General features: G+C 63.9%; 51 protein-coding genes and 1 riboswitch (1 of these 52 running past the window's edge). Of the genes, 23 read left to right on the plus strand and 28 right to left on the minus strand.

Features of this window, described 5'->3' with window-relative positions; genetic code table 11:
- Positions 1–605 precede the first annotated feature (605 nt).
- Complete coding sequence (locus DQ230_RS09400) at positions 606–1,319, minus strand: hypothetical protein (protein ID WP_162497410.1); 714 nt, start codon at positions 1,317–1,319, stop codon at positions 606–608.
- Positions 1,320–1,423: 104 nt separating this feature from the next.
- Between DQ230_RS09400 and DQ230_RS09410 the strand changes: the two genes are divergently transcribed.
- From DQ230_RS09410 to folE2, 3 genes are all read left to right on the plus strand, one after another.
- Entirely contained in the window at positions 1,424–1,813 is a 390-nt protein-coding gene (locus tag DQ230_RS09410; RefSeq protein WP_113912342.1) for a type I restriction enzyme endonuclease domain-containing protein, read from the plus strand.
- Between the two features lie 658 nt (positions 1,814–2,471).
- Positions 2,472–2,813: a DUF2853 family protein gene (locus DQ230_RS09415; RefSeq protein WP_113912343.1), complete on the plus strand. Its 342-nt coding sequence runs from the start codon at positions 2,472–2,474 to the stop codon at positions 2,811–2,813.
- A 186-nt stretch (positions 2,814–2,999) separates the two neighbouring features.
- The gene (folE2, locus tag DQ230_RS09420; RefSeq protein WP_113912344.1) at positions 3,000–4,100 is read left to right on the plus strand and encodes a GTP cyclohydrolase FolE2; all 1,101 of its coding nucleotides are present in this window, start codon (positions 3,000–3,002) and stop codon (positions 4,098–4,100) included.
- A 64-nt stretch (positions 4,101–4,164) separates the two neighbouring features.
- Here folE2 and metZ read toward each other — a convergent pair whose 3' ends face one another.
- The 3 genes from metZ to ahcY form a co-directional block, all read right to left on the minus strand.
- Positions 4,165–5,343, minus strand: a complete 1,179-nt coding sequence (gene metZ, locus DQ230_RS09425; RefSeq protein ID WP_113912345.1) for an O-succinylhomoserine sulfhydrylase — start codon at positions 5,341–5,343, stop codon at positions 4,165–4,167.
- Positions 5,344–5,399: 56 nt separating this feature from the next.
- A riboswitch (SAM riboswitch) is annotated at positions 5,400–5,477 on the minus strand.
- Between the two features lie 416 nt (positions 5,478–5,893).
- Positions 5,894–6,646, minus strand: coding sequence for a PRC-barrel domain-containing protein (locus DQ230_RS09430; protein ID WP_113912346.1), 753 nt, complete (start codon positions 6,644–6,646; stop codon positions 5,894–5,896).
- Positions 6,647–6,789: 143 nt separating this feature from the next.
- Positions 6,790–8,181 carry an adenosylhomocysteinase gene (ahcY, locus tag DQ230_RS09435; RefSeq protein WP_113912347.1) on the minus strand — a complete coding sequence of 464 codons (1,392 nt, stop codon included), beginning with the start codon at positions 8,179–8,181 and terminating at the stop codon, positions 6,790–6,792.
- Positions 8,182–8,313: 132 nt separating this feature from the next.
- Here ahcY and DQ230_RS09440 point away from each other — a divergent pair, with 132 nt between their 5' ends.
- The 3 genes from DQ230_RS09440 (at position 8,314) to msrA (ending at position 10,157) form a co-directional block, all read left to right on the plus strand.
- On the plus strand, positions 8,314–8,907 hold the full coding sequence (locus tag DQ230_RS09440; protein ID WP_203228036.1) for an HD domain-containing protein: 594 nt from the start codon (positions 8,314–8,316) through the stop codon (positions 8,905–8,907).
- On the plus strand, positions 8,904–9,389 hold the full coding sequence (locus DQ230_RS09445) for a GNAT family N-acetyltransferase (RefSeq protein ID WP_113912348.1): 486 nt from the start codon (positions 8,904–8,906) through the stop codon (positions 9,387–9,389). The genes DQ230_RS09440 and DQ230_RS09445 overlap by 4 nt, the downstream gene beginning before the upstream one ends.
- A gap of 114 nt (positions 9,390–9,503) precedes the next feature.
- Complete coding sequence (gene msrA / locus DQ230_RS09450) at positions 9,504–10,157, plus strand: peptide-methionine (S)-S-oxide reductase MsrA (RefSeq protein ID WP_113912349.1); 654 nt, start codon at positions 9,504–9,506, stop codon at positions 10,155–10,157.
- Positions 10,158–10,293: 136 nt separating this feature from the next.
- Here msrA and DQ230_RS09455 read toward each other — a convergent pair whose 3' ends face one another.
- Together DQ230_RS09455 and DQ230_RS09460 are read right to left on the minus strand one after the other, a co-directional pair.
- Positions 10,294–11,013 carry a 2-dehydro-3-deoxygalactonokinase gene (locus DQ230_RS09455; protein ID WP_203228037.1) on the minus strand — a complete coding sequence of 240 codons (720 nt, stop codon included), beginning with the start codon at positions 11,011–11,013 and terminating at the stop codon, positions 10,294–10,296.
- 7 nt (positions 11,014–11,020) lie between these two features.
- Entirely contained in the window at positions 11,021–11,446 is a 426-nt protein-coding gene (locus DQ230_RS09460) for a protein tyrosine phosphatase family protein (RefSeq protein WP_113912351.1), read from the minus strand.
- A 172-nt stretch (positions 11,447–11,618) separates the two neighbouring features.
- Here DQ230_RS09460 and radC point away from each other — a divergent pair, with 172 nt between their 5' ends.
- Positions 11,619–12,377 (plus strand): RadC family protein, encoded by a 759-nt coding sequence (gene radC / locus DQ230_RS09465; RefSeq protein ID WP_113912352.1) that lies wholly within the window; start codon positions 11,619–11,621, stop codon positions 12,375–12,377.
- A 114-nt stretch (positions 12,378–12,491) separates the two neighbouring features.
- Here the strand turns inward: radC and truA are convergent, their stop codons facing one another.
- Positions 12,492–13,271: a tRNA pseudouridine(38-40) synthase TruA gene (truA, locus tag DQ230_RS09470; RefSeq protein WP_113912353.1), complete on the minus strand. Its 780-nt coding sequence runs from the start codon at positions 13,269–13,271 to the stop codon at positions 12,492–12,494.
- 185 nt (positions 13,272–13,456) lie between these two features.
- Between truA and DQ230_RS09475 the strand changes: the two genes are divergently transcribed.
- From DQ230_RS09475 to DQ230_RS09495, 5 genes are all read left to right on the plus strand, one after another.
- Positions 13,457–14,884 (plus strand): YcjX family GTP-binding protein, encoded by a 1,428-nt coding sequence (locus tag DQ230_RS09475; RefSeq protein WP_113912354.1) that lies wholly within the window; start codon positions 13,457–13,459, stop codon positions 14,882–14,884.
- The gene (locus tag DQ230_RS09480; RefSeq protein WP_238987480.1) at positions 14,881–15,339 is read left to right on the plus strand and encodes a GNAT family N-acetyltransferase; all 459 of its coding nucleotides are present in this window, start codon (positions 14,881–14,883) and stop codon (positions 15,337–15,339) included. Before DQ230_RS09475 ends, DQ230_RS09480 begins: the two co-directional genes overlap by 4 nt.
- Positions 15,336–16,337 (plus strand): YcjF family protein, encoded by a 1,002-nt coding sequence (locus DQ230_RS09485; RefSeq protein ID WP_113912356.1) that lies wholly within the window; start codon positions 15,336–15,338, stop codon positions 16,335–16,337. The genes DQ230_RS09480 and DQ230_RS09485 overlap by 4 nt, the downstream gene beginning before the upstream one ends.
- A gap of 181 nt (positions 16,338–16,518) precedes the next feature.
- A complete protein-coding gene (gene ileS / locus DQ230_RS09490; RefSeq protein ID WP_113912357.1) occupies positions 16,519–19,524 on the plus strand; it encodes an isoleucine--tRNA ligase in 3,006 nt (1,001 codons plus the stop codon).
- Positions 19,525–19,738: 214 nt separating this feature from the next.
- Positions 19,739–20,659 (plus strand): calcium/sodium antiporter, encoded by a 921-nt coding sequence (locus DQ230_RS09495; protein ID WP_113912358.1) that lies wholly within the window; start codon positions 19,739–19,741, stop codon positions 20,657–20,659.
- Between the two features lie 75 nt (positions 20,660–20,734).
- Here DQ230_RS09495 and rpsA read toward each other — a convergent pair whose 3' ends face one another.
- Both rpsA and DQ230_RS09505 read right to left on the minus strand, forming a co-directional pair.
- A complete protein-coding gene (gene rpsA, locus DQ230_RS09500) occupies positions 20,735–22,417 on the minus strand; it encodes a 30S ribosomal protein S1 (protein ID WP_113912359.1) in 1,683 nt (560 codons plus the stop codon).
- Positions 22,418–22,627: 210 nt separating this feature from the next.
- The gene (locus tag DQ230_RS09505; protein ID WP_113912360.1) at positions 22,628–23,239 is read right to left on the minus strand and encodes a (d)CMP kinase; all 612 of its coding nucleotides are present in this window, start codon (positions 23,237–23,239) and stop codon (positions 22,628–22,630) included.
- A gap of 247 nt (positions 23,240–23,486) precedes the next feature.
- Here DQ230_RS09505 and dapF point away from each other — a divergent pair, with 247 nt between their 5' ends.
- The 5 genes from dapF (at position 23,487) to DQ230_RS09530 (ending at position 27,402) form a co-directional block, all read left to right on the plus strand.
- Entirely contained in the window at positions 23,487–24,359 is an 873-nt protein-coding gene (gene dapF / locus DQ230_RS09510) for a diaminopimelate epimerase (RefSeq protein WP_113912361.1), read from the plus strand.
- Positions 24,356–25,105, plus strand: coding sequence for an ATP-binding cassette domain-containing protein (locus DQ230_RS09515; protein WP_338050510.1), 750 nt, complete (start codon positions 24,356–24,358; stop codon positions 25,103–25,105). The genes dapF and DQ230_RS09515 overlap by 4 nt, the downstream gene beginning before the upstream one ends.
- 27 nt (positions 25,106–25,132) lie before the next feature.
- Positions 25,133–25,930, plus strand: a complete 798-nt coding sequence (locus DQ230_RS09520; protein ID WP_203228038.1) for a transporter substrate-binding domain-containing protein — start codon at positions 25,133–25,135, stop codon at positions 25,928–25,930.
- Between the two features lie 77 nt (positions 25,931–26,007).
- A complete protein-coding gene (locus DQ230_RS09525; RefSeq protein WP_113912363.1) occupies positions 26,008–26,700 on the plus strand; it encodes an amino acid ABC transporter permease in 693 nt (230 codons plus the stop codon).
- Between the two features lie 12 nt (positions 26,701–26,712).
- Positions 26,713–27,402: an amino acid ABC transporter permease gene (locus DQ230_RS09530; RefSeq protein WP_238987481.1), complete on the plus strand. Its 690-nt coding sequence runs from the start codon at positions 26,713–26,715 to the stop codon at positions 27,400–27,402.
- On the opposite strand, the gene DQ230_RS09535 is transcribed toward DQ230_RS09530, so the two are convergent.
- From DQ230_RS09535 to DQ230_RS09575, 9 genes are all read right to left on the minus strand, one after another.
- Complete coding sequence (locus tag DQ230_RS09535; protein ID WP_113912364.1) at positions 27,399–28,409, minus strand: PAS domain-containing protein; 1,011 nt, start codon at positions 28,407–28,409, stop codon at positions 27,399–27,401. The genes DQ230_RS09530 and DQ230_RS09535 overlap by 4 nt on opposite strands.
- A gap of 104 nt (positions 28,410–28,513) precedes the next feature.
- Positions 28,514–29,671, minus strand: a complete 1,158-nt coding sequence (locus DQ230_RS09540) for a trans-sulfuration enzyme family protein (protein WP_113912365.1) — start codon at positions 29,669–29,671, stop codon at positions 28,514–28,516.
- Complete coding sequence (locus tag DQ230_RS09545) at positions 29,668–30,546, minus strand: dimethyl sulfoxide reductase anchor subunit family protein (protein WP_113912366.1); 879 nt, start codon at positions 30,544–30,546, stop codon at positions 29,668–29,670. Before DQ230_RS09545 ends, DQ230_RS09540 begins: the two co-directional genes overlap by 4 nt.
- A 1-nt stretch (position 30,547) precedes the next feature.
- Positions 30,548–31,294, minus strand: coding sequence for a 4Fe-4S dicluster domain-containing protein (locus DQ230_RS09550; RefSeq protein ID WP_113912367.1), 747 nt, complete (start codon positions 31,292–31,294; stop codon positions 30,548–30,550).
- Positions 31,295–31,385: 91 nt separating this feature from the next.
- The gene (locus DQ230_RS09555; protein ID WP_113912368.1) at positions 31,386–34,229 is read right to left on the minus strand and encodes a molybdopterin oxidoreductase family protein; all 2,844 of its coding nucleotides are present in this window, start codon (positions 34,227–34,229) and stop codon (positions 31,386–31,388) included.
- An 81-nt stretch (positions 34,230–34,310) separates the two neighbouring features.
- A complete protein-coding gene (gene pdxR / locus DQ230_RS09560; protein WP_113912369.1) occupies positions 34,311–35,768 on the minus strand; it encodes a MocR-like pyridoxine biosynthesis transcription factor PdxR in 1,458 nt (485 codons plus the stop codon).
- A 90-nt stretch (positions 35,769–35,858) separates the two neighbouring features.
- Entirely contained in the window at positions 35,859–36,440 is a 582-nt protein-coding gene (locus DQ230_RS09565; RefSeq protein ID WP_113912370.1) for a DUF1523 family protein, read from the minus strand.
- Between the two features lie 10 nt (positions 36,441–36,450).
- A complete protein-coding gene (locus DQ230_RS09570; protein ID WP_113912371.1) occupies positions 36,451–36,717 on the minus strand; it encodes a hypothetical protein in 267 nt (88 codons plus the stop codon).
- 136 nt (positions 36,718–36,853) lie between these two features.
- On the minus strand, positions 36,854–38,062 hold the full coding sequence (locus tag DQ230_RS09575; protein WP_113912372.1) for an aminopeptidase P family protein: 1,209 nt from the start codon (positions 38,060–38,062) through the stop codon (positions 36,854–36,856).
- 162 nt (positions 38,063–38,224) lie between these two features.
- On the opposite strand from DQ230_RS09575, the gene DQ230_RS09580 reads away from it, so the two are divergent.
- From DQ230_RS09580 to DQ230_RS09590, 3 genes are all read left to right on the plus strand, one after another.
- Complete coding sequence (locus DQ230_RS09580; RefSeq protein WP_113912373.1) at positions 38,225–39,226, plus strand: P1 family peptidase; 1,002 nt, start codon at positions 38,225–38,227, stop codon at positions 39,224–39,226.
- A gap of 72 nt (positions 39,227–39,298) precedes the next feature.
- A complete protein-coding gene (locus DQ230_RS09585) occupies positions 39,299–40,411 on the plus strand; it encodes a transporter substrate-binding domain-containing protein (RefSeq protein WP_113912374.1) in 1,113 nt (370 codons plus the stop codon).
- Positions 40,412–40,493: 82 nt separating this feature from the next.
- A complete protein-coding gene (locus tag DQ230_RS09590) occupies positions 40,494–41,963 on the plus strand; it encodes an NAD-dependent succinate-semialdehyde dehydrogenase (protein WP_113912375.1) in 1,470 nt (489 codons plus the stop codon).
- 84 nt (positions 41,964–42,047) lie between these two features.
- On the opposite strand, the gene DQ230_RS09595 is transcribed toward DQ230_RS09590, so the two are convergent.
- From DQ230_RS09595 to DQ230_RS09620, 6 genes are all read right to left on the minus strand, one after another.
- Entirely contained in the window at positions 42,048–42,515 is a 468-nt protein-coding gene (locus DQ230_RS09595; RefSeq protein WP_113912376.1) for an Hsp20 family protein, read from the minus strand.
- Between the two features lie 138 nt (positions 42,516–42,653).
- The gene (locus DQ230_RS09600; protein ID WP_238987482.1) at positions 42,654–43,451 is read right to left on the minus strand and encodes a trypsin-like serine peptidase; all 798 of its coding nucleotides are present in this window, start codon (positions 43,449–43,451) and stop codon (positions 42,654–42,656) included.
- Positions 43,448–44,254, minus strand: a complete 807-nt coding sequence (locus tag DQ230_RS09605; RefSeq protein ID WP_113912378.1) for a trypsin-like serine peptidase — start codon at positions 44,252–44,254, stop codon at positions 43,448–43,450. Before DQ230_RS09605 ends, DQ230_RS09600 begins: the two co-directional genes overlap by 4 nt.
- A gap of 61 nt (positions 44,255–44,315) precedes the next feature.
- Complete coding sequence (gene glcF, locus DQ230_RS09610) at positions 44,316–45,626, minus strand: glycolate oxidase subunit GlcF (protein ID WP_113912379.1); 1,311 nt, start codon at positions 45,624–45,626, stop codon at positions 44,316–44,318.
- The gene (locus DQ230_RS09615; protein ID WP_113912380.1) at positions 45,626–46,747 is read right to left on the minus strand and encodes an FAD-binding protein; all 1,122 of its coding nucleotides are present in this window, start codon (positions 46,745–46,747) and stop codon (positions 45,626–45,628) included. Before DQ230_RS09615 ends, glcF begins: the two co-directional genes overlap by 1 nt.
- A 59-nt stretch (positions 46,748–46,806) precedes the next feature.
- On the minus strand, positions 46,807–48,246 hold the full coding sequence (locus tag DQ230_RS09620; protein WP_113912381.1) for an FAD-linked oxidase C-terminal domain-containing protein: 1,440 nt from the start codon (positions 48,244–48,246) through the stop codon (positions 46,807–46,809).
- A 334-nt stretch (positions 48,247–48,580) separates the two neighbouring features.
- On the opposite strand from DQ230_RS09620, the gene DQ230_RS09625 reads away from it, so the two are divergent.
- Together DQ230_RS09625 and DQ230_RS09630 are read left to right on the plus strand one after the other, a co-directional pair.
- Positions 48,581–49,531: a Hint domain-containing protein gene (locus tag DQ230_RS09625; protein ID WP_113912382.1), complete on the plus strand. Its 951-nt coding sequence runs from the start codon at positions 48,581–48,583 to the stop codon at positions 49,529–49,531.
- Positions 49,528–50,043 carry a toxin-activating lysine-acyltransferase gene (locus DQ230_RS09630; protein ID WP_113912383.1) on the plus strand — a complete coding sequence of 172 codons (516 nt, stop codon included), beginning with the start codon at positions 49,528–49,530 and terminating at the stop codon, positions 50,041–50,043. The genes DQ230_RS09625 and DQ230_RS09630 overlap by 4 nt, the downstream gene beginning before the upstream one ends.
- Before the next feature lie 58 nt (positions 50,044–50,101).
- Here the strand turns inward: DQ230_RS09630 and DQ230_RS09635 are convergent, their stop codons facing one another.
- From DQ230_RS09635 to DQ230_RS09650, 4 genes are read right to left on the minus strand one after another with little or no spacing between them, the layout of a single operon-like run.
- A complete protein-coding gene (locus DQ230_RS09635; protein ID WP_113912384.1) occupies positions 50,102–52,144 on the minus strand; it encodes a hypothetical protein in 2,043 nt (680 codons plus the stop codon).
- On the minus strand, positions 52,141–54,888 hold the full coding sequence (locus DQ230_RS09640) for a DUF4159 domain-containing protein (RefSeq protein WP_203228040.1): 2,748 nt from the start codon (positions 54,886–54,888) through the stop codon (positions 52,141–52,143). The genes DQ230_RS09635 and DQ230_RS09640 overlap by 4 nt, the downstream gene beginning before the upstream one ends.
- The gene (locus tag DQ230_RS09645; protein WP_113912386.1) at positions 54,885–55,775 is read right to left on the minus strand and encodes a DUF58 domain-containing protein; all 891 of its coding nucleotides are present in this window, start codon (positions 55,773–55,775) and stop codon (positions 54,885–54,887) included. Before DQ230_RS09645 ends, DQ230_RS09640 begins: the two co-directional genes overlap by 4 nt.
- A complete protein-coding gene (locus DQ230_RS09650) occupies positions 55,772–56,779 on the minus strand; it encodes an AAA family ATPase (RefSeq protein ID WP_113912387.1) in 1,008 nt (335 codons plus the stop codon). The genes DQ230_RS09645 and DQ230_RS09650 overlap by 4 nt, the downstream gene beginning before the upstream one ends.
- Before the next feature lie 68 nt (positions 56,780–56,847).
- On the opposite strand from DQ230_RS09650, the gene DQ230_RS09655 reads away from it, so the two are divergent.
- Positions 56,848–57,404 carry the 5' portion of a DUF1285 domain-containing protein gene (locus DQ230_RS09655; RefSeq protein ID WP_113912388.1) on the plus strand. Its footprint extends 40 nt past the window's final position, so the window shows 557 of its 597 coding nt (coding positions 1–557); it begins with the start codon at positions 56,848–56,850; its stop codon lies off the right edge, out of view.

Genomic DNA, 57,404 nt, shown 5'->3' on the forward strand with positions numbered 1-57,404 from the left:
TGCCGACGGCGAATGCCATCGGCCGTAGAGAGAACTTCGATTTGAGGGCGGTAAATGAAATCGGACATAAGGCCGGACTTATCATCGGATCGTAGCCGAAGTCAGACGGCCCCCGCCGAAGCCTTACGTTTCAGTCCCATAGTTCGTCTCCTTTGCTGCAATAAATGCTATCAAAGGAGCGGCATCAAACCGCGACACGTCCATGCTGTATGTCTCAGCTGAGGCAGCCGCGTCTTTAGCCAGACCACCGCTCATAACCGCAACCAGAAGCCTGGCAGCATCATCGGAACCCATGGTGGGGGCTGAACGACCCCGACCACCTGTCTTGCGATACCCAGCTTCGGACAAGACACGGTCGTGGGTCCGGACGTTCACTTCTGAGACGCCGAGCAGTCTTGCCGTGCCTTACGTAAGTTCACCAGGGTTTGCCATGCTTTTTCCTTCCGCCATTTGATTTGAACACAAATGGAAGGACAGCGCAGGCCATATGATTTGGAATCAAATGATAAACGTCAGACGCAGTAACTGAAGGAGATCGCGGACGTCCACGATCTCACATCTTGTGTGTCAACGACAAGGAGGGGTAAAGGGCCATTGAGTGATTTTCACTCGTGAAAAACAAGCTCTTCCATATCGAAGCGGTCTTTCGGAACAATCCGATGAAGACCAGACGCATATCGCGCCCTCACCCATGTGCCACTGTCGCGGAATGACCAGAATACGTTATTGTATTCGCGATGCTGGATGCGGATTTTCTCGATATTACTGTCGGAGTTCAGGCGCCCGGTCTCTCCGTCATCCATAATCTCGACCGGCGCGATACAGTCTGGCGTGGATCGCCGGGCAACGCCAACTATGAAATCCGGGAAAAAGAGCTTCCCACGAGGCCGCAGCATGCGCACTGCGCATCGTTCGTTCTCAGGGTTTCTCATCCACCACGATGCGGTTCCTGTATCATCTTCGTCGAGCACAGTCGCAAAGCCACGCTCTTCCTTGTTGAGCTGATCTGGAAAGACGCCATAGGCGGATTCTTTAGCAGTCGGAATACCCTCGGGACCGTGATAGAGAATGGGCACGGGCTCTGCATCCAAAAGCCGCACGTTACGGCTCTGCGCGGTCTTCACTGCATCCTTTAATAGGTTCGGTTCGGACATTGCCGACAGATCCAAAGCGCGGCGTAAGTCGCGTTCGGTCGCCTCGATACCTTTCTCATCGATTATGGCACTCACCTGCCCGACAGCGCCGTGCAAACGGCGGTCAACGCCCTGCGCGATACCGTCTTTTCCGCCGACCCGTTGCAGGAAAATCGCCGCATGCAAGAGGCCCTCGTGGTCGGCATCAAGCTCACATGGGTTGAGAACGGCGAGGAGCGCACGGACCTTGCCCGTTTGGAGGCGCTGGATGGCGGCAAGGCAATGATTGTGTGTATGCCCCGCCGGATCGCTACCACAAACGCAGCATCGACGCCCTTCAGGTGATACAAGAACTGCTTAAACTGACTCGCGACCTGCGCGACGAACCCGAGGACGGTCTGTCCCAAGAAGAGGCCGCCTTCAATGATGCTCTCGCCCGCAGCGAAAGCGCAGTGGCCTTAATGGGTAACGAAGACTTGCGTGTGATTGCAGCCGAACTAGTAAACACCGTTCGTGCCAGCGCCTCTGTAGACTGGTGGCGGGAAGACAATGTCCGCACCAAGATGCGGGTCGCCGTAAAACGGATATTTAAAAAGCATGGGTTTCCGCCCGATCTGCAGGCCGAGGCGATCAAGCATGTGGTTCAGCAGGCGGAGGCAATGGCAAGGGAGATGAGCTAGGGGAGCTTGCGGCCCTGGGAGGAAGCCGCTCCGCGGCATTGGCGCATTTGGCTGATGGTGTGACTCGCCCCATAACGATGTGCATTTTGCGATCTGACTGACCCCGGCCAGCCGGCAGACCGGGACCTCCCGACCGGTCTGCACGCATGCCGCCCCGCAATTTGGCGCTCGTTCATCACTGTCTTCATGACGCCCCCGTGTTTGCGACACAGATCCGGAGCTTCGCATCTGCCGCACACTCCCGCAAAGGTCCGACGTTTTGGTGTTCGGTAAAACGTGATGTGCGCATAGTCTGTTGTTGTGGTTGGCCAAAGCGGTCCGCCATGGGGCCAATGCGTGCGCTCTCGCGCAGGTCGCCGCAGGTTGTGTCGAGTGACAGGAACGGCCAGCCTTACTCGGGCGGACCGGTCAGGGCGACCTGCAACCGCACTTCGATCTTCTCGCAGAGCCGCGAGCCCTAGCTCCTTTGGATATATGTCAGCCGCCACTCCGGACATTGCGACGCAATACCTGTCCAGTGCCACGGAGGGAAGACAGCCGGGTGTGCGGTATTTCTTCTTGGCGACAATCATGTGCCTGCGTAATATCCGCAAAGGCCGATGAGCGGCCCGGAATGTGATTTGACGGGTGAATAGCTGAGCAAAAAGGGAGAGCAGACATGGGCAAACGGGATGAACTGATCGCGCGCTACGCCGAGGATTTGAAGGGCAAATGCGGTATGACGCCGGATATGGATCTGCTGACAAAGGTCACGATCGGCTGCGGCCCGGCGATTTACAACGCGGATGCCTCCGTAGTGGCGGCCAGCCAGCCGAGCGAGCTGGAAACAGTCAAGAACAATTTCCTGATGAAAAAGCTGGGCCTGCCCGATGGTCCGCAACTGATGGATGCAATCGACAGTGTTCTGGAAACCTACGGGCAATCCGAGCGGAACAAGTACCGTGCGGTGGTCTATTACATGCTGACCAAACATTTCGGTAAGGAAGCCGTCTTCGGCTAAGGCGCCGCCGCCGCTGATTCGTCTGCCTTGGCCCTGGGATTCTGGGTATTTTTACCAAGAAAAAGCATCATGCGCGTTCGGCATCCTCCGGATCGCAGATAAATTGCGTGTCTGCGGCGTGGCAATCGCGTGGACATGGCTCTAAGTTATCCGGCAAGACAGCCATGGAAAAAGGATGATCCGGGCATGACACATCAATCGACGGACATGCACGCCGCGCCGGATCGCGGCGAGGCGCAGGATGCGCTGGCGCTGCTGCGGCGGTGGGCAGCGCAGGCAAGCCCGGAGGAGGTCGCGGACCTGGACCCTGCGATATCGCGCCTGCTGCCCCGCGGCGAGGTGGCAAATTACCCGGCGCTGGCGCGCGCCTATCCCGAAGAGTTCGAGGCCGACGATCTGTACCGCGCCACCATGCCGGATTTGCAAAACGGTCCGTCCTCTTTGATCAAGGGATCGCAACAGCAGTTGCAGCATGTCGGCATTTCAAACTTTCGCCTTCCCATCGGATTTCACACGAAGGGTGGCCGCGATGTGACGCTGGAGACCTCGGTGACGGGCACCGTCAGCCTGGAGGCGGGCAAGAAGGGCATCAACATGTCCCGCATCATGCGCAGTTTTTACAAGCATGCCGAACGGTCGTTCAGTTTTGAAGTGATGGCCGACGCCCTGGACGATTACATTGCCGATCTGGGCAGTATAGATGCGCGCATTCAGATGCGGTTTTCCTACCCGGCCAAGGTACGATCGCTGCGCTCGGGCCTTGAAGGTTACCAGTATTACGACATTGCGCTGGAGCTGGTCGAGACGGCGGGCGTGCGCCGCAAGTTCATGCATCTGGATTACGTCTATTCCTCGACCTGCCCCTGTTCGCTGGAGTTGAGCGAGCACGCAAGGCAGGTGCGTGGACAGCTGGCCACGCCTCATTCGCAGCGCTCGGTTGCGCGCATTTCGGTTGAGGTTCTGTGCAAGGACTGCCTGTGGTTCGAGGATCTGATTGCGCTGGCCCGCAACGCGGTGCCGACGGAAACGCAGGTTATGGTCAAACGCGAGGATGAGCAGGCTTTTGCCGAACTCAACGCCGCCAACCCGATCTTTGTCGAGGATGCCGCGCGGCTGTTTTGTGAGGCGTTGCTGGCAGACCGGCATATCGGCGATTTCCGCGTGATCGCCAGCCATCAGGAAAGCCTGCACAGTCACGACGCCGTCAGCATCCTGACCGAAGGCGACACATTCGCGGCGCAAAGTCTGGATCCCAAGCTGTTTTCAACGCTGTTTCACGTCGGATAAGGCGCTTTTGCCGAGCCGCATATCAAAGGGCGCGCAGAATGTCCTGCGCGCCCTTATCAATGCTTCAAATCGCGTCCAAAGCCTGCATGACGTCGGCGATCAGATCATCTGTATCCTCGATCCCCAGCGACAGGCGGACCAGACCCGGCGTGATGCCCAGACTTGCCCGTTGATCGGCGGGCAGGCGCTGGTGGGTGGTCGTCGCCGGGTGGGTGACGATGGATTTCGTGTCACCCAGGTTGTTGGAGATAAGTACGATCTTCAACGCGTTCAGGAACCGGAACGCCTCTTCCTGACCGCCGAGATCCAGCGCGACGACTGTTCCGCCCTTGGTCATCTGATGCATCGTCAAATCATATTGCGGATGGCTGGAATGGCCCGGATAGATGGCGCGCACAACCTTGGGGTGGCCTTGCAGCGCCTCGGTCACGGCCAGCGCGGTCGCCGTCTGGGCGCGCACGCGCAGGTCGATCGTCTCAAGCCCCTTGAGCATGATCCAGGCTGTAAACGGCGACATGGAACCGCCGGTGTGTTTCATATACGGCTCGACCGTGCCGCGGATAAAGTCGCGCGCGCCAAGGATGACACCACCCAACGCACGGCCCTGACCGTCAATATGTTTGGTGGCCGAATAAATCACCACGTCGGCGCCCTGGCTGATCGCGCGCGAGAAAACGGGCGTGGCAAAGACGTTGTCCACCACGACAAGCGCGCCATGATGATGAGCCAGTTTTGCGACCGCTTCGATATCGACAACCTCAAGCGTCGGGTTGGCGACAGTTTCGAAAAACACCGCTGTTGTCTGGGGGCCAATCGCCTCTTGCCACTGGTCCAGATCGGTGCCGTCGACAAACGTGACCGTGACGCCGAAGCGCGTCAAAATATCGCTCAGCACATACAGGCACGAGCCAAACAGCGCGCGCGCGGCGACCACATGATCGCCAGCCTTCAGTATCGACGTCAGCGCGCCAGATACCGCCGCCATTCCGCTTGCGGTGGCAAACGCGTCTTCTGCGCCTTCCAGCAATGCGATGCGCTTTTCGAACATCGACACGGTCGGGTTCCCATAACGCGCGTAAATAAACTCGTCCGGGCCGGCCTCGATAAACCGGGCCTGCGCGGCCTCGGCTGTGTCATAAACAAACCCTTGGGTGAGAAAAATAGCCTCGCTCACCTCGCCCCATTGGCTGCGTGCGGTGCCGCCGTGGACCAGTGCCGTACGCGTGTTCCAGTCATGTGTCATGTATCATTCTCCGGAGGCGATGCCCCATTAAAGCCCGTACCGGTCATGCGAAAAGGGGGACCTTTCCAGTGACCTTTTAGCGGATATGTTTAACGTGGCCCGCAATCCGGCAACAAATCACCACCGGTTTTGCTGTACTCCTCCGGTGATGAAGCGTCAACTTGGGCTTGGAATTCTTGCGATACAGCCGAACATGGTCTTGCCTTCGGGCCGGTGTCGACTTGCGGGCGCCGATTGGGCGGCCGACTTGATCAGATGCGAAGGCTCAGCACCCGAACGTGACGCGATCTGCGGGCGCGTCACGTCACCGGTGGGTGCGATCCTTGCTGCGTCACCGCAAGATTCGTTCGTGTACAGTGTTGCCAACTGGCATCTTCCTCGCAGCAAATGCTGACCGATGGTCCAAAAGAGACCGCAACCAAACGGGGGACAAGGCAATACCCGCCGGACGCATTGCGCTTCCGGCGGGTATTGCCCCATATTCGGGAACGGTCAACAACGCGGGCCGGTCCGAGCCATAAGCTTGGACAGTAACGCGTCAGCAACCGGCTCAGTCCGTGGCAGGCTTCTCATCGTCGACGACAGGAGCATCTGTGGCTGCGTCCCCTTCTGCGGGTGCATCCATCGTGGTTGCGCTATCATCAGCGGCATCATCAGCGGCGCCGTCCACAGCATCCGTGCTGTCGTCTGCCGCACCTTCATTCGTCATGCCGTCATCGGTCATGCCGTCCGCCGGAACAGCGTCCGCCGTGCCCTCGTCCGGCAGCGCGCTGTCTGCCGCGCCAACATCATCACCGGACATGGTCCCGGCAGCGGGCGCATCGGTGCTGGCCATCAGGTCGGCCAGCGGCGTTTCATCGGGCAGGCTTTCGACGTCGGACTCGTCAAACTCTGTCTGCTCCTTCAACGCTTCCTTGCTTCGGTCCAGCGTCACCATCTGCTGGGAGGCATCATATGCAAAATCGTCCAGCGGAATTGCGACCGTGTATTCGCCCAGCCCCAGGAACCCGCCGATGCCCACCACGGCAAGCGCACCGCCGTCGCGTTCGATCACATAGTCGATGTCGCCAATCGTATCACCATTTGGCTGATAGACATTTTCGCCAATCAGATCGCCTACGGTCATCTCGCTGATTGCCGTAAACTCCGGCGCGACGCCGACAGTGTCTACGGTGTTTGCGTCGGCGGTTCCGGCGACTGGGGCGTCAGGCGCGGCGGGGTCCGTGGTTGCGGTTTGCGCGACTGCGCCACCTGCGATCAGGGCGGAAAGCGCGGCGCTCATCATCAGAGTATTGAGTTTCATCGGTGTATCCTCCTTGGCTATGGTTATGGACCAGCAAGCCGCAGAGCCGGGGTTTGGTTCCCGGCCGCCACCACCGAAACGAAAACAGGCAGGCCCCTTGTGCGGAAACCTGCCTGCGTTCGTGTCAAACGGTGGTTTTTCGCTTAATAGCGGTAATGCTCGGGCTTGAAGGGACCTTCTGGCGTCACGCCGATATAGGCCGCCTGCTCGGGCGAAAGCGGTGTCAGCTTCACGCCGATACGCTCCAGATGCAGGCGCGCGACCTTTTCATCCAGATGCTTGGGCAGGATATAGACCTGATTTTCGTACTCGCCGCCATTCTTCCACAATTCGATCTGCGCCAGCACCTGATTGGTAAAGCTGGCCGACATGACAAAGCTGGGATGCCCGGTGGCATTGCCAAGGTTCAAAAGACGCCCCTCGGACAGCAGGATCAAACGATTGCCCGACGGCATCTCGATCATGTCCACCTGTTCCTTGATATTGGTCCATTTGTGGTTCTTCAGGCTGGCCACCTGAATTTCATTGTCGAAATGGCCGATATTGCCGACGATCGCCATATCCTTCATCTCGCGCATATGCTCGATGCGGATCACGTCCTTGTTGCCGGTTGTGGTGATGAAGATGTCGGCGGTTGCCAGCGCATCCTCCAGCAGAACCACCTCGAACCCGTCCATCGCCGCCTGAAGCGCGCAGATGGGGTCAACTTCGGTCACCTTCACACGCGCGCCGGCCCCGGCCAATGACGCAGCCGACCCTTTGCCAACGTCGCCGTAGCCCATGACCACCGCGACCTTGCCCGCCATCATCGTATCGGTCGCACGGCGGATGCCATCGACCAGCGATTCCTTGCAGCCGTATTTGTTATCGAATTTCGACTTGGTAACACTGTCGTTGACGTTGATCGCCGGAAACGGCAGCTGACCTTTCTTGTGCAGATCGTAAAGGCGGTGAACGCCGGTCGTCGTCTCCTCGCTGACGCCCTTGATCGCGTCGCGCGTCTTGGTGAACCAACCGGGTGTTTCGGCCATCCGCTTCTTGATCTGCGCAAAAATCGCCTCTTCCTCTTCCGAGGTGGGCACTTCGATCAGATCCGTCTCGCCCGCCTCAACGCGCGCGCCCAGAAGCACATAGAGCGTCGCATCGCCGCCATCGTCGAGGATCATATTGGCGCCCTCGGGGAACTGGAACGAGCGGTCCAGATAATCCCAATGCTCCACCAGCGTCTGGCCCTTCACGGCAAACACCGGCGTGCCGCCCTCGGCAATCGCCGCCGCCGCGTGGTCCTGCGTGGAGAAGATGTTGCACGAGGCCCAGCGCACATCGGCGCCCAGCGCATTCAGCGTCTCGATCAGCACGGCGGTCTGGATCGTCATGTGCAGGCTGCCGACGATGCGCGCGCCCTTCAGCGGCTTGGCCTCGCCGAATTCCTCGCGCAGCGCCATCAGGCCGGGCATTTCGGTTTCGGCAATGTCCAGCTCCTTGCGCCCATACGCGGCCAGCTTGATATCCTTGACGATATAGTCGTTTGCCATCTGAGTTGGCTCCTTGAGAAAATGCGTTTGAGGCGCAGATAGCACCCGGACGCCCATGCGGCAATGCGCGGCTCTGGAATCCTGCCTGTGGGCCGCATAAGACAAGGCAGTAAATTTCGGCGGAGATGTATCATGGCCAAACCACGCGCCTGGCAGAAAATGCTTTCGGGCCGCAGGCTGGACCTGCTGGACCCGACCCCCATGGATATCGAAATTGGCGATATCGCCCACGGCCTTGCCTTCGTCGCGCGCTGGAACGGTCAGACGCTGGGTGATTACGCCTATTCCGTGGCCGAACATTCGCTGCTGGTCGAACAGATATTTGGCCGCATCGCCCCCAAGGCGCCGCCGAAATGGCGGCTGGCGGCGCTGCTGCACGATGCGCCCGAATATGTCATCGGTGACATGATATCCCCGGTCAAAGACGCCGTCGGACCCGGCTACGACGAGCTGGACAAACGGCTTGCCGCTGCCATTCACATCCGGTTCGGCCTGCCCGCGGCGATCCCGGAAACGGTCAAGAAGCAGATCAAGAAGGCCGACCGCGTCAGCGCCTGGATGGAAGCGACCCGGATCGCCGGGTTTGAGATGGGCGAAGCCGACCGTTTCTTCGGCCGACCAGATCCCGCGCTGATGGAGGGGCTGCCCATCCGCCTGCGCCCGCCGCTTGAGGCGCGCGGCGACTATACCGCGCGCACGGCCGCGTTGCTGGCGCAGATCGCATGATAACCGTCCGCCGGGCAACGCCGCTGGATGCGCCGCCACTCGCCGAATTGCTGAACGAAATCGTTGCGGCAGGCGGCACCACCGCACACACGCGGCCCATATCGACGGGCGATATGGCGCAGATGATGCGCACGGCGCCGGATCGCTCCGCCTGGCATGTGGCGTTAAATCGTGGCGGCGCCCTGCGGGGCTTTCAATATATCGAACCCTCGCCAACGCTCCCGCCCGAGGCGTGCGATATCGCCACCTTTGTACAGATCGGGCAGACCGGGCTGGGTATCGGATCGGCGCTGTTTACGGCGACCGCCATGGCCGCGCGCGCGCTCGGATATGTCTGGATCAGCGCCAACATCCGCGCCGATAACGAGGGCGGGCTGATCTACTACCAAAGCCGCGGCTTTCGCGACTACGCCCGGCAGGCCGATGTCCCGCTTGCCAACGGGCAGCGCGTGGACAAGATCCTGATGCGCTATGATATCTGAGCGGTCACCTGTTCTCACCCTTGCGTGAGCCTGTGTTGCTCAGGGTTGGCGCAGGCGCTCCCTTGCGCCATGGTCATCGAGAAACGTAAAAGGATTATCGCCGTGAAACGTGCCATGACGACATTTAAAACGTCCCTGCTGGGCGCCCTGATCGCTCTGGGCTTTGCGACCCAGGGCAATCACGCCCATGCTGCCGCCACCGAAACCCTTACCGTCGCCGGCGGCTGCTTCTGGTGCGTCGAAGCTGACTTTGAGGCGGTCAAGGGCGTGTCCGAAGTCATCTCGGGCTACACCGGCGGGACCACCGACAACCCGACCTACAAGGACGTCACACGCGGCGGCACCGGCCATTATGAGGCTGTGCAAATCATGTACGATCCGGCGCAGGTCACGCGCCCGCAGCTTCTGTCAATGTTCCTGCGCTCTGTCGATGTCACCGATGCGGGTGGCCAGTTCTGCGATCGCGGCGAAAGCTACCGCACCGCCATATTCGCGGACGGCCCGGCCGCCGAAGACGCGAAACAAGCTGTCGCACAGGCCCAGCAGGAGCTGGGCCAGAAAATCGTGACCCCCGTGCTGCCGCTCCAGACCTTCTACAAGGCCGAAGACTACCATCAGGATTATTACAAGGGCGATGATCTCAAAATCACCCGGTTCGGGATCAAGGATCAGGCCGAAGCCTACAAACGCTACCGCAGCGCCTGCGGTCGCGACGCCCGCGTGCGCGAACTTTGGGGCGCCTCCGCCCCCTTCGCACAATCAAAGTGACCGACGCCCAAGCCAAGGGGCCGCCTACCCCGCCCCTTGGCGCCACGGTCGCCTTGATATTCCACTTTGGTTTTTTCTTGGTTAAAATACCCAAAGAACTACATTCGCAAAGCGCGGCAACGTCCGTTCTGGCGCCCTAGGCCAGCTCCGCAGCGCGTCCCAGCGCCGCCAGCCCCTCCCGCCACGCTTGCGTTTGGTCCCTCTTTTCTGCCACCACGCCCTGCACCGCCAGCGCCTCGGCATAAGGCAGGGCGCCCCCTATGATGATCACCTGCTGGCCCAGCCAGAATGGCCGCATCGCCGCCAGCTCCGCCCCGATCAGGTGCCCCGTGACCGCTGCACGCGCTCCAGTCAGACAGGCCGAATTCAACTGCACTGCCAGCCGCTCGGGCCGGGCCAACGTGTCGCTCAGCGCATCTGAATCCAGATCATTACCGCCGCCAAAAGCCACTGCCAGACGCGGCGTTGCCGCCCCTTGAAAGCTGACGATTTCCCGCGCACTGACATGCGCCCAGATCGTCTGCTCCGATCCCGGCAGGCAGAACACCCCGTCCCAATCCTCGCGCCCGGCCAATGCCCCCGCGATCAAAATACGAACCTCAGCGGATAACAGACCGTAGGGCCGCTCTTGCCGCACTGCCCCCAGAACGTCGGTCATACCGTCCGGCACAATCCGCGTCGGCGCGCGCGATTGGGCAGCGCTGCTCAGCCGCAACAGCCGGTCCGGGGCAATCGCGGATCCCGCCGAAACGGCGTCGAGCGTCGCAAAATCGTGCCTCTCCAGCGTATTACCCTGCATCTGGTGCAAGGTTACGCGATCACCCTCTTGCGTTATGACACCCCACGGCTCATCCATCCCGGAGCTATCGGCTGGCCTGATCAGACATCTGCCCGACAACACCGCGCATATCATACCCCGCAGACGCCGCAGCGCTGACGATCTCTTCGGCCGGCAGATGCCCGACCTGGCTCATACTCCACAGCATCGTGCAGCGCGTTCCGCTACGGCAATAGGCCAGGACCGGGGCTGGCATTTCGGCCAAGGCCGCGTTGAAATCGTCCATATCCTCACTTGAAATACCGTTCGATGTGATCGGCACGTTGTAGAAGGCCAGCCCCGCGTCTTTCGCGGCGGCCTCGATCAGCGCATGATCGCACTGTCCCGCCTCTTCGCCGTCCGGGCGGTTGCACATGATCGCACGAAATCCCGCCGCCTTGATGCCGGGCACATCGCCCGGATCGATTTGAGGAGACACACTGAAGGTATCCGAAATCCTGCGCAGGTCCATAAGATCGCTCCTCAAGCTTTGATGGCGTACATAATAAGTCAATCTGAACGCGTATCAATGCCCGGCCCCCTTTGCCAGCCTTGCGCGCGTCCCCAAGGAAATAATTGACCAGCCTAACTTAATCCGCCGGTGTTAACCGCACGTTAAGCACTTCTGAACAATGCTCGCAGACATGAGCGGATATTCACATCTAAGCGACGCGGCGCTGCCCTTGTTCAGCGGGGATGAGGTTGCGGTATCGACACCGGGCCCAGCACAGCCTTCCTATATCCGCGATCACCGCGCACGGTTGCGCGCGCGTTTCGCCCAGGGCGGCGCCAACGCCATTCCGGATTATGAGCTGTTGGAGCTGGTCCTGTTCCGCGCCATCCCCCGGCGCGATGTCAAACCCCTGGCGCGCGCCTTGCTCGACCAGTTCGGCGACTTCAACGGTGTCGTATCGGCACCGGTTCAGCGCCTTCAATCCGTGCCCGGCGTGGGAGAAGCGGTCGCAGTCGAGTTGAAGATCGTCGAAGCGGCCAGCCAGCGCCTCGCCCGCGCGCGCGTGATGCGGCGGCAGGTGTTATCCTCATGGGACGCGCTGCTGGATTACTGCCACACGACGATGGCGCACCGCGAGACCGAGCAGTTTCGCCTGTTTTTCCTCGACACCAAAAACGTGCTGATCGCGGACGAAGAACAGGCAACCGGAACGGTCGATCATGTCCCCGTCTACCCCCGCGAGGTGGTCAAGCGCGCGCTCGAGCTGAACGCATCCGCGCTTATCCTGGTACATAACCACCCCTCCGGCGATCCGACCCCGTCAGAGGCTGACATCGTGATGACCCAGAAAATAAAAGACGCCGCAGGCGTCATGGGCATCACCTTGCATGATCACCTGATCATCGGCAAATCATGCGAATTGAGCTTTCGAAGCGAAGGCTACCTGTAACACGCCAGCCGCGGTGCAAGTGTTTCGGATCTTGACCCGGCGACTATGCCTGAAAAATACAGCACCAAACCGGGCCTGATCGCCCAGTATCCCATCGTGAAAATGCCGCGGCATTCACGCCTGCGCCGATAAGAACGGATCGTGCGGATACAGAGCTCCCGCCAGATACAACCCGCACGGCGGACACACCGGGCCGCAGCGGGCGCGGTCACAGGCCTCCAGCGCGGACTTGACGTCGCCCGGCGCCCACGCGCCGCGTCCCACACGCTCAAGCGTCCCGACAATGCTGCGCACCTGATTGTGCAGGAATGAGCGCGCCCGCAGATCGAACCGCACTTCCGGCCCGCCCGGTCCGTCCAGTCGTGTGATTGCCAATGCATCCAGCGTCTTGACCGGACTGGCGGACTGGCAGATGGACGACCGGAAGGTCGTGAAATCATGCAACCCCACCAGATATTCGGCCGCCGCCTGCATGGCGCTGATATCCAGCAGATGCGGAACCTGCCAGACCAGCCCCGCATCATGCGTCGCAGGCGCACGGCGCATCAACAAACGGAACTTATACTGCCGCTCCAGCGCTGAAAATCGGGCGTGCCAATCATCGGCAACCATCGCGCAATCCACAATCGCCACCGGCAAGGGCTTCAAATGATAATTCAGCGCCTCCATCAGGCGAAACGGCGACCAGTCCTTCGTCAGATCGCAATGCGCCACCTGCCCCAGCGCATGCACGCCGGCATCGGTGCGCCCGGCGGCTGCAATCGTATGCTCCCGCGGCTCCAGCCGCGCCAGCGCCGCCTCGATGGCGCCTTGCACCGATGGCTGGTCGCGCTGGCGCTGCCAGCCCGCAAACGGCTTCCCGTGATACTCAACCTTCAGTGCAAATCTGGACATGCCCCGCGCTTAGCCCGAATCCGTGCCGTGTTAAAGCGCGCACATCCTTTCTTCTTGCGTCAAATATCCTCGCCGAAGGCTCCGCCGGCGAAGCGCACGCCACGCCGGATCTCGCGCGCGCCACTGGAAACACCGGGCCCCCACCGTTATCTACTGGGCCAACGTATTCACGAAAGGGCAGCACATTGGTGATCTCGACACTGGCCGACGGGCTGGCCCGCGGGGCCGAGCGGGTCTCCGGCACCCTGTCCGAGACGTTTTTCGAGCCTGTCATCCGCATCGGCGTCACCGGCCTTGCGCGGGCGGGCAAGACGGTGTTCATCACCTCGCTGATTGCAAACCTGCTGGAGCGGGGGCGCATGCCCGGACTGGTGGCGGCCAGCGAGGGGCGCATTACCGCCGCATTTCTGCAACCGCAGCCCGATGATACCGTGCCACGGTTCGACTTCGAATCGCACCTTGCCGCGCTGACCGCACCCACGCCGCACTGGCCGCAAAGCACACGCACCATATCCGAGCTGCGCCTGTCCCTGCGCGTGCGTCCTGCCGGGATGCTGGCCGGGATCACCGGCGCGCGCACCGTGCATATCGACATTGTCGATTATCCCGGCGAATGGCTGCTGGACCTGGCGCTGATGGATAAAACCTATGCCGACTGGTCCGCTGCCACCCTCGCCACCATGCAGCGCCGCGACATCGCCGCGCCCTTCCTTGCGCAGGCAGGCACCATTGATGCCGGCGCCGCGTGGGAGGAACCGCAGATCAAGGCATTGGCAGACCCCTTCACCGCCTATCTCGCCGCCGCGCGCAAACTGGGCCTCTCGGGCGTGGCGCCGGGGCGCTTTCTGCTGCCGGGCGACATGGCCGGATCGCCCGCGCTGACCTTCGCGCCCATCGCGCGGCCCGACAGCCCCGGTCGCCGCAGCCTCTGGCGGGAGATGGAGCGGCGCTTTGACGCCTATAAATCCCAGATCGTCGCACCTTTTTTCCGCGATCACTTTTCCCGGATCGACCGCCAGATCGTGCTGGTCGACGCGCTGGAGGCGATCCATGCAGGCCCGCCCGCCGTGGCTGACCTACAGGACACAATGACCGAGATCCTCTCGGCCTTCCGCCCGGGCCGCAACGCGTTCCTGACCCGGCTGCTGATGGGGCGCCGGGTGGAAAAGATCCTGTTTGCCGCGACCAAGGCAGACCATCTGCATCACACCCAGCACGCCCGGCTGACCGCCTTCATGGAGGCGCTGACGGCCGAGGCGCGCAGCCGCGCCGATTTTCAGGGCGCCCAGACCGCCTCCATCGCGCTGGCGTCCCTGCGCGCCACGGTCGAGGAGACGCGCGACCACGGCGGCACGCCGCTGGACTGCGTGCGCGGCACGCTGCTGAATCCCGACGGCAGCCGCGGCAGGCAGGCGGCGTTCCACCCCGGCGACTTGCCTGATAGCCCCGCATCGCTGATCGCAGCCGCGCGGCAAGGGGACGCGACATGGCTGGATCAGGACTACCGCATCATGAAATTCGCGCCTGCAACGCTCAGCCTGAAACCGGGGATGGGCCCGCCCCACATCCGCCTTGACCGCGCGGCGCAGTTCCTGATCGGCGACCGTCTGTGAGACCGGCAAGGCCCACCCGCGCCCGCCTGTGGCATGTGCCGCAGATGGCCGCGATCCTCTGGGGGTTCATCCACCGCACCCCGTGGCTGCCGCGCGTGCGGCCCTACCGCACCGATCTGCGCATCATGGCACAGATCACCCGCGCAGGTTGGGTGCGGATGCTGCGCGACCGGCGCGGACCGGCCGCCTTCATCGCGCGCGACGGCGCTGTGGTGCATGCGCTCTATGTGCATCCCCGCGCGCAGCGGCGCGGCATGGGCCGCACCCTGCTGGAGGAGGCAAAACGCGGCCAACCCCGGCTGGAGTTGTTCGTCGCCGAGGCCAATACCCCGGCCCGCGCCTTCTACCGCGCCCACGGCTTTGCCGAGATCGCGCGCAGTTGCGGCGCGGGAAATGACGAACACCTGCCCGATATCCACATGATCTGGCACAATGACAGGAGCGCCGAAACATGAGCCGCCCCAAAGGCCCCATCCTGTTCGATCTGGAAGAGGACGCCCCCCGCGCCGCCCCGTCCGAGGCGCCACCGGTCCCCGATCCCGACCTGCCCCCACCCCATGAGGGGCGCGCGATGCAGACGGTCGCCGCACTGGCCGCGCGCCGCCCGTCGCGGCTGGCCCGGCTGTTCTGGGGGCTGCTGGGCAGTGTCCTTGGCCTGGCCATATCGCTGGCGGCGTGGAATTTCGCCACCGGCCTGATCGCCAGCGTGCCGGTGCTGGGCTATATCGTCACCGCGCTGATGATTGCGCTGATCGCCGTCCTGCTGGTCATCACCTTCCGCGAAATCGCCGCCTTCGCCCGGCTGGGCCGTATCGACGCGTTGCACCGCGCCGCCGATACCGCGCTGGCCGACAATGACCTGCCCGCCGCGCGCCGCCTGACCGATGATCTGGTCCGGCTCTACGCCGCGCGCGAAGACACCCGCTGGGGCCGCGAAAACCTGGCCGAACGGCGCGGCGATCAATTCGACGCCGCCGCCCTGCTGGCCCTGGCCGAGGCCGAGCTGCTGACCCCGCTGGACGCCGCCGCCGCAAGGCAGGTGGAGGGCGCCGCGCGGCAGGTCGCCGCCGTCACCGCGCTGGTGCCGCTGGCGCTGGCCGATGTCGTCGTCGCGCTCAGCGCCAATATCCGCATGATCCGCCGCATCGCCGAAATCTACGGCGGCCGCTCCGGCACGCTGGGCAGCCTGCGCCTGACCCGCGCCGTGCTGACCCATCTGGTCGCGACCGGCGCCGTCGCGGTGGGCGACGACGTGATATCAAGCGTGGCGGGCGGCAGCCTTCTGTCCAAAATCTCGCGCCGGTTCGGCGAGGGCGTGGTGAACGGCGCGCTGACTGCCCGCGTCGGCGTGGCCGCGATGGAGGTCTGCCGACCGCTGCCCTTTTCCCCCGGCAAACGGCCAAAGGTGCGCCGCCTGCTGACCACCGCGCTCAGCGGGTTGTTCCCCAGCTGAACGCCCCTCTGGACGCGCCGCGATGCGCGCCTTATAAGCGCGCCATGATGCGTCTTATTGCGATCGTCATTCGAATTACGTGCCCGGCGCTCTGACATCTGAGCCGCCGGGAAAAGGCGTTCGAGCTGATCGCGCCGCCCCCTCGAATATCCAAAATCACCCGAGCTAAAGGACGCCCGCAATGTGCGCCGACACACCTGAATACAAAGACACGCTGAACCTGCCCCAAACGGATTTCCCCATGCGCGCCGGCCTGCCCAAGCGCGAGCCGGAATGGCTGGCCCATTGGGAGCGGATCGGCATCTACGACCGCCTGCGCGAAAAGGCCGCCGCAACCCCCGGCACGCGGGTGCCCTTCACCCTGCATGACGGTCCTCCTTACGCCAACGGCCACCTGCATATCGGCCACGCGCTGAACAAGATCCTCAAGGATATGGTGGTGCGCAGCCAGCAGATGATGGGCCGCGACGCGCGCTACATCCCCGGCTGGGACTGTCACGGCCTGCCCATCGAATGGAAGATCGAGGAACAGTACCGCGCCAAGGGCAAGAACAAGGATGAGGTCGACGTCGTCGATTTCCGCCAGGAATGCCGCCGGTTTGCAAGTGGCTGGGTGGACACCCAACGCGCCGAATTCAAGCGCCTTGGCATCACCGGCAAATGGGAAGCCCCCTACCTGACGATGGATTTCCGTGCCGAGCGGATCATCGCGGAGGAGTTCCAGAAGTTCCTGATGAACGGCACGCTTTATCAAGGATCGAAGCCCGTGATGTGGTCGCCCGTGGAGAAAACCGCGCTGGCCGAGGCCGAGATCGAATATCACGATCACAAGAGCCATGCGATCTGGGTGGCGTTTAAGATCAAAAGCCTGCCGGAACGTGTTTTCATCAACGATCCGAACTTGGCGGGCGGAGCCTCCTCGGCAGGCGGCAATCTTTCTATTGGAACAGGTGCTGAAGTTGAAACCCAAAACCTCATGGACGCGTCAGTTGTAATCTGGACAACGACGCCTTGGACAATACCTTCCAATAAGGCGATCTCTTACAACCCCGATATAAAATACAGTGTATTCAGGGTAGAGCAGACAGAGGACGAAAGTTGGACTCAAGTCGGACAACTCTTCATCATAGCCGACAACTTGGCCGAAGAGGTTTTGACAAAGAGCCGCGTGACGAAGTGGAGCGCTGTCGCGCCGGTTTACAACGAAATTCTAGACGTAATGGTTTGCGCCCACCCGTTCGCGGGCCTTGATGGCGCAGATGGCTTCTGGGATTACCCCGTGCCGATGATCGACGGCGACCATGTCACCGACGACGCCGGCACCGGGTTCGTGCACACCGCGCCCAGCCACGGCGCCGATGACTACGAGGCTTTCGTCAAACGCGGCTGGATCGACCGGATGACCCATAACGTCGGCCAGGAATCCGAATTCCTACCGCACGTCCCCTTCTTCGCGGGCCTTCAGGTGTTCGACCGCAAGGGCAAGGAAAGCAAGGCAAACCCCGCCGTCATCGACAAACTGGTCGAGGCGGGCGGCATCATCGCGCGCGGCCGCACCACCCACAGCTATCCGCACAGCTGGCGCTCCAAGGCGCCGATCATCTTCCGCAACACGCCGCAATGGTTCGCCGCCATCGACCGCCCCGTCGGCGACGGGCAGGACACTTACGGCAAGACGATCCGCCAGCGCGCGCTGACCTCTATCGACAGCCTGGTGAAATGGACCCCGCAAAAGGGCCGCAACCGCCTCTATTCCATGATCGAGGCCCGCCCCGACTGGGTGCTGTCGCGCCAGCGTGCATGGGGCGTGCCGCTGACCTGCTTCACCAAGCGCGGTGCGTTGCCCACCGACGACGATTTCCTGCTGCGCAATGAGGACGTCAACGCCCGCATCCTCGCGGCCTTCGAGGCCGAGGGCGCCGACGCCTGGTACAAGGATGGCGCCAAGGACCGCTTCCTGTCCGGCATCGTCAACCCCGATGAGTGGGACAAGGTCGACGACATCCTCGACGTCTGGTTCGACAGCGGCTCGACCCACGCCTTCGTGCTGCGCGACCGCGAAGACGGGTCCGAGGACGGGCTGGCGGACCTCTACCTTGAAGGCACAGACCAGCATCGCGGCTGGTTCCATTCGTCGATGCTTCAGGCCTGCGGCACCATGGGCCGCGCCCCCTATCGCGGGGTGCTGACGCATGGCTTCACGCTGGACGCCAAGGGCAACAAGATGTCCAAATCGGTCGGCAACACCGTGTCCCCCGAGGACGTGACCAAGCAATACGGCGCCGATATCCTGCGCCTCTGGGTCGCGCAATCGGACTATACCGGCGATCTGCGCATCGGGCCGGAAATCCTCAAGGGCGTCGCAGACAGCTACCGCCGGATGCGCAACACCATGCGCTACCTCTTGGGCGCGCTGGCGCATTTCGACGACTCCGACCGCACCGCCGCCGAAGACATGCCCGAGCTGGAACAATGGGTCCTGCACCGCATGGCCGAACTGGATAAGGTCGTGCGCGACGGCTATGACGCCTACAACTTCCAGGGCGTCACGCAGGCACTGCTGAACTTCTGCACGCTGGACCTGTCGGCCTTCTATTTCGACGTGCGCAAGGACGTGCTCTATTGCGACGGCGACAGCATCGAACGGCGCGCGGCGCGCACCGTGCTGGATTTGCTGTTCCACCGCCTGACCACATGGCTGGCCCCCGTCATGGCCTTCACCATGGAGGAGGTCTGGCTGGAGCGGTTCCCCGGACCGGACTCGTCGCTGCACCTTCAGGACATTCCTGAAACGCCGGCCACATGGCTGAACCCGCAGCTGGCCAGCAAATGGACCGGCATCCGTCAGGCGCGCCGTGCCGTCACCGCCGCGCTGGAAATCGAGCGCACGAACAAGGTCATCGGCTCCTCGCTTGAGGCCGCGCCCGAGGTGTTTGTCGAAAACGAGGCCACGCTGGCCGCCCTGAAATCGGTCCCCTTCGCGGATATCTGCATCACCTCAGCGGTGACGCTGACAGCAGGCGCCGCCGCAAACGGCGCGTTCCACCTGCCCGAGGCCGAGGGTTTCGGCGTCACCTTCCACAAGGCGCCCGGCGACAAATGCCAGCGCTGCTGGAAAATCCTGCCAGACGTGGGCACCCACGCCCACCCCGGCACCTGCGCGCGCTGCTCTGCCGCGTTGGGCTGATCTGAACCACCGGGCGCCGCAACACCGGCGCCCGGCTTTCATCTGCCTGTGAATATTCAAGAAGACCCCGGCCTCTGGTCGCACGCATGTCAGCGCAATCAAGCGCCAGAACTATCCTGAGGCCCCGTTTTAAATTCTTCTCAGGCACTTGCGCGGCGCCTGCGCGCACTACACCTGCCAGTGACACAAACCTCATGACAAGGCAGCCACGGCGATGGATTTCATATACGTTCTCGGGGGGCTGATCGGCCTCTTTTTCGGGGGCGAAGCGCTCGTGCGCGGCAGTAGCGGACTGGCCCGCAGGATGGCCCTGTCGCCGCTGCTGATCGGCCTGACGGTGGTCGGCTTTGGCACATCCACACCTGAACTGTTGATATCGGTAAATGCGGCGCCCAGCGGCGCGCCGGACATTGCGCTGGGCAATGTGCTGGGCTCGAACATTGCCAATATATTGCTCATCATCGGCCTGACCGCACTGATCTGGCCGATCAACGCGCCCACCGGCACCGTGCGGCGGGACACAGGCGTGATGATTGCCGCCGCGGTTATTTTGCTACCCCTGTTCGCCATGGTGCAAGTGGGCCATCTGGCCGGCCTGGGTCTGGTGGCCGGATTGGTCTGCTATCTGGCGTGGGCGTATCTGGCCCCCGGCACCGATGCCTGTCCGGACGCTGCTCCGGCGCCGGTCATGCGTGTGCTGCCAGCGGCGCTGTGGATCGTCGGCGGGCTGATCCTATTGCTTACCGGTGCGCATTTTCTGGTGGAAGGGTCGGTTGCCATCGCCCGTAGCCATGGCTTGTCCGAGGCGTTTATCGGCCTCAGCATCGTCGCTGTCGGCACCTCCCTGCCCGAACTGGCCACGTCCATCATTGCCGCCTTCCGCCGACAGTCCGAAATCGCCATCGGCAATGTCATCGGCTCGAACATCTTCAACATTCTGGGCATTCTCGGTGTGACGGCCATCATCACGCCCATCCCCGTTGCCGGCCGGTTTCTGAGCTTTGATCTGCCGGCGGTCATCGCCGCCTCCGCCTTGCTGGCTGTGTTGCTGCTGACGCGCCCGATGATTGGCCGCGCGGTCGGGGCCGGGCTGCTGTTGGCCTATGCGGCGTATATCATTGCCGCGCAGGCCTGACAGCGACCTTCGCAATGCAAAAAGCCCCACAGTCACCTGCGGGGCCTTCTTCACTCTTCAACGCCAGGCGCGCGATCAGTCGTTGTCGGACTTCAGCGCCGCGCCCAGAATGTCGCCCAGCGATGCGCCGGAAGCGGAAGAACCGTACTGTTCCACGGCCTCTTTTTCCTCGGCGATTTCGCGTGCCTTGATCGACAGGCCCAGACGATGCGACTTGGCGTCGATATTGGTGACGCGTGCGTCCACCTTGTCACCGACCGAGAACCGCTCGGGGCGCTGTTCGGCACGGTCACGGCTCAGGTCGGAGCGGCGGATGAAAGACTTCATGCCTTCATATTCCACTTCGATCCCGCCATCCTCGATCGAGGTGACCGTGACCGTGATGATCGCGCCGCGCTTCACGCCGCCAACCGCCTCGGCAAACTTGTCGCCGCCCAGGTTCTTGATCGAGAGCGAGATACGCTCCTTGTCGGTGTCGACCTCGGACACGACCGCCTGAACAACGTCGCCCTTGCGGTAGTTCTGGATCGCATCTTCGCCGCGCTCGTCCCAGCTGATGTCGCTGAGGTGAACCATGCCGTCGATCTCGCCTTCGAGGCCGATGAACAGACCGAATTCGGTGATGTTCTTGACCTCGCCCTCGACCTCGGTGCCCTCGGGATGAGTTTCTGCAAACACTTCCCACGGGTTACGCATGGTCTGCTTGAGGCCCAGCGACACGCGACGCTTGGCGCTGTCGATTTCCAGAACCATGACTTCGACTTCCTGGCTGGTCGAGACGATCTTGCCGGGATGCACGTTTTTCTTGGTCCAGGACATTTCGCTGACGTGAACCAGACCTTCGACGCCCGGCTCCAGCTCGACGAATGCACCGTAGTCGGTGATGTTCGTCACGCGGCCCGTGTGGGTGGATTCCAGCGGGTACTTGCCGGCGACCATATCCCACGGATCTTCCTGAAGCTGCTTCATGCCCAGGGAGATGCGGTGCGTTTCCTTGTTGATCTTGATCACCTGAACCTTGACCGTCTCGCCGATGGCGAGGATCTCGGACGGGTGGTTCACGCGGCGCCATGCCATGTCGGTGACGTGCAGCAGGCCGTCAACACCGCCCAGATCGACGAAGGCGCCGTATTCTGTGATGTTCTTGACGACGCCGTCGACGTTCTGACCCTCAGTGAGGTTACCGATGACTTCGGCGCGCTGCTCGGCGCGGCTCTCTTCCAGGATCGCACGGCGCGATACCACGATATTGCCACGGCGGCGGTCCATTTTCAGGATCTGGAACGGCTGCTTGAGGCCCATCAGGGGGCCGGCATCGCGCACGGGGCGCACATCAACCTGAGAGCCGGGCAGGAACGCAACGGCGCCGCCCAGATCGACGGTGAAGCCACCCTTGACGCGGCCAAAGATCGCGCCTTCGACGCGCTCTTCTGCGGCGTACGCTTTTTCCAGACGGTCCCATGCTTCCTCGCGGCGGGCCATTTCGCGGCTGATGACAGCCTCGCCACGCGCGTTTTCGGCCGAGCGCAGGAACACTTCGACTTCGTCGCCGACATTGATGTTCGGCTGCTCGCCGGGATCTGCGAATTCTTTCAGATCGACGCGGCCTTCCATTTTATAGCCGACGTCGATGATGGCCTGGCCCGCTTCGACAGCGATGACCTTGCCTTTGACAACTGTACCCTCGTCGGGCGTGTCCATTTCGAAGCTTTCGTTCAAAAGCGCTTCGAATTCTTCCATAGATGTATTCTGAGCCATGTGGTCTCGGATTCCTTTATACGGTTTTTTCGGGCCGTGCGGTTGTCTCCGCCGGTCTTGGGGTTTCGTTGGTCAGGCGATGTGCAAACAGCGAAAGAGGGCCCTGTTGATGCAGGCCCTGCTCGATTCTTTCGGATTTGCGGCAGATACCGCCACGGTGACAGCCGCGCGTATAGGCCAACAACGCCCGATTGACAAGGGCCGGGGCGCCTAGCCGCGCTGGACGCGCTCGACCTCGGCGATCGCGGCGGCAACGGCCTGTTCGATCGTCAGGCGCGAGGTATCCAGCAAGATGGCGTCGTCTGCCGGTTTGAGAGGTGCGGCAGCGCGGGCGCTGTCGCGGGCGTCGCGCAGGCGCAGATCGTCCAGCACCTCCTGAAAGGTGATATCATGTCCGGCGCCGGTCAGTTCCGTCATGCGCCGGGCCGCGCGGACATCATCGGTGGCGGTCACGTACAGCTTGACCTCGGCATGGGGGCAAATCACCGTGCCGATGTCGCGCCCATCCAGCACCGCACCGCCGGACCGTGTGGCAAAGGCGCGCTGAAAGTCGATCAGTGCCTGCCGCACTTCGGGGATTGCGGCGACGCGGCTGGCGGCCTGGCCCACCTCGGGCGTGCGCAGATCGGGCGCGTCCAGATCCGCCCGCTGAAGCGAGCGGGCCGCCTCGACCGGGCCGACGCCATCCAGCGTGCGGCGCCCGGTGGCCCGGTACAGCAGCCCCGTATCCAGATGCGCAAAGCCGAAATGCGCCGCCAGACGGCGCCCGACCGTCCCCTTGCCCGCCGCTGCCGGTCCGTCGATTGCGATTGTGAATGTCATCTAAGCCTCAAAGCTGTCTGAACATATCGGTAAAGGAAGCGGCGCGGCGGCTCAAGCGGTGGATGCGATTAACCGGCGTTTCGTGCAAATGGTGAGGGCAGGATCCTGGGTATTTCCACCAAGAAAAGCCATAGGGTGCATTGCAGATCGCAAATGTTGATTTTATGGCGGCGGGGCGCGATTATAACCACGGCGTACGTTGCTTGGGCCAAGGTATGTCAAGCTTAACGGTATCAAGAAGGGCAGCATGACATTGAAACGCCCCTTGAGCGATATCTTTCCGCCCTCTGGGCGACCGTTCGTCAAGATGCATGGTTTGCGCAACCATTTCGTTATCATGGACGGCCGCGATACGCCCTTTGCCCCGACGCCGGCGCAAATCGCGCATATCTGCGATGTGGGGGCCGGCATCGGCGGGGATCAGTTGCTGGTGATCGGGCGATCGGCACGCGCTGACGCATCCCTGCGCATTCTCAACGTGGATGGGCGCGAGGTGAGTGCCTGCGGCAATGCCACCCGCTGCGTCGCGTGGCTGCTGCTGGAGGAGGCCGGCACAGATACCGTGACGCTGGAGACGGGGTCAGGTGTGCTGCGCTGCGCCCGTGCGGGCGCGATGGAGGTCAGCGTGCAAATGGGGCAGATCGTGCATGACTGGCAGGCGATCGGGCTGGCCCGCGCGGTGGACACATTGGATCTGCCATTGGTGCATGGGCCGCTGACGCATGGGGTGGCGTCGTGGATCGGCAACCCGCATGTGACGTTTTTTGTCAGGGATCTGCCGTCGCTGGACGTCGCCGCGCTGGCGCATCCGGTGCAAAACGACCCGCTTTTTCCCGAGCAGGTCAATGTCGGGCTGGCCGAGCTGCTGGGACCGGCACTTATCCGCTTGCAGGTCTATGAGCGGCCCGGCATGGTAACCGCAGCTTGCGGCACTGGCGCCTGCGTGGCCGTTCGCGCCGCGCAACTGCGCGGGCTGGTCGGGCCGGGCGCCGTGCGCGTCGAGATGGGCGCAGGTGCCGTGCAGATAGACACGGGCGAGGACGGCGGCGCGGTGATGACCGGGCCAGTCGCCTATTCCTTCTGGGGCCATTTGCCCCGCGATTTGGAAAGGACCAGATGAGCGAGCCGATGATCGTCATCGAGGGGGTCAGCAAGACCTACCACATGAAAGGCCGTGCGGATGTGCGCGCGCTGGACAATGTCACCGCGACCATCGACCGGGGCGAGGTGGTTGTCATCATCGGCCCGTCCGGGTCGGGTAAATCCACGCTGTTGCGCGCGCTGAACGGGCTTCAGCCGGTGGATGAGGGCCGGATCGTGATCGACGGGGTCGAGGTAACGTCGAAGAAAACCGACATCAACCGCCTGCGCGCCGAGGTCGGCATGGTGTTCCAGCATTTCAACCTGTTCCAGCACAAGACCGCGCTGGAAAATATCGTTCTGCCGCAGATCATCGTCGCCAAGCGCAAGCGCGCCGAGGCCGAGGCGATTGCGCGCGATCTGCTGAAAAAGGTTGGCCTGCCGGATCAGGAGGCCAGCTATCCCGTCATGCTGTCGGGCGGGCAGCAGCAGCGGATCGCGATTGCGCGCAGCCTGGCGATGAAACCCAAGGTGATGCTGTTTGACGAGGCGACATCAGCGCTGGACCCCGAGACCGTGGGCGGCGTGCTGGAGCAGATGCGCGCCCTGGCGGCCGAGGGCATGACGATGGCCGTGGTCACCCATGAGATGGGTTTTGCGCGCGAGGCGGCGGACCGGGTCATTTTCATGGACGGCGGCGCCATCATCGAGGAAAACACCCCGGCGGCGTTTTTCGACAATCCGCAGACAGACAGGGCGCAGGACTTTCTTAGCCAGATCCTGTAGATAAACAACAACAAGGAGGAGACGATAATGAAACTGAAATCCCTGATCACCGGGCTGATCGGCGGGGCTGTCATGGCCGCAACCGCCACAGTATCGCTGGCCGAAACCACGATGGAAAAGATCGTGCGCACCGGCGAGATTACCATCGCCGTGCAGACCCAAGGCCCCCCCGTCAGCTTTATCAACAAGAATGGCGAGCGGACCGGGCTGGCCGTCGATCTGGCGCAGATGATGGCCGACGACATGGGCGTCAAACTGGTCGTGCAGGATTACGACTGGAAGGGCCTGATCCCGGCGCTGACCTCGGGCAAGGCGGATTTCATCGCTGCCGACATGACGCCCACCGCCCAGCGCAGCATGCAGATCATGTTTACCGAGCCGGTGTTCTTCGCCGAAACGGTGGCCTTTGCCAAGGAAGGGCATGGCTATTCCAGCTGGAAGGATCTGAATTCGCCGGATATTTCGCTGGCGGCGACGCAGGCATCCTCCTACGCGGCGGCCGCGCGCAAATTCCTGCCCGACGCCGAGCTGAAGGAATTCTCCGGCGGCACCGCGCAGGCGGTTCAGGCGGTCATGTCGGGCCGCGCATCGGCCGGCGTGACGGACAAGGCAACGCTGTCGGGCTTCATGTCGTCCATCGACGGGCTGGTGCAGATCGAGGGCGAGTTGAACCGCGAGCCGCTGGGCTTTGCCGTGCGCCCGGATTCGGTGCATCTGCTGAACAGCCTTGATAACTATATGCGCCTGATCCGCATTGACGGACGGTTGGATGAAAAAGTGGCCTACTGGTGGAATTCCACCGATTGGGAAGCCGATCACAAGTGATGATCTTGGGCAGGGGCATCGCGCCCCTGCCCTGCCGATATGCAATCTGACCTGACACGCAAGGCCGCCCCCCGCCCATGATGTGGCTTCAAAATTACTTCAATTTCCGGCTGGTGTCGGAATATGCCGAGGTTTTCGCCCAAGGCATCTGGCAAACGCTGTGGATTTCCGCCGTGTGCCTTGTGCTGTCGCTGATCTTCGGCACGATGCTGGCGCTGGCGCGTATGTCGAAAAATCCGCTGCTGTGGCGCCCGGTGGCGGGCTATATCCAGTTCATCCGCTCGACGCCTCTGCTGGTCCAGATCTATCTGGTTTACTACGGCCTGCCGACGATCATGCCCGCAGGAATGCTGTTTGACGAGGTGCAGTCGGGCATTGTCGCGCTGACGCTGCACACCTCGCCTTACATGGGTGAGATCATTCGCGCCGGCATCGGCTCGGTCGCGCGGGGGCAGATCGAGGGCGCCCTGTCGGTCGGCATGACACCGCGCCAGACAATGCGGCACATCACGCTGCCGCAGGCGATTGCCAACGTGATGCCGCCCCTGCTGGGCCAGACTGCCGTGCTGATCAAGGACACCTCCCTGCTCAGCATTATCGCGGTGTTCGAGCTCTTGGGCGCGGGCCTGCTGATGTTTTCCGAAACGGTGGTCGCAACCGAAAGCTATGTCACCGTCGCCATCTGCTATCTGGGGATCTACGCCATGATGCTGGTGCTGTCGGGCATCGTCCAGAACCGTCTGGGCGGCAGCGCCTGGCAGGCGAATTGAAGGGGGCCGCGCGTGGAATGGATCACTGACAAATGGGACATTGTCGTCCAGTTGTACCCCTTTATGCTCAAGGGGCTGTGGCTGACGTTTCAAATCTCGATCATTGCGATCACCATCGGGTCGCTGATCGGGTTCGTGCTAGGCGTGGCAAAAACCACCGGGGTCCGGGTGCTGAACGGGGTGATCAACCTCTACCTGCACCTTCTGCGCGGATCGCCCTATCTGGTGCAGCTCTACATTGTTTATTTCGTGCTGCCCGCGACCGGCATCGCCTGGCTGTCGTTTGACAGCTATACGGCGGCCATCGTGTCGCTGTCGCTCTACACGTCCAGCTATGTAACGGAAATCGTGGCCGCCGCCATCAACGCCGTGCCGAAGGGCCAGGCCGAGGCGGCGCGGTCCACCGGCATGACGCGCGCGCAGACCTATCGCCATATCGTCATCCCGCAGGCGCTGAAACTGACGATCCCGCCCATGGCCAGCATCTATGTGATTGTCATCAAAAGCACGGCGGTCCTGTCCGTCATCGGCATATCCGAGCTGACCCGTCAGGGCGAGGTGGCAATCATGCGGATGCCGGGCGACATCATGTTCATCTACAGCCTGATTGCCGTCTTCTATTTTGTCTATTGCTACCCGATGCTGCGCCTGTCGAAATGGGCCGAGGGTAAATTCGGCAGTACCGGCGGCGTCGATACCTAAGCGTCTTCCATCGGCAGATCCAGCGTGACAATCAGCCCATCGGCCTGCCAGTCAAAATGCAGGGCGCCATCCGAGGCGCGCACCAGGTTTTCGACAATCCCTGCACCGCTTTCACGTTCGGGCGTTTCCACTTCGGGGCCGCCGCGCTCTTCCCAGATCATGTGAAATTCGCCTTGCTCCGACACGCGCCACGACAAATCGACGCGGCCCTGAACCGCGCCAAGGCTGCCGTGTTTGACCGCGTTTGTCGCCAATTCGTGCAGCAGCAGCGTCAGGGACGTGACCATGCCGCCCGACAGCGTCACCTCGGGGCCGCTGAAATGCACCTGCCGTTCGCCCAAGGGCGCATAGGCCAGAAGCAGGGTGCGCGCCAGATGCTCAAACTCCAGTGCTTTCGGGGCCTCGTCGGTCATGGTGTCGAAATGCGTCTGGCCCAGGGCGACCAGCCGCGCGATCACTTTTTCACTGTATTCCTCTGGGTCGGTTTCGGTGCGGCCCGTCATCTTGATCACGACGGACATGACGTTGACGATGTTTTTCAGCCTGTGCAGCAATTCAGAGGTGCGCAGCGCGGCGGCCTTGCGCTCGGCCTCGCGGGCGCTGGAGATGTCCATTTGCGAGCCAAAGCGAAAAATCAACTGCCCCTCATCGTCCAGAACCGGGCCGATTTGCAGTGCGTTGATAAATTTCTGGCCGTCTTTGCGATAATTGACGATCTCGACCATCGTCACCTCGTTACTGTCCAGCGCGGCACGAATCGCCTCGACACTTTCGCGCGTCGTCTCGGGCCCTTGCAGGAAACGGCAGTTGCGCCCGATAAAGTCGTCCTCGTCATAGCCGGTCAGATCGCAAAAAGCCTGATTGGCAAACACGATCGGCTCGTCCGGCAGCGTCGGATCGGAAATGCACAAGGGCAAGCGGCTGTGGCGGATTGCATGCGCAAACACATCATTGCGGCGCAGACTGTCCGGGGACAGGCTGACGACATCCTTGAGGTCGAGTGACATTGCAAATAACTCGCTTGGTTACCAGTCGCACACTTATATTCCATGCTTGCGCGGGGAGGCAAGCACAGCCAAACGCCGATGGCCCCATTTTGTTCCTCGGTCCGCTACACAGCAGCGCGCAGGGCCTGTTCCAGATCGTCGATCAGATCCTGCGCATCCTCAATTCCGACAGACAGGCGCAGAAGGTTCGCATGCACGTCAAAGCCGGGGCCGGACACCGTTTTGCGATGTTCAATCAGGCTTTCGACCCCGCCCAGCGACGTGGCCGGATAGAACAGGCGGCAGGCGCGGGCGGTATCAATCGCCGTTTGCGCGTTACCCTTGGTGATGATCGACAGCATACCGCCGAACATGCCATCGGTCTGGCGCGCCGCGACCGCATGTCCGGGATGCGAGGGCAGACCGGGGTACAGGACCGATTGCAGCAGGTCATGCCCCTCGAAATGGCGCGCGATGGCCAGCGCATTTTCTGTCTGCCGCGCCACCCGCAGCATCAGGGTGCGCATGCCCCGGATCAGCAGCCATGCGTCGAAACTGTGCAAAACCGTCCCCTGCAAGGTGCGCATCTTCGCGATCGCATCCCACAGCGCGCCTGTATCGCGCACCGACAGCGCGCCGGCCGTCACATCCGAATGGCCGTTCAGGTATTTCGTCGCCGAATGAAAGGAAATATCGGCGCCCAGTTCCAGCGCGCGGGTGCAGCAGGGCGGCGTGGCGGTGCAGTCGGTGATAAGCCGCGCGCCAGCCCCCTGCGCGATGCCAGCGGCGGCTGCGATATCGGTCACGGTCCAGTCCGGGTTGTTCGGCGTCTCGACCCAGACCAATGCGGTCTGGCCGGGGCGCATGGCCGCCTGCATCGCGTCCAGATCGCCCGCCGGGTAGTGGCTGATCGACAGCCGACCAGTGGCATGGTGGTGCTGCATCTGCTGCAAAACGCCGTGATACATCACGCCGGGCGCGACCACATGCGCGCCGGGGGGCAGCGCCTCCAGCACCGCACAGGCCGCCGACATGCCCGATGCAAACAGCAAGGTGGCCGCGGCCCCCTCCAGATCGGCGATGATCGCCTCGGCGTGGTCCGTCGTCTCGTTACTGTCGCGGCGGTAAATATAGGGCTGGCGCGGCGCGTAATCGGCGCCGCGCGCATAGGTTGAGGACGGCTGAATCGGCGGCGCAAGGGCGCCTGTCCGCTCCTCGACATGGTGCAACGCCTGGGCCAGCCGGGTGGCCGGGGACAGCGGGCGGTTCGGACGGATTGTCATGGGCGTTTTCCGTAATACAGGCCGACGACATGCTCTGCCTCGGCAAAGAACAGCCAGCGGGAGGCAAGGATACCGGCGATATGGCAAAGCACCGCCAGCGCCGCCGCAATATGCGCAAACGGCAGGCCCAGCAACAGCAGGATCGGTAGGACATAGCCCAGCAGGAAGGCGATGGCGCGCAGTTTTTGCGCGTGGCGGCGCCCGACCACGTGGATGAATTCGCGCGTCAGGTAATTGCTGCCGGTATGCGGCGGCTCGAAGCTGCGCGGCGCGCCGATATGGCCCAGCCCGGTCGCGGTCGAGAGGGTTGTTCCCGCGCGCCCGAATGCGCCGTCACCGCGCAGCCACCATGCGATTTGCACGATTGCGGCGATGGCTAGCAGGATCAGCGCCAGCGTCCCCTGCCCCGCCAGCAGCGCGCCGCCGCCCAGCGACAGCGCAAGGAATAATGCCGGGGTCAGCCAAGTGCGCCAGCGCGGCACCGGTTTCATCTGGGTGTAGATCATCGAGGTGGCCAGCACGGTGCCCGCACACAGCCCCGCGCCCAGCCAGCCCAGCGGCGCCCAGACCGCGCCCCAGAACACCAGCCCCGCGCCATAAATCGCCATGACGATCAGCGCCGCGACAGACAGCCACGCCTCGCGGCTCAGCCAGCTGGTGCGCCACTGGGTAAACGCCTTTGGCGCGCGTTCCGGGTGGCCAAGGTGAAACACCGACGCCAGCAGCCCGCCCACCGCCAGCAGATAGGCAACGACGAAAAAGGCGAACGCGACCCATCCGGTGGGTGCCAGCAGCCCCAGGCCCAGCCAGATCAGCAGGCCAAAGCCAAGGCCCGACAGCGTGGTGAACAGGATGACAGACGGCGCCGGGTGCATGTCAGAGCGCCCCCAGCGCGCGATCCAGCCACGCCACAAACCCCTTGGGCTGGTCCGCCGAAGGCTGAAGGAGCGGGGCCAGCACATCGATCTGACCAAGTGTGTCGCGCGGGCGCGGCGGCAGGTATTTGTTGACCGGCTTTGTGCCCTGCTCGGGCATCAGGTCAAATCCGCCGCGTTCGGTCGTAAGCTTGCTGACATGACTATCCGGATCGGCAAAATCGCCGAAATGACGCGCACCCGCCGGGCAGGTGCGCACACAGGCGGGGATGCGGTCCTCTTCGGGCAGGTTTTCGTTATAGATGCGGTCAACGCAGAGGGTGCATTTCTTCATCACGCCCTCGGCCGCGTCCATCTCGCGCGCGCCATATGGGCAGGCCCAGGCGCAGAGGCCGCAGCCGATGCAGTCGGCCTCGTTCACCAGAACGATGCCGTCCTCGCTGCGCTTGTAGCTGGCGCCGGTGGGGCAGACGGTGACGCAGGGCGCATCCTCGCAATGCAGGCAGGATTTGGGGAAATGGACCAGTTGGGCGGGGGCGCTTTCGGGCTGCACCTCGTAGCTGTGGACGCGGTTCAGGAACGTGCCGGAAGGGTCCGCGCCGTAGGGCTGTTGATCGCTGAGCGGCGCGCCGTAGTTTTCGGTATTCCAGCCCTTGCAGGAAATGACGCAAGCATGACAGCCGACGCAGGTATCGAGGTCAATCACAAGGCCAAGCTTGCGCTGGGTGCTGGTGGGAAGGGCAGTCATGATAGCGTCCGATTGCGTTTGTATTTCGGGCAGGACCGGGGCGCTGCCCCGGACCCCGGGATATTTTTGGCAAAAAGAAAGATGGGATGGGTCATTTTCGGATTTGCCATCTTAGGGCGTCCGGACCGTGGCCGACCGGGGAGGCGAGGCGCGGCAGGGCGGGATGCGACTGATCCGGGGCGGGCACTTTTTCGATCTTTACGCGCAGATCGAACCAGGCGGCCTGGCCCGTGATCGGATCGGAATTGGCCCAGCGCAGCCCGTCGCCGCGGGGCGGCAGCCGTTCGTGGATGAGGTGATTCAGTATGAAGCCGCGGGTCGCCTCGGGGGCGCCGTTTTTGAGCGCCCAGGCGCCCTTGCGCTTGCCAATGGCGTTCCATGTCCAGACGGTGTGCGGATTAAGTGCGGCCATATGGGCCACCGGAACGGTCATTTCGCCATGGGCGGAGGTGACGCGCGCCCAGTCGCCATCGGCAAAGCCGTGTTTTTCAAACAGGTTCGTCGGCAGGTAGAGCGGGTTATGACCGTGAATCTGGCGCAGCCATGCATTCTGTCCGCCCCATGAGTGATACATCGCCATCGGGCGCTGCGTCAGGGCGTGAAGGGGATATTCGGCCTCATCCACATGGCCGTCCTCCAGCGGGGGATACCAGATGGGGAGCGGGTCCATCGTGGCCTTGATCTGTTCGCGCAAGTGATCGGGGGGCTGGCGGGCGCCCTGCCCCTCGGCCGCCAGTTGGAACCGGCGCAGGGGCTCTGTGTAGAGATCAAAGATATAGGGCTGCGGCCTGTCGAAGATGCCGATTTTTACTGCCCAATCCTGATAGGCCATATTCCAGGGTTTGTAATATTGCGCATCCTCGGGGATAGGCTGCGCGCAGAAGCTGCCGTTTTCGATGTAGCGGTCCAGCTGCGCCGGGTTTGGCGCGCCGCGCCCGTGGGTGACGCCGTGCTCGCCCATGCGCCAGCCCGCCAGCGGGCCGATGCCCGGCTTGCGCTGGTGGTGGGTGATGTAATCGGCGTAGTCGGCGTATTTCTGGCCGCCATCCTCGGCCACGAAACCCGGCAGGTTCAGCCGCGCGCCCAGCTCGCACATCACCGACTGGAAGCCGCGCACATCGCGGTCGGGCGTGACCACCGGCCAGCGGATCGCGTCGGCGGCGGCGTCCGGCTCGCTGATCGGGCGGTCGAGCAGGGAGATGCAATCGAACCGCTCCAGATAGGTGGTGTCGGGCAGGATCAGGTCGGCATAAGCGACCATTTCGCTGCTATAGGCATCCGAATAGATGATGCGGGGGATGACATAGTCGCCGTTTTCGTCGGTGTCGGTCAGCATGTTTGTCACGCCGCCGACGTTCATCGACGAATTCCACGCCATGTTCGCCATGTACAGGAACAGCGTGTCGATCCTGTAGGGATCGCCCGCATGGGCGTTCGAGATCACCATATGCATCAGGCCGTGGGCCGACAGCGGGTTTTCCCATGTGAACGCTTTGTCGATGCGCGCTGGGCTGCCATCGTCCTTGAGGCACAGATCATCGGGGCCGGTGACATAGCCCAGATGTGGGCCGTCCAGAGGCGTATCAGGCGCGCTGCGCGAGTGGGGTTTGGGATGGGCGCTGACCGGTTTGGGATCTGGCGGCTTGAAGCGCATGCCGCCGGGCACCTCGACGCTGCCCAAGAGGATTTGCAGCATATGAAGCGCGCGGCAGGTCTGGAAGCCATTGGAATGGGCGGAAATTCCGCGCATGGCGTGAAAGCTGACCGGGCGGCCCGTCATGGTCTGGTGTGTCTCGCCGCGAAAATCGGTCCATGCGCGGTCCAACGTGATCGCCTCGTCAAAGGCGACGCGGGCCAGCTCGGCGGCGATTGCCTTGATCCTCGGCGCTGTCAGGCCACAACGCTCGGCCACGGCTTCGGGGGCGTATTGCGGGTCAAGGTATCGCTCGGCCATGAGGTGCATGACGGGTCGGTGCGTGATCCCGTCCGCGCTGTGAGTGGCGTGCAGGTCAGGGCGGATGCCCTTGGTGTCAAACGCCGCCAGCTTGCCGGTGTTGCGGTCGATGACCAGTGGTTTGCCGCCCTCGTCGCGCAAAAACAGACCATGTTCGGGCGATTTGGGGTCGCCGTTTACCAGCACAGGCGCGTTGGTGTAGCGCGACAGGTAATCCACGTCGATCTTGCCCGCCTTCATCAGCTCATGGACGAGGCTGAGGATGAACAGGCCATCTGTGCCCGGCGTGATGCCGACCCAATCATCGGCGACCGCGTTATAGCCGCTGCGGATGGGGTTGACCCCGATGATCCGCGCGCCGCGCGCCTTCAGCCGCGCGATGCCCATCTTGATCGGGTTGCTGTCATGGTCCTCGGCCACGCCGAACAGCATGAACAGCTTGGTATGGTCCCAGTCGGGCGTGCCGAATTCCCAGAACGCGCCGCCCATCGTGTAGATGCCCGCCGCCGCCATGTTGACCGAGCAGAAACCGCCATGCGCCGCATAATTCGGCGTGCCGAAATTCTGCGCCCAGTAGCTGGTGAAGCTTTGCGACTGGTCGCGCCCGGTGAAGAACGCCAGCTTTTCGGGAGCCGTGGCGCGCAGGGGCGCCAGCCAGCCCGTTGCAAGGTCCAGCGCCTCGTCCCAGCTGATTTCCTCGAATTCGCCCGATCCGCGCGGGCCGGAGCGGCGCAGGGGCGCGCGCAGGCGGGCGGGGGAATTGTGCTGCATGATGCCGGCGCTGCCCTTGGCGCACAGCACGCCCTTGTTCACCGGGTGGTCGCGGTTGCCCTCGATATAGGCGACCTTTTTCCTGCCATCGGGGCCGACCTTCATATGCACGTTGATGCCGCAGCGGCAGGCGCACATGTAGCAGGTCGTGCGGCGCACCTCGTCCGAGACGGGCGGCGACAGGTCAAGATCGGGCTGACGATGTGGCACGGCAGGCGGGCCTTTCCAGCAGTTCGGGCGGAAACAGGTTCTATACCTGCCAAAGTAAACAGAATTTGGTTCCTGTCACCTTTAATCTGGCAGTGCATCCGCGATCAGGGCGAGGCCCGCGCCGATCCGCTCCGACGGGATCGAGGAATAGGCAAGGCGGTAGTAGTTGCGCGGCGGTGCATCGCCGTGGAAAAACGACGCGCCGGGCTCTATCAGCACGCCTTGGCGGCGCAGCGTCAGGGCGACGGCGCCCATATCCACACCCTCGGGCGCGCGCATCCAGATCGACGATCCGCCATGCACGCCGCGCCCGGCCACGGTCAGGCCGTGCTGCGCCAATGCGGCCTCCATCACGCGGCGGCGCTCGGCATAGGCGCGGGACATGCGCCGGATCAGGCTGTCATAATGACCAAGGCTGAGGAAATACGCCGCCGTGCGCTGCATCAGGCCGGGCGGATGGCGCAGAACGCTGGCGCGCAGCGCGCGCGCCTCGCGGATGAACGGGCGCGGGCCAACAAGATAACCAAGGCGCAAGCCAGGAAAGATCGACTTGGAAAAGCTGCCCACGTAAATCACCCGCCCGTCCCGATCCAGCGATTTCAACGATGGGGATGGCGCGTTCAGGAACGCCATTTCAAATTCGTAATCATCCTCGACAATCAGCGCCTCCATGTCCCGCGCCTTTGACAGCAGCGCGCGGCGGCGCGCCATCGGCATGGTGGCATTGGTCGGGCACTGGTGGCTGGGCGTGGTGAAAATCACATCGGCGTGGTCGGGCAGCAGGTCGGGCGGCAGGCCGCGCGCATCCACCGGCACGGCGGCGGTATGACAGCGCGATTGCGTCAGGATATCGCGCAAGCCGTGATAACAGGGATCCTCGACCACCGCCGTGCGCCGCTGGGTCAGCAGCACTTGCGCGGTCAGCCACAGGGCGTTTTGCGCGCCCATCGTCACGAGGATCTCATCCGGCTCGGCCAATATACCGCGCCGGGGCAGCGTATGGCGGGCGATGAACTCAATCAGTTGCGGATCGTCCTGATCGTAATAATCGGTGGCCTGCGCATGGAAATCCCGCGTGCCCAATGCGCGCATCGCGCAGTGCCGCCAGTTGGCGTGATCGAACAGCTTCGGGTCGGTCTGGCCGTATAGAAACGGATAGGGGTAGTCGGCCCAGTTCAACGGCCGCTCGGGTGTAGCGCCGCCGGTATAGCGCCGCCCCAATGCGCGGGACCAGTCGATGCTGCTTGTGGCGGGCGGGCGCGAGGCAAAGCGCGGCGGCTCGGGCGCGGTGGCCGAGATGTAGTAGCCGGACCGCTGGCGCGCCTCCAGATAATCATTGGCCAGAAGGTCGGCATAGGCCAGCGTCACGGTCATGCGGCTGACGCCCAGATGTGCGGCAAGGCTGCGCGAGGATGGCAGGCGTTCACCCTTGGCATAGCGGCCCGACAGGATGCCTTCGGCGATCATCTGCTGGATGCGCGCCTGAAGCGTGCCTGCCCCCTCGGGGCCAAGGAAGAAGGTCTCGACCGGGATTGCCATGCGCTGATGCTAGACTGGACCTATCAGCTGCGCAATCTGGCCGGATGCAGGGCGCCCGAGGTTTTTCGCGAAAAACCTGAGTCCGGCCGCCTAACCCCAGCCGTCGGTGTATTCGTCATATTTGCGCGTCTCCCGGCGGGCCCAGAATTTGCGCCAGCGCGCCCAGATGCCCCAGGCCAACGCGGCCAACAGCGTCAGGATGACGATGTTCAGCCATGGGATGATCCGCACGTCCGGTCCTGCGACGGGCTTGACCGAGATCGCGTTTGGAAAGATCGACAGGAATTCGTTGCGCCAGCCGTAATGCCTGATTGACACCCATTGCGGCGTTTCCGCGCTGCGCTTGGAAATCAGGTCAGACGCCTCGGCCTGAAGGTTCGATGTGTCGAACTTGAAATAGGGCGGCCAGCCCCAGCCGGTATCCTCGTTTCGGTAAATCATCGGCTTGTCATTGGTGCGAAACGCCTGAATGAACAGAACGTCCCGGTTTGCCGGTGCTGCGGCGTTACCGCTGCTGGAATGGGCCCAGAAAATCGAGTTTTCCCCGAAATCAATGCGCTGTTCATAAGTGTCGGTGATGCGCGCGATATCGTGCTGTGGCAAAGTGTAATGCAGGAACGCGACCACGATCCCCCAAAAGATGCTCCAGAAAACCCATTTTATGTAGACCATTCAGGCCCCCTCACTTGAAATTCGTCAGATAAATAATCGTCCCCACAAGAACGGCCGGTACAACGTAAACGCCCCAGATCAGTTTTCGTCGCACCGATCCGTCATATTCTTTCAATCCGGCCTCGACAAAGTCGTGCCTGTCGCCGGGCCGCCCGGTATCCTGCCACTCGCGCCCCAGCTTAGCGCGCCGCATCCGCCGCGACCATAGCGACAGCGCGATATAAATTACCGTCAGGATCGCGCCGCCAATGGCAATAAGTTGAAGCAGGGCCAGCACCTTGTCTCCGCCGTTTGTTCGCTTTTGTCATGTTACTGCGAATTGGCGGGACATGGAAACGTCAAGTGCCGGCGGGCGAACGGAAAAAGGGCGGCCAAATGCAGGCCGCCCTCCTCATAGTCAACCAAATGCGGCCTTAGCCGACGACGTTGAAATCCGGGCCGTAGGGATAGCCGGTGATGTCCTCGTTGCCGTCCTCGGTGATGATCAGAACGTCATGCTCGCGGTAGCCGCCGGCGCCGGGCTGATCGTCGGCGATGGTCAGCATCGGCTCCATCGAGATGACCATGCCGGGCTCCAGCACTGTGTCGATATCCTCGCGCAGCTCCAGACCCGCCTCGCGGCCATAGTAGTGCGACAGGATACCGAAGCTGTGGCCATAGCCGAAGGTGCGGTATTGCAGCATCTGGCGCTCTTCGAGGAAGTCGTTGATCTTGTGCGTGACTTCGGCACAGGAAACGCCGGGCTTGAGCAGGCTCATGCCGTATTCATGCGCGGCAATGTTCGTCTCCCAGACCTTCAGCGACGCATCATCGACCTCGCCGACGAACATCGTCCGCTCCAGCGCGACATAGTAGCTGGAGATCATCGGGAAGGTGTTCAGCGACAGGATATCGCCATGCTCCAGCTTGCGCGCGGTGACGGGGTTATGCGCGCCGTCGGTGTTGATGCCCGACTGGAACCAGACCCACGTGTCGCGATATTCCGCATCGGGGAATTCCTTGGCGATCTCCAGCTCCATCGCGTCGCGGCCTGCGATGGCCACGTCAATTTCGCGCGTGCCGACCTTGATCGCGTCCTTGATGGCGTAGCCGCCCACGTCTGCCACCTTGCAGCAGCGGCGGATCAGATCCAGCTCGGCCTGGCTTTTGTGCATCCGCTGCACCATGGTGGTGGGCGCGATATCGACCGATTTGGACGGCTTGAGGAAACTGTCCATCTTGGATTTTTGCAGCAGCGTCAGGTGGTCGGCCTCGTAGCCCACAACCTTGCCTTCGCCGCAAACGGACAGGATCGCGCGCCAATAATTGTCGCGCTGCCAGTCGGTATAGGTGATGTTGTCACCATGGCTGCGGCGCCACGGCTGGCCCGCGTCGATGCCGGCGGAAATGGTCACGTCCTGATCGGCGGTGACAACCAGACCGTAGGGGCGGCCAAAGGCGCAATAGAGGAAACCGGAATAATAGGCGATATTGTGCATCGAGGTGAACACGGCCACGTCGACACCCAGATCGGACATGCGCGCGCGCAATTTCTTCAGGCGTTCGTCATACTCGGCGCCGTCAAATTGAAGCGGTGCTTTTTCGCCGTTATGGAAGCGATACATTTCTGGACGTTCAGTCATTTCGACCCTCCTAGAATAAGAAAGGTCCCGGCGTTCAGGACTGTTGGACTATGTGGCCTGACCCGAATCGGGTGAGCGGCGCCACCGCTCCGACCTGAGACTGTTGTTGCCGATTGCAAGGATTCTGGCAAGATATTTTCACGCACGCAGAAAGGCCCGACAATGACAAACGCCCGCACAGGCCCGCTGAACCTGATCACCGATGTGCCGGGGCTGCGCGTTGGAAACGCCAGCGATGCAACCCTGAAATCGGGCGTGACCGTGCTGACGGCGGGCGCGCCGTTTACCGCAGGCGTGCATGTCATGGGCGGCGCGCCCGGCACGCGCGAGACGGATCTGCTGGCCCCCGACCGCACCGTGCAACAGGTGGATGCGCTGGTGCTGTCGGGCGGATCGGCCTTCGGGCTGGATGCCGCATCGGGGGTGGCGGACGCGCTGCGTGCGGCGGGGCGCGGCTATGCTGTGGGGGACGTGCGCGTGCCGATCGTGCCCGCCGCGATCCTGTTCGATCTGCTGAACGGCGGGGACAAGGCGTGGGACCGGAACCCCTACCGCGATCTGGGCGCGGCGGCACTGGCCGGCGCCGGGCCGCAGTTTGATCTGGGCAGCACAGGCGCGGGAACCGGTGCGCTGACGGCGACGCTGAAAGGGGGGCTTGGCTCTGCCTCCGTCCGGTTACCGGGGGGCTATACCGTGGGCGCGCTGGTCGCGGTCAATGCGCTGGGGTCGGCCACGGTGGCAGGGGGCCCGCATTTCTGGGCCGCCCCGTTCGAGATGGGCCGCGAATTCGGCGGCCTTGGTCCCGCGCAAACCTTTGGCGAGGTGCATTTGCCACCAACCAAAATGGGCGACGGCGGCAATACCACCATCGCCATTGTCGCCACCGATGCCGCGCTGACACAGGCGCAATGCACCCGCATGGCAACGGCGGCGCATGATGGCATGGCGCGCGCCCTCTTGCCATCGCACACGCCGATGGACGGCGATCTGGTCTTTGCCGCCAGCACCGCCGCGCGTGCCATGGCGCGTCCCGAGCGGGACATGCTGCTGCTGGGCCATGCGGCTGCGAATTGCCTGACACGGGCCATTGCGCGGGCGGTCTATCTGGCCCGCCCCGTCCCCGGCGATGTCACGCCCTGCTGGATCCAGCGGTTCGGCACGTAGCCGCCCCTTGCGCCTGTGGCCTCAAATCCCGATAAAGCGCCGGTTCCAGTCCCAAAAGAAAGGCAAACCGCCTTGCCCCATTTCAAGACAAGCGGCCCCTTCCGCGCACTCGCCCTTATCATCGCCCTGCTCATCGCCGCCATGCCCGTCACGGCGCAGCAGGCCGATACGCCAGATACCGCGCCGGAAACCGGCCCGCTGGTCATCGCGACCAAATCGGCGCCGCCCTTTGCCTTTATCGGGGCGAACGACGCGTGGACGGGCATTGCCATCGACGCGGTCACCGCCATCGCCGCCGATCTGGGCCGCACGGTGGAATGGCGCGAGGATACGCTCCAAGGGATGCTGGACGCAGTGGAGACCGGCGAAGTTGACGCCGCTGCCGCCGCCATCACCATCACTCCGGCGCGCGAGGCGAGGCTGGACTTCACCTTTCCCTATTACACCACCGGCCTTGGCATCGCCGTCGATCCCGAGGCCGGGACCGACTGGTTTCAGGTGGTGCGCAACCTCTTCACCTGGCAGTTCGCTGTCGTCATCGCCACGCTGTCAGGTGTTCTGCTGGTCGCCGGCGCCGCCGTCTGGGCGTTCGAGCGGGGCCATAACGACCAGTTCCCCAAAGACCCGGCACGCGGGCTGGGCGATGGTTTCTGGTGGGCCGCAGTGACCATGACCACCGTCGGCTATGGCGACAAGGCCCCCGAAACGCTGGGCGGGCGTATTGTCGGACTGATCTGGATGCTGACAGCGATGCTGATCGTGGCCAGCTTTACCGCCGCCATTGCCGCATCGCTGACCGTCGGCAGCCTTGGCACGGCGGTTCAAAGCGTGACGGACCTGAAAAATTACCGCGTCGGCGTGGTGCGCGGCACCACCGGCGCCGATGAAATGGCCGCACGCGGTATTCGTATCGCGCATTTCGATCGGCTATCCGACGGGCTGGATGCCCTGCTGGACGGCAAGCTGGGCGCGTTCGTCTACGATAAACCGCTGCTGCAATATGTGGCCCTTCAACAGTATGAGGGGGCGGTGATGATCCTTGAGGACGCCATAGGCCGACAGGATTACGGCATTGCCCTGCCCACCGAATCCCCGCTGCGCGAGCCGATGAACCGCGCGCTGCTGACCTATCTGCGCAGTGACGACTGGACGCGCGTACAGTCCCGCTATCTGGGCAATAACTGACCGGCGCGCTGCGGCATATCTGGACAAAAGCAGCACAAACTGCTTTTGCTCGGCGCAAAATCAACCCGAAAGGATGCATGACATGAGCACGACAGATCTGAAATCCCTGCTCAAGGATCCCGGCCTGCTGGCGGACAAATCCTATGTGAACGGCGAATGGGTCAGCGGCGACGCAACCTTTGACGTGACAAACCCCGCGCGCGGCGATGTCATCGCGCAGGTTGCCGACCTCAGCCGCGATCAGGTGGCAGATGCCATCGCCGCCGCCGAGAAGGCGCAAAAAGAATGGGCCAAATGGACCGGCAAGGAGCGCGCGAATGTGATGCGCAAATGGTTCGACCTGATGATGGAGCATCAGGACGATCTGGGCATCATCCTGACCGCCGAACAGGGCAAACCACTGGCCGAGGCCAAGGGCGAGGTCGCCTACGGCGCCTCCTTCATCGAGTTTTTCGCCGAAGAGGCCAAGCGCGTCTACGGCGAGACGATCCCCGGCCACCAGCGCGACAAGCGCATCACGGTCATCAAGCAGCCCATCGGCGTTGCCGCCTCGATCACGCCGTGGAACTTCCCCAACGCGATGATCACCCGCAAGGCCGCGCCCGCACTGGCCGCCGGCTGCGCCTTTGTCGGCCGCCCGGCCAAGGAAACCCCGCTCAGCGCCACCGCCATGGGCGTGCTGGCCGAACGTGCGGGCATCCCGGCGGGCGTGTTCAACATCGTCACCTCGTCGCGGTCCTCCGACATCGGCAAGGAATTCTGCGAAAACCCCGCCGTCCGCAAGCTGACCTTCACCGGCTCGACCGAGGTGGGCCGCATCCTGTTGAAGCAGGCCGCCGATCAGGTGATGAAATGCTCGATGGAGCTGGGCGGCAACGCGCCTTTCATCGTCTTCGACGACGCCGATCTGGATGCCGCCGTCGAGGGCGCCATCATGTGCAAGTTCCGCAACAACGGCCAGACTTGCGTTTGCGCCAACCGCATCTACGTGCAGGCCGGCGTCTACGATGCCTTCGCCGAAAAGCTGAAGGCAGCGACCGAAAAGCTGAAGATGGGCGATGGTCTGGAAGAGGGCGTCACCCTCGGTCCGCTCATCAACGCCGACGCGATCACCAAGGTGCAGGAACACGTTGCCGACGCCAAATCCAAGGGCGGCACCGTCATTCTGGGCGGCGGCGAGCCGGCCCAGCGCGAGGGGCATTTCCTGCCGCCAACCATCATTACCGGCGCCACCCAGGACATGCAGTTCGCCACGGACGAGACATTCGGCCCGCTCGCGCCGCTGTTCAAGTTCGACACCGTCGATGACGTGATCGCCATGGCAAACGACACGATCTTTGGCCTTGCCAGCTATTTCTACGCCAAGGATCTGAGCCGCGTCTACAAGGTGGCCGAGGCGCTGGAATATGGCATCGTCGGCGTCAACACCGGCATCATTTCCACCGAGGTCGCCCCGTTCGGCGGCGTCAAGCAGTCCGGCCTTGGCCGCGAGGGCAGCCATCACGGCATCGAAGATTATCTGGAAATGAAATACATCTGCATGTCGGTCTGAGAAAATTCGCAGAATTTTCTGACCTGATTTTCTTCGCGAAGAAAATCAAACGCCCCGCCGGTCATCCGGCGGGGCGTCTTTGTCCTAGTTCACTGATTTGGCGTCCAAGCCGTTCGCGTCACCGGCGCCGCGCGCCTCGATCGCGATGCGGCGCGGCTTCAGCGCCTCGGGCACTTCGCGCACCAGATCGATGTGCAGCATGCCGTCGGCATGGCTTGCGCCGGTCACGCGCACATGATCCGCCAGCTGGAAGCGCCGCTCGAACGCGCGGGTAGCAATGCCGCGGTGCAGATACGTCCGCTCTGCCCCGTCATCGGCCTTCTGGGCCGACACGATCAGCGCACCATCGCGCAGCTCGACCGACAGGTCATCTTCGGCAAATCCGGCCACGGCAATGGAAATACGCCAGCCGTCATCGGCGATCTTTTCAATATTATAGGGTGGGTAGGTCGGCTGCGTGACATCACTGGTCAGAACGCGGTCCATCATGTCCGCAATCTGGTCAAAGCCGACAGTGGCCCGGTACAGCGGGGCCAGATCAAAGTTTCGCATGGGTCATCCTCCATTGAGCGATAACGATAGGTAATGCCTTCCCTCATGGGACAGGCGGGGGGTTGCACGGACCCTTGCGGCGTCCGGCTCTGCTAATTTGGGTAGGTGTTCGGGTGGTTTCAAGACCCGCCAGACCGCTCAGGGTTTTTCAAATTTCGCACCGCCCGCATTGTGGCCCTGCCCCACCTGCATCCTTCGCGGCGCCGCCGGCGCGATGCGGGGCGCGGCCCGCAGCGCCCGCTTCAGATCGTTCACAATCTCCGGCAGTTGCATCCCGTATGCGGCATCGCCGCCGCCCGAGGAAATCAGCGACACGATGCGCGCATTCCCGCCCGCCGAGCGAACGAAAACCGGCGCCCCGGAGGAGCCGAAAGTCACGTCGCAGTCAAATTTCATCACGCCCTGCCCCGCGCCGGTCACCGCGCAATCGCGCTGCCATGACAGCGCCGCATCGCGGCCGCGCCCATAGGACAGAACGCTGACCCGCAGGCCCGCCTGCCCCTCACCGGCCAGCATATACGGGCTGGCAACGGCCGCCGGGATAGGCTGGGACAATTTCAGCAAGGCAGCATCGTGGCGCACCATATCGCCGGTCAGATCGCGGCCCGGCACATAGCCCGGATGCGCCGCCACCTGCGCGATCCCGCTTTGCGAAATGAACGCGCCGTCGCGCAGCCCGGCGCGAAATGTCATCGCCTGCACGGATATCGCAGCACCGTCGCCATCATAAACGCAATGTGCCGCCGTCAGCACCAGATCGGGCGCAATCAACGCGCCGGTACAATACCCGTCCAGTCCCAGATCAAGCCGGCCCACCGCCTCCCAGCCGAACAGATCGTCCCGGTCCGTCAGCCGGATCAGCCCGCCCGCCGCCAAGGGCGCCCCCACCACCGCGCAGATCAGCGCGGCCATAAGGGAGGCGGCACGCGCCCTCACGGCCTTGCGAATTTGGCGCCGGTCTGGCGTGGCACCCCTACGGCCGTCATCTGTGTGCCGGTTCCCGCGCGCAGCCCGCCGCCCGATGCAAGTGCCGCGCGCAACACCTCAAGCGGCACTTCCAGCTGGGTGCCCAGCGACACCTTCTGCCCGTCCACCTCTGCCATGGCAGACACCACCGACACCACGCGCGGCGTGCCGCCGTCAAAGGTGAATATGGGCGAGCCGGAACTGCCGTAATCCACGTCACATGACATCACCAGCACGCCTGCCTGATTGGCGATCACATCGCAAACCTCTTGCAAGGATGGCGCATCGGAGCGGCCCTTGGCATAGCTGACGATGCCGACGCGGTTCCCCGTGCGGGGCCGTTTATCCGTGCCAAATGGCACAACGCGGGCATTGCGAATGGGGTGGCGCAGCTCCAGCAATGCGACATCGTTGCGCACACGCTCGGCCGCGACATCACCGCCGGGGGCGTAGGACGGATGCACCACCGCCCGCCGCACCCACCGATAGGCCGAGGCGCGGCCATTGCGCCATCCCGCCAGAAATTCGATCTTTTCATCATTCAGTCGCGCGCCTGTCGCCTTGTCAAACAGGCAATGCGCCGCTGTCAGCACCAGATCCGGCGCGATCAGCGCCCCGGTGCAAAATCCGCTGCCGGCCAGATCCAGCCGGCCCACCGCCTCCCAGCCGCGCCCGTCATCGCCGGTATCAAGCCGCCTCAGCCCGGTCTCCTGCGAATATGCGGCCGTTCCCGTCAGAGCCAGTATCAGGGCCATAGTCAGATGGCGCAGCATGAATGTCTCCGATGTTCAGAAATCTGCTTGCGCCCGATCTACGCGCGCTTTGAGGCAAAATTTAGGCGTTCCGCACGGCAGCCACGCGCCCGGCCAATGCGGCCGGCACCGGCCCGCCCGTGGCCCAGTCCAGCAGCTCGGCGGTATGCACGACCGGCACATCCGTGCCGCTGCCGATCTGCATCATGCAGCCAATGTTACCTGCCGCGATGACATCGGGCGCGCGCGCCTCCAGCGTTTGCACTTTGCGCTCTTTCAACTGGCGCGAAATGACCGGCTGCATCAGGTTATATGTCCCGGCAGAGCCGCAGCACAGATGGCTGTCGGCAGGCTCCACCACGTCGAATCCGGCGCGGCGCAGCAAATCCTTTGGCGCGGTCTTGATCTGCTGGCCATGTTGCAGCGAACAGGCGGCGTGATAGGCAACGCGCAGCCCTTTCGGCGGGCCCGCAGGCAAGTCCAGTTCGGCCAGCAATTCGGTGATATCCATCGTGCGTGCCGAAACCCGCTCGGCATCCACGGCCAGCGCATCATCCCGAAAGATATGGCCGTAATCCTTCACGGTGGTGCCACAGCCCGAGGTGTTGATGACAATCGCATCCAGCCCGCCTTCGTTCATCTCGGCGCTCCAGGCCCGGATGTTGGTGGCCGCCGCCGCGTGGCTCTCGCCAGTCTTGCCCATATGATGCACCAATGCGCCGCAACATCCGGCGCCCTTGGCCACCACCACCTCGCAGCCCAGCCGGGTCAGCAGGCGAATGGTGGCATCGTTGATATCGGTGTTCAGCGCTTTCTGCGCGCAGCCCGTCATCAGCGCCACCCGCCTGCGCCGCGGCCCGGCGGGGGGAAAGCTTTGCGGGTCGTCATTGCGGCTGACCGGGGGGATCTGCTTTGGTGCCATCTCCAGCATGGCGCGCAGCCGCGCATCGGGCATCAGCCGCGCAAACGGGCGCGCCGCCTTGGCGCCCAGCAGCGCCAGACGGAACCGCATCGGATAGGGCAGGATGCGCGCCAGAACCCAGCGCAGCGCCCGGTCGCTCAAGGGCCGCTTGTACCGCTCTTCGATATAGGCGCGGGCGTGGTCGACCAGATGCATGTAATGCACGCCCGAGGGGCAGGTGGTCATGCAGGCAAGGCACGACAGGCAGCGGTCGATATGCAGAACGGTCTTGGCGTCCGGCACGCGCTCATTTTCCAGCATGTCCTTGATCAGATAAATCCGGCCCCTTGGGCTGTCCAGCTCATCGCCAAGGATCTGATAGGTCGGGCAGGTCGCTGTGCAGAACCCGCAATGCACACAGGCGCGCAGAATCTCGTTCGAGCGGGCAATGTCGGGATCGGCCAGTTGCTCGGGCGTGAAATGGGTCTGCATCAGATCACCCCGCCCGCGGGCGCCATCAGCCCCGCATTGAAAACCCCGCGCGGATCGAACCGCGCGCGCAGCCCCGCCTCGATCGCCGCAAGCGGCGCAGCAGACTGGGGGAAAACCCCCAGCCGCGCCTTCACATCCGGCGCCGCCCGTATCAGCGTTGCATGGCCGTCAAACGCGCCCAGCGCCGCGCGGACATCCGTGCCCGGCGCCGCGCGCAGCCAGATCAGCCCGCCGCCCCAATCAAACACCGCGTCACTGCCCGGCACCCGCGCCGCCAGCCCCGGCGCATCGGACGGACGGCACGACACGCGCCAGATATCGCCGGCCCCCGCCAGCGCGGACACGTCGCGCACATCGCGCCAGATATCTGCCGCCTCGGGCACCACCTGCCAGTCGCCGAACTCGGCCAGCGCGGCACACAGCCGCTCCGCCCGGTAGCGGACCGAGGCCGCGAACCCTTCCAACCGGATCAGCGTGCGCGCCTGCCCTGCGGCCACATGCGCCGCACCCGACACCTCATAGGGCGATCCCAGCGCGCGCGACAGCGCCTGAACAGCGCGCACCGGCTCAAGCCCGTCCAGCACCAGCGTCACGGATGCGCGCGCAACCGGCAGCACCTTCAGCGACACTTCGGTCAAAACGCCCAGCGTGCCGTGACTGCCGGCCAGAAGCCGCGCCAGATCATAGCCGGTGACGTTCTTCATCACGCGCCCGCCATTCTTCAACACGCGCCCCGCGCCGTCGACAAAGCGCACGCCCAGCAGAAAATCACGGCACGCCCCGACAGATATCCGGCGCGGCCCCGATACATTCGCCGCCACCATCCCGCCCATCGTCGGCGTGCCTTGCGTGCCCAATATCACGCGATGATCCATCGGCTCGAACGGCAGCGCCTGCCCCTCGCCCGCCAGCAGCGCCTCGACCTCGGCCAGCGGCGTACCGGCCTGCACCACCAGCGTCAGCGCCCCCGGCTCGTACAGCGTCACGCCGCTCAGCCCGGCGGTCGACAGCACCTCGCCCTGCGCCACGCCAAAACTGCGCGTGCCGCCGCCGACGATGCGCAGCGGCCCGGTCGCCCCGATCACCATCTGCGCAAGCTCCTGTTCTGTGTCCGGACGCATCACTTTCTTCTTGCCTTAAATATCCAAAAAACACGCGCCACAAACGCCGGCCCCGGCCCTCATTGCGCAGCCATCCGCCGCACGGCACTTGCCGCCAGCGGAAACACCTTTGCCGGGTTCAGCAGCCAGCCGGGATCGAAAACGTCCTTGACGGCCATCTGCATGTCCAGATCCTCGGGCGCGAACTGGTAATCCATCAAATCACGCTTCTCGATGCCGACCCCATGCTCGCCCGTCAGGCATCCGCCAACCTCGACGCACAGCTTCAGAATCTCGGCGCCCAAGGCCTCGCATTTCTCCTGCTGGCCGGGTGTGTTGGCGTCATAGATGATCAGCGGATGCATGTTGCCATCCCCGGCATGAAACACATTGCCCACTTTCAGCCCGAATTGCACCGACAATTCGCCGATGCGGCGCAGGACGAACGGCAGCTGGCTGACCGGGATCGTCCCGTCCAGACACATGTAATCGCCCATCTGCCCCATCGCCCCGAACGCCGATTTGCGCCCCAGCCAGATCCGCGCAGACTCCTCTGCCGATGCGCTTTCGCGCAGCTCGACAGGATCGTGGCGGCGCGCGATCTCCAGAATGATCGCAAGCTGTTCATCAATCTCCGCCGGGCTGCCCTCGACCTCGACAATCAGCAGTGCCTCGCAATCGGGGTATCCGGCATGGGCGAATGCCTCGGTCGCCTCGATGCAGGGGCGGTCCATGAACTCGATGGCGACGGGCAGAACGCCCGCCTTGATGATGTCGGACACGCAGGCGCCCGCCACTTCGGAGCTGTCATAGCCGATCAGCACCGGGCGCGCGCCCTCGGGCTTGGGCAGGATGCGCAATGTCGCCTCGGTCACCACGCCCAGCTGCCCCTCGCTGCCGCAGATCAGCGCCAGCAGGTCCAGACCGCCGGCGTCCAGATAGGCGCCGCCGATCTCATGCACGGTGCCATCCATCGTCACCATGGTCACGCCCAACAGGTTGTTGGTGGTCACGCCGTATTTCAGGCAATGCGCCCCGCCCGAATTCATCGCGATATTGCCCGCAATGGCGCAGGCCAGCTGGCTGCTGGGGTCGGGTGCGTAGAAAAACCCGTCCGCCTCGACCGCGCCGGTCACGCTCAGGTTCGTGCGGCCCGATCCGACGCGGATGGTGCGGTTGGGCAGGTCCGTCTCAAGCACCGCGTTCAGCCGCGCGACCCCCAGCACGACACTGTCCGCAGTGGGCAGGGATCCCCCGGCCAGGGATGTGCCGGCCCCGCGCGGCACAACAGGCACGCGCATGTCATGGCACAGGCGCAGCACCGTCGCCACCTCGGCAGTCGTGCGCGGCAGTGCAACAGCCAGCGGCGCGCAGCGATAGGCGCTGAGCGCGTCGCATTCATATGCACGCGTTTCCGCCACGTCTGAAATGACGGTTCCGGGCGGCAAGGCGGCGGTCAGGCGCGCCACGATATCAGACTTGCGCGCCAGCGTACCGGCATCGGGCAACGGCATTTCCATCGGCCATCCTCCTACCGCGCAACGGTAGCCAAACCGCCCGCCCTGCACAAGCGGCGCGCATTCCGGCAGCTACCGCGCTCTTTGGTGCGGACCGGCAAACACAACACCTTGCAGGCAGCCCCATGGTGATATGCGACGATGCATCGATCACGCAGCTTCCGGACACAAAAGCGCGCGCTGCCAGTTTGAACCTTGTTTCACCGGACTATTTACCCGATAGTAACTAATTGTTAGCAATTCCCGAAAATGCGCAAAGCATGGGATTCTGGTCAAGATTGCTGACAGGGGGAGCAGTAAAAAATCTTTGAGGGCCGCATTCAGCGGCAACAGGCATATGTCATACAATATCAGTGAAGTTACCGGCAACTTTTACGACGCAGACGGCGATGGCTACGACACCTGGGTTGCAGATTTGACGCTGGCCGACGCCTCCGTCACCGGCGATTTCAGTCTGGACGATAACGGTGATCGCATTGGCGAGGGCGAGGCACCCGGTGGATATGTTTTTTACGGGCTCAACACCTCCGCCTATGGAACGCTTACTGTTAACAACACGTCAGGCAAGTTTACCTTTGTCATCGACAAGCAGGCGGTCATCAATTCGGGAACCGACCAGACGATCAGCTTCAGCGTGCGCGGCAAAGGCGGCGCGCGTCCTGATGTCGATCAGGTCATCATCAACATCGCGATCTGCGTGCAGCGCGGCACGATGATCCAGACCAAAAACGGCGATGTCGCCGTCGAGGATCTGGAACCGGGCATGCGCGTCCGGACGCTGGATTCGGGCTACCAGCCGGTGCGATGGATCGGCTCGCGCAGTCTCGGCGCCGCCGATCTGGACCTTGCACCAGAACTGCGCCCGATCCGGCTTGCTGCCGGGTCGCTTGGGCCGGGCAGCCCGTCACAGGATCTGCTGGTGTCGCCGCAGCACCGCGTTCTGGTGACCGGCTGGAAGGCCGAGCTGTATTTCGGTCAGCGCGAAATTCTGGTCCCGGCGAAAAGTCTGGTCAATGACAGCGACATCCGCATTGCTCACGATGTCGAGGATGTGGAGTATTTTCACGTCATGTTCGACCGTCACGAAATCATGCTGACGAACGGCGCCCCCACCGAAAGCTTTTTCCCCGGCGATTATGTGCTGGACGAACTGAACCCCGCGATCGTGACGGAACTGCGCGCGATCTTTCCCGACATCCTGTCGGACGGGGGCAGTTTCGGCGCCGCCGCGCGCCGTTCGGTCCGGCCAGGCGATGCGGTGGTGCTGAAACAGGACGCGCTGTTGTGAGCGGGACCGATACAAACGGCCAGGAACTGCCCCAGATCGAAATGCCCGGCGCCAACAAACTGCGCACCTACGGCGATTTCATGTTTCTGGCCTTCCGCAGCCGCTGGCACGCCCGGATGAATGTGGCAAACCTGCGCTCCGCCTTCGAGCCGCCGATCGAGCTGGGCCAGTACCGGACATTTCGCTTCGACGATGTTCCAAGGGGCCTGATCACCTGGGCCTGGATGAGCGCGGAGGTCGAACGGAAATATGTCTCGGGCGCGCTGCTGGATCCGCCCGACTGGCAGTCAGGCGACCGGTTGTGGCTGATTGACATGATCGCACCCTACAAGGGTCTGGCAGCCGGCATCACCAGATGGGTCATGGTGCCGGGCCAGTTCACCGACGGATCCTTCAACTTTCGCCGCGTGGGGCGCGACAACACCACCCGGCGCATCGTGAACATCGATTTCAGCCGCCCCGATGACAAGGCGCGCATTCTGACGGATGCCGATTTCCTGACCTCCGAATGAGGCACCCAAAAATCCGTACGGATTTTTGATCAGAGTTTTCGCAGAAAACTCTGCCGCGCTATCGCCGCCCTTCGCGCAACCACGCCGCTGTAACCAATCCCGCAATCAGCAACAGCACCAGCCACGCGGGCAGCAGCGCGGTTTGCGTCACGCTTTGCGTCACATACGCGCCGCGCGGCGTGATCCCCAGCCAGCCGCGACCGGCGGCCGGACGCCCTTCACGCACGGCGCGGATTGCAGGTACACCGTCCTCGACCGCGGTGATGCCGCCGTTTGCGCCCGCGATCAGCGGCGCCAGCGCATCGCCGCTGGCAATGGTGCGCTCGAACTCCACCGGCGCCGCGGGGCCAAGGCCGATCACGGCGCTCTGCGCGCCGCTGACCAGCCGGTAGAGGCCGATTTGCGGGCCGTCATACTGCGCCTCGAACCGTCCCGGCGCGACCTCCTCCAGTGGCAGCGTGACCTCGCTGCCGTCAGGCGCCGTGATCTGCACGTCCTCCGCGCCCGCCTCCAGCGACCGGCGGATGATACGCATCCGCTGGCCTGTCGCCTCGGCCCACAGCGCCTCCTCTTCCAGTTCCGGCTCTTTCATCATCCAGTGGGCAAGGCGGCGCAGCAGTTCCAGCTGCGGGCCGCCTCCCTCATATCCGCGATTCCACAGCCACGCATGATCGGACGCGAGCAGCGACACGCGCCCCTCGCCAACGCGGTTCAGCATCAATAACGGGCGGTCCCCCGCACCGGACATCAGCACGTCTCCTTTGGGCGCCTCCACCTCGATCTGGCGCAGCCAGCGCCCCCACGGGCCGTCATGCAGCGACGCCAGACCTGCTGTCACGGGGTGCTTGCCTCCCAGGTCGGTGATGGCAGGCAGATAGGCCTGATCGACCACGCGCGCGGTGGGCCGTGCCGGCACAATCGCCTCAAGCGGCGAGCGATACAGGCTGTTTGCGCCAGCAAAATCCGGCCCCGCCGCGAACAGCACCGCGCCGCCCTTGTTTACATATTCCACCACGTTTTCCAGATAGAGCGCGGGCAGAATGCCGCGCCGTTTGTAGCGGTCGAAAATGATCAGATCGAAATCGTCGATCTTCTCCAGGAACAGCTCGCGGGTCGGAACGGCGATCAGGCTCAGTTCCTCCACCGGGATGCCGTCCTGCTTTTCGGGCGGGCGCAGGATGGTGAAATGCACCAAATCGACAGAGCTGTCCGATTTCAGCAGGTTGCGCCATGTGCGCCCGCCTGCATGCGGCTCGCCCGATACCAGCAGGACGCGCAGCCGGTCGCGCACGCCGTTGATCTGCACCAGCGCGGTATTGTTGCGCCCGGTCAGCTCGCCCTCCCCCTCGGGGGTGGTGAATTCCAGCACGTTGCGCCCGCCATGCGGCAAGGCCAGCGGCAACTCGATCGGGCGCCCCACTGGCACGGTAAAGCGCTGCGGCGCGTCTCCGTCGATGGAGATATCCAGCGGCACCTCGGAGGCGCCCGGCGCGGCGCCGCTATCCTCGATGCGCAAGGTCAGCGTGATTTCCTCGTCCAGAATGGCAAAGGCCGGGGCGCCCTCGACGATCAGGCGCCGGTCCCAATCGGCCTTGCGGCCCGTGTGCAGCAGGTGCAGCGGCGCGGGCAGGGTCGGCGCGCGCGCCAGATCATGCAGGCGCCCGTCGCTGAGCAGGAACATCCCCGCGATGCGGCCCTGCGGTTCGGTCGCCAAAGCCTCGGCCAGTGCGGTCATCAGTTGCGTGCCGCTGTCATCGGCGCCGTCCACCACCTGCGCGCGCCGCACTTCGACGCCGCGCGCGGCCAGCCGCGCCTCCAGCGCATCCGCCGCCCGGCGCGTCATTTCCGGACGGTCCCCCAGCATCTGACTGGCGCTGGCATCCTCGACGATGATCGCGATATCGGTCAGATCCTCGCGGTCCTCCCGGCTGAGGGTCGGACCCATCAGCGCCGCCAGTATCACCGCTGCGCCCAGCCCGCGCAGAGCCCAGCCCGACAGCCCCCGCCAAGCTGTCAGCGCCAGCACCGCCAGCGCCGCGCCGCCAAGGCAGGCGACGATCCACACCGGCAGGACCGGATCAAATATGATGCTGCCCGTCATTGTCCCAGCCTGTCCAGCAGCGCCGGCACATGCACCTGATCGGATTTGTAATTGCCGGTCAGCACATGCATCACCAGATTGACGCCAAAGCGATGCGCCATCTCGCGCTGCCGCTCGCCCGCGTAGCCGCGCCCGACCGGGCGCATCGGCGCGCCGCTTTCGTCCCGCGCCCACGCGGCGGCCCAGTCATTGCCGCCGATCACGACCGGCGTCACACCGTCGTTCAGATCGCGAAACGGCATGCCAGGCGCCTGCTCGGCGCCTGTCGGCGCCGCTTCGACCCAGACGGGGCGGCCCGCATAGCGGCCCGGAAAATCCTGTAGCAGATAAAACGCGCGCGTCAGGACATGATCGCCCGGCACAGGCTCCAGCGGCGGGATGTCCAGCGGCGCGGCCAGCCGTTGCAGCCGCGCGCCGTTTTCGGATGCGGCGCCAAAACCTGCGATATCGGCGTCGCGCGTGTCGAACAGGATCAGGCCGCCGCTGCGCAGATAGGTGTTCAGCTTGGCATAGGCCGCGTCTGACGGGGTCGGCTGCGCGTCCGTGATCGGCCAGTAGAGCAGCGGGAAAAACGCCAGTTCGTCTGTCTCAAGGTTCACACCCTGCGGCGCGGCAGGTTCTACCGTGGTGCGGAAAAACAGCGTCTCGCCCAATCCGCGCAGCCCGGCATGGGCCAGATCGTCCAAGCCTGCGTCCCCGGTCAGCACATGCGCCAGCGTCACCTCATCGGCCAGCGCCTCGGGCGGGCGGCCCTGCGCGCCGGACGGGTCCGGCACCAGCAGCAGCACGCCAAAAACAGCGGCTGCGCGCAGCGGCAATAGCCGCCCCGACAGCGAGAGTGACGCGATCACATCCACGCTCAGCAGCAGCAGCGCCGCCGCCAACAACCAGCCCTTCAGCGGGGTTTCGGCCACGCGGTCCAGACCTTGCACATCCGTTCCCGCAGGCCAGATCGCGGGGGCCAGCACCTCGCCCGTTCCCAAAGCCGAACGCGCAATGCGCCGCGCGTCGCCCTCATAAACGCCGGGACGCAGATCCGGGCCAAGCGCGGCAGTCAGCAGATCCTCCCCCGCCACACCGGGCAGCGTGCCTGCGTCGCGCAGGGCGCCGAACCCGTCCAGCACCTGCACGGCCTGCCACGTGGTCCCGGCCAGATCCTCGGCCGCGGGCGCGGCGGCGCCCGACGAAATCGCCAGCCGCTCCAGCATCTGCACGAAAAGGCCCGACAGGGGCAGCGTGCTCCATTCCGCGTTGGCGGTGACGTGAAACAGAACGACTTGCCCCTGCCCGATTCGCTTGCGCGTGACCAGCGGCGTGCCGTCGCCCAGCTGCGCGATCACGCGGGCGGCCAGCGTCGGGTCGGGCTGCGCCATGACCTGACTGCTGACCGTGACATCGGCCGGGATGGCCAGCCCGGCAAAGGGGCTATCCTCGTCAAACGGGGCCAGAACCTTGGGCTGTCCCCAGCTCATCGCGCCGCCCACACTGCGCCCGCCCTGCCGCAGGCGCACCGGCATCAGCGCATCCTCGGCACTGCGCGACACGTCGCTGGCGGCAAGGCGCGGACCGGCAAACCGCAGCAGCATGCCGCCCGCATCTGTCCAGTCCAGCAGGGCGGCTTGCTCGGCCTCCGACAGGGTCGCAACATCGGCCAGCGCGATCACATCCGGATTGGCGGGCAAAATATCCATCAACGCGCCGCTCATCAGATCGGCATTGGGCGCCAGCGCGCGTTCCAGGTAATGCAGCGGCGAAAGCAGCTCCAGCCCCTCGCGCCCGTCGCGGCCGGCGATCAGCGCAACCTCGCGCCGCCGCAGGCTGTCATCGGTCAGCGCGACCGCGCCGGCATGGCCCTGCCCGGCAATCTCGAACCGGCTGAGACGCGCGCGCAACTCGCCCGGCAGGACAAGCGCGGCGGTGGCCTGCATGTCGCCCGCGCCAAAGGTCAGCGGCAGCGTGGCCAGCACACGCGGCGTGCCGGACGGATCGCGCCCACGCGCAAGGACGGCCACCTCCCGCGCCGGGCCGGGGGCCGGGCGCTGCGCGGTCAATTCCAGCGCGCCATCGGCTGAAACGGGCGGCATCAGCGCCAAAAGCGGAGTATCCGTCTGATGAACAGCAACCGCGCCGCGCGCCTCCAGCGCGGCCAGCAATGCGGCGCGCCCGTCATGGGCCAGCCCGTCCGACAGCCACATCGTGTCGAAATCGCCCTGTGGCAGCAGGCCAGTAGCCCGCGCCATCATTTGCGGCGTGGGCGTCCAGGCAGATGGCTCAAGACCCGCCAGCCGGCTGCGCCAGGCGTCTGCGGCCTGAAATTCCGGCGGCTGTGGATCGGTCAGGCGCATCAGCGCGACAGGCCGGCCATCGCGCCCCGCCTCGGCCAGGGCGGTATCCAGCAGATCAACCGCGCCCTGCCAGTCGCGCGCGCTGGCCCAGCTGCCGTCCAGCAGGATCATCAGGTTGCCAGTGCCGCGCGCCTCGCCTTTGCCTTGCGGGTTCAGCACCGGCCCGGCCATCGCGACGATCACGGCGGCCATCGCCAGCATCCGCAGCAGCAGCAGCCACCACGGCGTGCGATCGGCCGCGCTGTCCTCGTCGCGCAGGCCCAGCAGCAGCGCGACGCCCGGAAACCGCCGCCGCACCGGCGCGGGCGGCACCGCGCGCAACAGCACCCACAAAAAAGGCAGCAGCGCCAGCGCGGCCAGCAGCCAAGGCGCCGTAAATCCAAGCGCGCCGATCATCATCGCCCCGCCCCCAGCGCGCCATGCAGCCACAGCAGCGCGGATTGCGCGGAGGCGCTGGTATGGTGGCAATAATACTGCCACCCGGTCACGGCGCACAGGCGGCGCAGCGCGTCCTTGCGCGCGGCCAGCCGGGACAGGTAGCGATCGCGCAGATCGTCCGCCTTCAGCGTCTCATGCGCCAGCGTGCCACCGATTGAGTCGAATATCGCGCGCCCGCGATAGGGGAACGCCTCTTCCGCCGGGTCGAGAACCTGCATCACGACGCCGCGGACACCGCGATCGGCGGCGCCGGTCAGCGCCACCTCGATCCCGTCAAGATCGCCCAGAAAATCCGAGATGAACAGCGCATGCGCGTGCGCTGGCAAGCCTCGCGCATCCGGGGCAGAATAGTCTGACTGCGCGCCGGCTGGACTTTCGGCCAGCATCTCCGCCAGCCGCGCGATTTGTGCCGCGCCCCCGCGCGGCGGCAGGGCATGGCCACTCAGCCCCACACGCTCGCCGCCCCGGTCCAGCAGGATCGCCGCCGCGAGGGCGATCAGCTGCGCGCGATCGGCCTTTTGCGGCAGGGTCCTGTCGCTGGAAAACCGCATCGAGGCTCCGCCATCGACCCACATCATCACCGTCTGGGCAATCTGCCATTCCTGCTCGCGCACAAATTCGGCGTCACTGCGCGCCGACCGGCGCCAGTCGATCTGGCGGCGCTGGTCGCCCTCCTGCACAGGGCGGTATTGCCAGAAATCATCGCCCTGCCTCGCCCGCCGGCGCCCATGCTGGCCCAGCAGAACCGACCCCGCCAGATGCTGCGCCCGCGCCAGCAGCGCAGGCAGGCGCGCCGCTTCCGCCTCCGACCGGGTGCGCAATGTGGCGGAGGGGGCGCCTTGGGTCACGCGGCGGCTCGCGTCCGGTCCAGTCCGGCGACCGTGCCCGATATCAGTGCGGCAACGTTTTCGCCCCGCGCCCGCGCGGCAAAGTTCAGCGCCATGCGGTGAATCAACACCGGCTGCGCCATATCGGCCACATCCTCGGCGGAGGGAGCCAGCCGGCCCTGCAACAGCGCCCGCGCACGCACGGTCAGCATCAGCGCCTGCGCCGCACGCGGGCCGGGGCCCCAAGCGACACTGTCCTGAACGCTCTGCGCCGCGCCCGGCTGATCGGGGCGCAGGGCGCGCACCAGATCCAGGATCATGTCCATCACCCCCTCGCCCACCGGCATCCGGCGCAGCAGCGTCTGCGCCGCAATCAGCTCGGGCGCGGTGAACACCGCATGCGCCGCCTCCTCGGCAATGCCGGTCGTGGCCATCAGAATATCCCGCTCGGCCTGGCGATCCGGGTATGGCACGTCGATCTGCACCAAAAATCGGTCCAGCTGCGCCTCGGGCAGGGGATAAGTGCCCTCCTGCTCGATCGGGTTTTGCGTGGCCAGAACGTGAAACGGCGCCTCCAGCGCACGGTTCTGGCCCGCAACCGTCACCTGCCGTTCCTGCATCGCCTGAAGCAGCGCGGACTGCGTGCGCGGGCTGGCACGGTTGATCTCGTCCGCCATCAGCAGCTGGCAAAAAACCGGGCCCTCGATGAACTTGAACGCGCGGCTGCCATCGGCGCCCGTCTCCAGCACCTCGCTGCCCAGAATATCGGCCGGCATCAGATCGGGCGTGAACTGCACCCGGTTCGAGCGCAGCCCCATCACAACGCCCAGCGTCTCCACCAGCCGCGTCTTGCCCAGCCCCGGCAGACCCACCAGCAGGCCATGCCCACCGCTCAGCAATGCGGCCAGCGACAGATCGACCACACGCTCCTGCCCGATGAAACGGCGCGCCACCTGTGCGCGCGCCTCGGCCAGCCGCCCTTGCAGCGCATCTATCTCAGCAACCAGATCGGCGCTATCTGTCATGGAAAATCTCCGGCTTGGGCTATATGATGAACGTGAGTGTATAGCGCATAGCGGAAATGGCAAAAGCAATGAGCGAAAACAAGATCACGACAGCGTCACCCACCCCGTCCGCCGACGGCATCGCCGCCGCCGCAAGGGCCGCGCAAAAGGGCCGCGGCCTGCCACCGGTCGATAAGTGGAACCCCGAATTCTGCGGCGATCTGGACATGCGCATCGCGCGGGACGGCACCTGGTTCTACCTTGGCACGCCGATTGGCCGGCCTGAAATGGTACGCCTTTTCTCGACGATCCTGCGCAAGGATGGCGATGACTACTTCCTCGTCACGCCCGTTGAAAAGGTGGGGATCACGGTGGACGACGCCCCCTTTGTCGCGATTGATTTCGAGGTGGCCGGCACCGGCAAGGACCAGACCCTGACCTTTCTGACCAATGTTGGCGACAGCACCGTCGCAGGCCCGGACGCCCCCATTCGCGTGACGCGCGATGCCGAAACGGGCGAGCCGTCGCCCTATGTTCTGGTCCGCGCCAATCTTGAAGCGCTGATCGACCGCAAAAGCTTTTACCGGCTGGTCGAAATCGGCGCACATCACGGCGACTGGTTCGGCCTTTGGTCGGGCGGCGAATT

It is taken from the genome of Roseovarius dicentrarchi (assembly GCF_003316635.1).
Lineage (GTDB): Bacteria > Pseudomonadota > Alphaproteobacteria > Rhodobacterales > Rhodobacteraceae > Roseovarius > Roseovarius dicentrarchi.

Bases quoted from the DNA above. Each gene is read 5' to 3' on its own strand.
- DQ230_RS09415 (WP_113912343.1), top strand. From the start codon at position 2,472: ATGGGCAAACGGGATGAACTGATCGCGCGCTACGCCGAGGATTTGAAG.
- folE2 (WP_113912344.1), top strand. From the start codon at position 3,000: ATGACACATCAATCGACGGACATGCACGCCGCGCCGGATCGCGGCGAG.
- metZ (WP_113912345.1), bottom strand. From the start codon at position 5,343: ATGACACATGACTGGAACACGCGTACGGCACTGGTCCACGGCGGCACC.
- DQ230_RS09430 (WP_113912346.1), bottom strand. From the start codon at position 6,646: ATGAAACTCAATACTCTGATGATGAGCGCCGCGCTTTCCGCCCTGATC.
- ahcY (WP_113912347.1), bottom strand. From the start codon at position 8,181: ATGGCAAACGACTATATCGTCAAGGATATCAAGCTGGCCGCGTATGGG.
- DQ230_RS09440 (WP_203228036.1), top strand. From the start codon at position 8,314: ATGGCCAAACCACGCGCCTGGCAGAAAATGCTTTCGGGCCGCAGGCTG.
- DQ230_RS09445 (WP_113912348.1), top strand. From the start codon at position 8,904: ATGATAACCGTCCGCCGGGCAACGCCGCTGGATGCGCCGCCACTCGCC.
- msrA (WP_113912349.1), top strand. From the start codon at position 9,504: ATGACGACATTTAAAACGTCCCTGCTGGGCGCCCTGATCGCTCTGGGC.
- DQ230_RS09455 (WP_203228037.1), bottom strand. From the start codon at position 11,013: ATGGATGAGCCGTGGGGTGTCATAACGCAAGAGGGTGATCGCGTAACC.
- DQ230_RS09460 (WP_113912351.1), bottom strand. From the start codon at position 11,446: ATGGACCTGCGCAGGATTTCGGATACCTTCAGTGTGTCTCCTCAAATC.
- radC (WP_113912352.1), top strand. From the start codon at position 11,619: ATGAGCGGATATTCACATCTAAGCGACGCGGCGCTGCCCTTGTTCAGC.
- truA (WP_113912353.1), bottom strand. From the start codon at position 13,271: ATGTCCAGATTTGCACTGAAGGTTGAGTATCACGGGAAGCCGTTTGCG.
- DQ230_RS09485 (WP_113912356.1), top strand. From the start codon at position 15,336: ATGAGCCGCCCCAAAGGCCCCATCCTGTTCGATCTGGAAGAGGACGCC.
- ileS (WP_113912357.1), top strand. From the start codon at position 16,519: ATGTGCGCCGACACACCTGAATACAAAGACACGCTGAACCTGCCCCAA.
- DQ230_RS09495 (WP_113912358.1), top strand. From the start codon at position 19,739: ATGGATTTCATATACGTTCTCGGGGGGCTGATCGGCCTCTTTTTCGGG.
- rpsA (WP_113912359.1), bottom strand. From the start codon at position 22,417: ATGGCTCAGAATACATCTATGGAAGAATTCGAAGCGCTTTTGAACGAA.
- DQ230_RS09505 (WP_113912360.1), bottom strand. From the start codon at position 23,239: ATGACATTCACAATCGCAATCGACGGACCGGCAGCGGCGGGCAAGGGG.
- dapF (WP_113912361.1), top strand. From the start codon at position 23,487: ATGACATTGAAACGCCCCTTGAGCGATATCTTTCCGCCCTCTGGGCGA.
- DQ230_RS09515 (WP_338050510.1), top strand. From the start codon at position 24,356: ATGAGCGAGCCGATGATCGTCATCGAGGGGGTCAGCAAGACCTACCAC.
- DQ230_RS09520 (WP_203228038.1), top strand. From the start codon at position 25,133: ATGAAACTGAAATCCCTGATCACCGGGCTGATCGGCGGGGCTGTCATG.
- DQ230_RS09525 (WP_113912363.1), top strand. From the start codon at position 26,008: ATGATGTGGCTTCAAAATTACTTCAATTTCCGGCTGGTGTCGGAATAT.
- DQ230_RS09535 (WP_113912364.1), bottom strand. From the start codon at position 28,409: ATGTCACTCGACCTCAAGGATGTCGTCAGCCTGTCCCCGGACAGTCTG.
- DQ230_RS09540 (WP_113912365.1), bottom strand. From the start codon at position 29,671: ATGACAATCCGTCCGAACCGCCCGCTGTCCCCGGCCACCCGGCTGGCC.
- DQ230_RS09545 (WP_113912366.1), bottom strand. From the start codon at position 30,546: ATGCACCCGGCGCCGTCTGTCATCCTGTTCACCACGCTGTCGGGCCTT.
- DQ230_RS09550 (WP_113912367.1), bottom strand. From the start codon at position 31,294: ATGACTGCCCTTCCCACCAGCACCCAGCGCAAGCTTGGCCTTGTGATT.
- pdxR (WP_113912369.1), bottom strand. From the start codon at position 35,768: ATGGCAATCCCGGTCGAGACCTTCTTCCTTGGCCCCGAGGGGGCAGGC.
- DQ230_RS09565 (WP_113912370.1), bottom strand. From the start codon at position 36,440: ATGGTCTACATAAAATGGGTTTTCTGGAGCATCTTTTGGGGGATCGTG.
- DQ230_RS09575 (WP_113912372.1), bottom strand. From the start codon at position 38,062: ATGACTGAACGTCCAGAAATGTATCGCTTCCATAACGGCGAAAAAGCA.
- DQ230_RS09580 (WP_113912373.1), top strand. From the start codon at position 38,225: ATGACAAACGCCCGCACAGGCCCGCTGAACCTGATCACCGATGTGCCG.
- DQ230_RS09590 (WP_113912375.1), top strand. From the start codon at position 40,494: ATGAGCACGACAGATCTGAAATCCCTGCTCAAGGATCCCGGCCTGCTG.
- DQ230_RS09595 (WP_113912376.1), bottom strand. From the start codon at position 42,515: ATGCGAAACTTTGATCTGGCCCCGCTGTACCGGGCCACTGTCGGCTTT.
- DQ230_RS09605 (WP_113912378.1), bottom strand. From the start codon at position 44,254: ATGCTGCGCCATCTGACTATGGCCCTGATACTGGCTCTGACGGGAACG.
- glcF (WP_113912379.1), bottom strand. From the start codon at position 45,626: ATGCAGACCCATTTCACGCCCGAGCAACTGGCCGATCCCGACATTGCC.
- DQ230_RS09615 (WP_113912380.1), bottom strand. From the start codon at position 46,747: ATGCGTCCGGACACAGAACAGGAGCTTGCGCAGATGGTGATCGGGGCG.
- DQ230_RS09620 (WP_113912381.1), bottom strand. From the start codon at position 48,246: ATGGAAATGCCGTTGCCCGATGCCGGTACGCTGGCGCGCAAGTCTGAT.
- DQ230_RS09625 (WP_113912382.1), top strand. From the start codon at position 48,581: ATGTCATACAATATCAGTGAAGTTACCGGCAACTTTTACGACGCAGAC.
- DQ230_RS09635 (WP_113912384.1), bottom strand. From the start codon at position 52,144: ATGACGGGCAGCATCATATTTGATCCGGTCCTGCCGGTGTGGATCGTC.
- DQ230_RS09640 (WP_203228040.1), bottom strand. From the start codon at position 54,888: ATGATGATCGGCGCGCTTGGATTTACGGCGCCTTGGCTGCTGGCCGCG.
- DQ230_RS09650 (WP_113912387.1), bottom strand. From the start codon at position 56,779: ATGACAGATAGCGCCGATCTGGTTGCTGAGATAGATGCGCTGCAAGGG.